The sequence below is a fragment of the Comamonas sp. BIGb0152 genome, from assembly GCF_024809975.1.
Lineage (GTDB): Bacteria > Pseudomonadota > Gammaproteobacteria > Burkholderiales > Burkholderiaceae_C > Comamonas.
Map to the genome: position 1 here is coordinate 285,403 of NZ_JANUDY010000005.1, position 55,503 is coordinate 340,905.

Sequence of the window (55,503 nt, forward strand, 5' to 3'; positions counted from 1 at the left end):
TGTGCAGTGGCTGGACTTTGAGCGTGCCGGCCACGCCATCCTGTTCCCCTATGTGCCGACCACCCAGCTGGTCTATGCGCATCCGGTCTCCGGCAAGGTCAGCACCGGGGGCGGCAACCCGGCCGACAACGCCCATGCCGATGCTGCGTCCTGGCAGGGCGTGCTGCAGTTTCTAGAAAGCGCAGTGGCGGCCAAGGCCGGCGCTGCACAACCATAAATCCAAGGAGTCATGCATGTCCACTTCCCCCAGCGATGACCTGATCGACCGCCTGGTCGGTCTGGCACCGGGCAGCCGCACCTATGCGGCCCGCCACCAGCGCGCAAAAGTCGTTGCCGCCACCCAGGGCAGCTACCAGGCGCTGTTTGATCCGGCCCTGCCGGGCATCAGTCTGGCCGAGCGCCTGCTGGTGGCGCTGTACGCCTGCCGCCTGACCCCCGCGCCAGAACTGGCTGCCCACTACCGCGAACGCCTGCAGCAGCTGGCTGTGGATGCCGCGCTGGTTGCCGTGTCCGACACCGGCCAGCCCCAGGATGCGCAAGACCCGCGCCTGGTCGCCATGCTGGCCTTCACCCGCACCTTGATCGAGAACCCGATTGAGGGCGACAAGGCCGCGCTGCAAACCCTGCCAGCCGCTGGCATCAGCACCCCGGCCGTCGTGGCACTGTCGCAGCTGATCGCGTTTCTCTCCTACCAGGTCCGCCTCGTCGCCGGTCTGCAAGCCATGAAAGCATCTGAGGAGGCCACCGCATGAGCACGCCCGCCGCATTCCAACCCGCCCAGGTCATCCGCGCCCACGGCTTCACCAACGAATCGCTGGAGTGGAAAGCCTGGCTCGATGTCGTTCAGCTCGACCAGGCCACCTCCGACCAGATGGCCGTGCTCGAAGAGAGCCACCCCAAGGCCAAAACCTCGGACTACTACCTGTTCCTGGTACACCAGCCGCAGATCCTGCGCGAGCGCTCCACCGCCTTCAACGCCATCATGTATGCGCCCGGTGGCCTCTCGCGTGCCGAGCGCGAGCTGGGCTCCACGGTGGTCTCGCGCATCAACGGCTGTGTGTACTGCGCCTCCGTGCATGCCCAGCGCTTTGAGCAGCTGGCCAAGCGCAGCGACACCATCGCCCAGGTGTTCGAAGAGCCCGCCACCGCTGGCACTACCGAGCGCGAAAAAGCCATCGTGCAGTTCTCGATCAAGATCACCGAGCAGCCCGCTGCGCTGAACGCCGCCGACATCGACGCGCTCAAGGCCCAGGGCCTGAACGACGGCGAGGTGCTGGACTTGTTGCACTCGGACGCGATCTTTGCCTGGGCCAACCGCCTGATGCTGAACCTGGGCGAGCCGCTGATGCCTGAGGCCTGAAGCGGCTGTCTGTGCTGAAGCAAGAACCCCCATCGCCTGTTGCCGGGCGATGGGGGCTGTTTTTTTGGGTGATGGTTGAGGTAACCGTCCGCTGCAAAATCAGCGCCGGTAAGCCGCCCCCGGATGGCTGGCCGGCAGCAGCTTGCCCCCTGCCGGGAACAGCTTTTCGCGCAAGGTCCCTTCTGCGTAGCGCGTCTTGAACAGGCCCCGGTTTTGCAGCTCGGGGACCAGCAGGTCGACGATGGCGTCCAGGCTCTCGGGCATGACGGTGCGCACAAGGTTGAAGCCGTCGATATCGCTCTCAGCCACCCAATGGGCCATCTGGTCGGCGACCTCCGTTGGCGAGCCGATGAAGACTGGCGCCCGCGCGCCGACGGGGCTGAAGTCCAGCAGATCGCGCACGGTGGGCGGCTGCGGCGTGTTGCGGGTCAGGTGCTCGACGGTGGACTGGATGGCATTGGTCTTGGCAAAGGGCAGTATGTCGTCCAGGTCCAGCTTGGACAGATCCATGCCGGTCCAGCCCGAGACCAGCGCGAGCTGACCGGCGCTGTCCAGGTAGCGGCGGTATTCGTCGCGCAGATCCTGGGCTTCGGCGGCAGTGGGCGCAACGATCACGGTGGCGCCCAGCAAGGTGAGCAGATCGTAGGGGTCGCGCCCGGCCATGCGGGCTGATTCGCGCAAGGCCTTGACCGACTTGGCCGCTGCCGCAGGCGTGGGGCCGTTGATAAAGCAGGCCTCGGCATGGCGGCCGGCAAATTGCTGGCCCCGCGCGGAGCTGCCAGCCTGGTACAGCAGCGGCGTGCGCTGGGGCGAGGGTTCGGCCAGCGCCCGGCCATGCACGCGGTAGTAGGGGCCGTCATGGGCGACGGCATGCACGCGCTCGGGGTGCGTGAACACGCCTGTGTCCTTGTCGCGCACGGCAGCGCCCGCCTCCCAGCTGCCCTCCCAGAGCTGGTAGATCGCGGCCATAAAGTCTTCGGCTACGTCATAGCGCTCGTCATGGTCGCGCAGGCTGTCGTGGCCCAGACCGCGCGCACCGCTCTCCAGGTAGCCGGTGACGATGTTCCAGCCCAGGCGGCCATGGGTCAGGTGGTCCAAGGTGCCAAAGCGCCGCGCAAAGGAAAAGGGGTGGTCGTTGCTGAGGCTGGCTGTCACGCCAAAACCGATGTGCTCGGTCACCAAGGCCATCGCCGAGATAAGCATGCTCGGGTCCAGCTGCGGGGACTGGGCCCCCGCCGCCAGCGCCGCATCGGCACTGCCGGCGTAGACGTCGTAGATGCCGAACACATCGGCGATAAAGATGCCGTCGAGAAGGCCGCGCTCTGCCGTGCGGGCCATGTCCGCCCAGTAGCGCAGCTGGTTGTATTGCGCCTGGTTGTCGCGCGGGTGCTTCCACAGGCCCGCCCAGTTGTGGGAGGGCGCAGCCATCTGAAAGCTGTTGAGGCGCAGTTCACGCCGGGGCTGTCTGCTCATTCCCATAAATCCATCACGCTGCCTCTGCCCTTAGACCTGTGCCGCCGCCTCGCTGGCCGCCGGGCTGGCCAGTGGCGCGGTCTGCACCTGCAGGATGTCGTTGAAGCGGTTGAAGGCGCCGCACAGCGCCGTACGCCAGGTCAGCTCCACAATCTGCGCTTCGCTGAAGTGCTGGTGCAGGCGCGTGAAGATTTCATCGCGCGTCTGGCTCCAGTTGCGGGTCACGGCGATGGCGTATTCCACCACCAAGCGATCCACCTCGTTCAGCTCAGGGTGGCTGGCGTAGTCCAGCAGGCTTTGTACGCCTTGCTCTGACAGGCCTTCGACGAGCAGCTTGGGGCCGTGGTGGTCGATGCAGTACTCGCATTCATTGAGCAGCGAGACGGTGACGATGGCCAGCTCGGTGTAGCGCCTGGGCAGCACGGCCTCTTGGCCCAGTTGCAGCAGCAGCGCCCAGGTCTGCGAGAAGATGGGCAGGCGCTGCGCCATGACGCCGGCCTGGTCGGCAAAATCGCCGGCGGCCAGCATGCGGTCCCACAGCGGTTGCTCTGCGGCGGGCAGGTCGTCGCGGGATTTGCGGGTGATTCGGGACATGGCTATTTTCCTTGAGAGCGCGGGCCCAGCCGGTATTCCGGCAGCAACCCGTTGGGTTTGAAGATCAGCATCGCCAGCAGCAGCACGCCCACCAGCGACAGGCGGATGGCAGCCAGTTGCGAGCCATCGAGCCAGGGCACGACGCCGGCCAGCATGCGGCTGCCTTCCAGCAGCAGGATCACCGTGAAGCCGGCGACCAGCACGCCGGCATGGCTGCCGCGCCCGCCCAGGATCACGGCCATGAAGGCGTAAGCCGTCAAGATGGTGGTGAACTGGGTCGGGTCGATATAGGTGTAGTAAAAGGCGTGCAGGCTGCCGGCAATGCCCAGGATGGCACCGCCCAGCGCAAAGCTGCGGGCCCGTACCCACAGCACGTTCTTGCCCAGGGCCTCGGCCACGCCCGCGTCCTCACGCGTGGCGCGCAGCAGCCGGCCAAAGGGCGAGCGCGCCAGGCGCTGCAGCACCACAAACACCAGCGCCAGCCAGACCAGGCAAAAGCCCAGAAAGAACAGATCGCGCCAGGCGGTGGGCACCAGCTCGGCAAAGGGCCGCACGATGTTGGGGATGCCCAGGGTGCCCCGGGTCAGCCATTCTTCGTAGCTGATGAACAGCCGCAGCGATTCGGCAAAGCCCAAGGTGACGATGGCCAGGTAGTCCTCGCTAAGTCGCACCGATATCAAACTGACCAGCGCACTGGCCGCTGCTGTCAGCAACAGGGCCAGCAGCATGGCGGCCAGCGGCGGCACACCCTGCATCTGCAGCAGGCTGCAGGCATAGGCGCCCAGCATGTAAAAGCCGAACAGCCCAAAATTGACCAGGCCGCCCAGGCCCCATTGCAGGTTCAGCGCCAGGCCCGACAAGGTGGCAATCACCACCAGCACCAGGGTTGCAATCAGATAGCTTGTCATTTGCGCACCCACTTGGCGCCAAACAGACCGTGCGGGCGCAGCAGTAGCAGCACGGCCATCACCACAAAGGCCACCACCGTGCGGTAGTGGGGCGGCAGGAACAGGGTCGCCAGCTCTTCGGTCACCCCCAGCAGCAGCGCGCCCGCCACCGCCGCCATGGGGCTGCCGATGCCCCCCAGAATCGCGGCGGTAAAGACCGGCAACAGGTAGTTCCAGCCCATCTGCGGGTCCACATTCGAATCCAGCCCGATGAGCACGCCCGACAAGGTCGCCATTGCGGCGGCCAGCGCCCAGACCGTGGCCGTGACTTTTTTGCGCGAGATACCGCGCACGTCGGCCAGATCAGGGTTGTCGGCCACGGCCTGCATCGCCCGGCCCAGGCGCGTGAAGCGGAACACCAGCCACACCAGCGCCAGCGCTACCAGCACGCAGACCAAGGTGATCAGCTGCTCCTGGTTAACGCGCAGGCCCAGCAGGCGCGCGGGGCGGGCGATCTCCACACCAAAGCCGCGTGGCGCATTGCCGGCGACCAGGCGCACCAGGTTCTCCAGCACCAGGCCAACACCGATCGAGGCCACCAGCAAGGTAACGCCCGAGCGCCCCCGCAGCGGCGCAAACACCAGGCGATTGAGCAGCAGCGCCAGCGCCATGCTGAGCGCGATGCCGGCGGCCACCGCCAGTGGCAAGGGCCAGCTGAGCGGGCCGTTGAAGGCGTAGACCAGATACGCGCCGGTGGTCACCATCGCGCCAATGGCGTAGTTGGCAAAGCGCAGCACGCTGAACACCAAGGCCAGCGACAGCGCGGGCAAGGCAATGAGCAGGCCCGATACCAGGCCGTTAAAGATGAGCTGCGCCAGCATCAGTGCGCCCCCAGATAAAGACTTTGCAGTTGGCCGTTGGCCAGCAGCTCCTGGCTGGGCGCGCGCGCCCGCACCTGGCCGGCGACCAGCACCAGGCCTTGGTCGGCAGCATCCAGCCCCAGGCGGGTGTTTTGCTCGATCATGAACAAGGTGACCCCGGTTCGCGCCACGCGCTGCACCACCTCAAACAGGCGCGAGGCATTCAAGGGTGACAGGCCCGCCGATGGCTCATCGAGCGCCAGCAGACGGGGCGAGGGCATCAGCGCCGCGCCCATGGCCACCATCTGCCGCTGGCCGCCGCTGAGCAGGCCGGCGGCCACGTTCAGCTTGGGAACGATCTCGGGGAACAGCGCCAGCACGGCATCCAGCCGCTGGCGCAGGGCCTTGGCGCCGCCGCTGGCGATGAACTCATGGCCGAGCTTGAGGTTGTCCAGCACCGAGAGGTTGCGGAACACATTGGCCTCTTGCGGCACATAGCCCAGCCCCAGGCGTGCGCGGCCCGGCGCATCGAGGGCGGTGATATCGCGGCCATCCCAGATGACGCTGCCCGACTGTGGGCGGATCAGCCCGGTCACCACGCGCATCAAGGTGGATTTGCCCGAGCCGTTGGGGCCGACAACCACCAGGCTGGAGGCGGGCGCTACCTCCAGGCTCACGCCATGCAGCACGGCGCGCGCGCCGTAGCCGGCCACGATATGGTCCAGACGGAGTTCGGCGCTCATGCCACACCTCCCAGATAGGCTTCGACCACCTGCGCATTGGCAGACACCTGGGCAAAGCTGCCCTGGGTCAGCACCTTGCCCTGGGCCAGCACATACACCGGGTCGCAGAGGGCGGCAATCATGTCCATGTTGTGTTCCACGATGGCAAAGCTCATGCCTTCGGCCTGCAGGCTGCGGATAAAGTCGGCAATCTCGCCGACCAGCACCGGGTTGACGCCGGCTGCCGGCTCATCGAGCAGCACCAGCCGGGGCTTGAGCATCAGTGCGCGGCACAGTTCGAGCAGCTTCTTCTGGCCGCCCGAGAGGCTGTCGGCCCGGTCATGCGCCAGGCGCCACAGGCCCACACGCTCCAGCAGGGACTGGGCCTGCGCCATCGCCTGGGCTTCGTGCTGGCGGGCGGCCGCCGTGTTCAGCAGCGCATGCCAGAGCTTTTCTCCGGGCTGCTGGGGGGCAGCGAGCAGCAGGTTCTCCAGCACCGTGAGCGCGCCCATCTCGCGTGAGATCTGAAAAGTGCGGGTGAGCCCGGCCTGGGCGCGGCGGTGCACGGACCAGTGCGTGATGTCCTGGCCGTCGAACAGCACCCGGCCACCTTGGTGGGCCTGCTGGCCGCCCAGCACATTGAACAAGGTGGATTTGCCCGCGCCATTGGGCCCCACCATGCCGGTGATGCCGCCGCGCGCAATGCGCAGGTGGGCACCGTCCAGCGCGGTGAATTCGCCAAAACCTACATGAACATCCTGAACGCTGAGCAGATCGTCTGTCTGCAGGCTCATTTGGTGGTGCCCACCAGCTTGCTCACACCGTTGAGCACGCGGTAGTGGCCATAGTCCAGATCCACCTGGTCACCATTGGACGCAAAGCGGAAGTCTGCCGTCGCGCCGGAGTAGCGGAAAGGCTTGCCTGCGCGGATCAGCTGCAGGCCCTGCACGGGGTCGTGCACATCCGGGCCCTTGGCGTTGACCACATTGGCGATCTCCTTGCTGAAGTCCACCGCCTTGGCGCTCTTGGCTTTTTCGATGGCCAGGGCCAGCACATTGATCTCGTCAAACACATTGGCGCCAAAGGCGACGATGGTGCCCTCGGGCTGCTGGGTTTGCTTGAGGTAGAGCTGGTAGCTGGCGTTGTTGCCCACGGGCGTGGCCTGCACATGGTTCACGCCTTCGGCGGCGGCCTTGCCCACGTTCTGCACAAACTTGCCGCCGCTGTCAGCCGCATGGCTGAAGGTGTAGAGCTTGCTTTCGTAGCCGCTGCGGTAAATCTCGCGCACGATGGCGCTGAACTCAGGGATGTAGCTGGGCAGGAAGACCGCATCGGGCTTCTTGCTGAAGATCTTTTCCACCTCGGCCCGGTACGAGGGCTGGTTGGGGTTGAAGTAGAGGGTGTCGAGCACCTTGCCGCCTTGCTGCGCAAAGCGCTCGGCAAAGGGCTTGACGGTGCTGAGCGTGAACGGCGTTTGCAGCACCAGGATGGAGGCCGTCTTGGCCCCATCCTTGTAGGCCACATTGGCAAAGGCCTGGCCCCAGTGCTTGCCATTGGTCTGGAAGCGCCAGACCAGGCCCTTGTTGTCGCCCTCGGTCAGCTCATCGGCCGAGCCCACGGGCAGCAGGGCCACGCTTTTCTCCAACGCCACCGGGCGCACGGCCAGCGCCACGGCACTGCTCCACACGCCGGTGATCGCTACCACGCCATCCACATCAATCAGTTTGCGCGCGGCCGACACACCGGCTGTCGGCGTGGTCTCGTCATCGGCGACCACGATCTCTAGCGGCCGGCCCAGCACGCCGCCATGGGCATTGATATGGGCAGCAGCCGCCTTGGCCGCCGTTTCCTCTTCCTTGCCATAGGCGCCGCCCGATCCGGTCAGCGGGGCCAGCAAGCCGATACGGATGGGTGCCCCGCTGGGTGCGTTGGCTGCGCCGGCAGCACTGGCACCGGCCATTACACACAGCGACGCTACCGCCACGCTCAACACCCGCCACTGACCCAATTTGCTCACGCCCATATCCACTTTCAAAAGCCCGCCGTTCGCAGCAGGGCTGCGCGGCGTAAAGCTGGGGATTGTGCGAAGTCAGCGTTGCGGGAGGAACTAATTTTTTTGACTTACTAAACGCGTTTTCTGCATAAGGGCGGCTCACAAGCCCGTATTGCCCAACAGCGCACGCCGGTACTGCACCGCCTCCGCCACATGCGCCGGGCTGATGGTCTCCGACTGCGCCAGGTCCGCAATCGAGCGCGCCACGCGCAGGCTGCGGTGGATGCCGCGCGCCGACCAGGCCAGCTGGGCGGCGGCGGTTTGCAGCAGTTGCAGCGCGGCGGGCTCGGCCTGGCAATACGTATCCAGCGCCTGGCCTTGCAGCTGCTGGTTGAGCATGCCCTGGCGCTGCAGTGAGCGGGTGCGGGCAGCGGCCACCCGCTCGCGGATGGCGGCGGAGGGTTCGCCGGCTGGGGCGGTGAGCAGCTCGTCGGCGGGCAGGGGGCTGACTTCCAGGTGCAGGTCGATGCGGTCCAGCAGCGGGCCGCTGATGCGTGCCTGGTAGCGGCTGACCTGGTCGGGTGAGCAGCGGCAGGCGCGCTGGCGCGAGCCACGAAAGCCGCAGGGGCAGGGGTTCATCGCAGCGATGAGCTGGAAGCGGGCTGGGAAGGTGGCTTGCCGCGCGGCGCGGGCGATGGTGATCTGGCCGGTCTCCAGCGGCTCGCGCAGCGCTTCAAGGGCGGCGCGGGGGAACTCGGGCAGTTCATCGAGAAATAGCACACCGCAGTGGGCCAGCGAGATGGCACCGGGCCGGGGCGGGCTGCCACCGCCCACCAGGGCCACGGCGCTGGCCGTGTGGTGGGGCGCCATGGTGCTGCGCTGGCCCCAGTGCTGGGCGTCAAAGGCACCGACCAGGCTGCGCAGCGCGGCGTTCTCCAGCGCCTCGGCAATGCTCAGGGCTGGCAGCAGGCTGGCAAAGCGCTGGGCCAGCATGGATTTGCCAGCGCCCGGTGCGCCCAGCATCAGCAGGTTGTGGCCGCCACAGGCAGCGATCTCCAGCACCCGCTTGCTGGCGGCCTGGCCTTTGACATCGGCCATGTCGGCGCTGGGTGCCTCAGGTGGCCTGGCTTGGGTGGGCATGCGCTGCCATTGGCTGGGCGGTACATCGGGATCGGCGCTGGCGGCTTGGGGCGCAAAGTGCTGCACCACATCCAGCAGATGGCTGGCGCGGTAGACCTCGGCATCGGGCACCAGGGCGGCGTCTTCTGCACTGCCCGGTGGCAGCACCTGGCGTACCTGCTGGCCGCGCTGGTGCAGGTCCATGCTGGCAGCCAGCGCGCCGCGCACTGGTCGCAGTGCGCCAGACAGCGACAGCTCGCCGGCGAATTCATAGTTCTGGAGCCGGTCCGCATCAATGGCGCCGCTGGCCGCCAGGATGCCGACCGCAATGGCCAGGTCGTAGCGGCCGGACTCTTTGGGCAGGTCAGCGGGGGCCAGGTTGACGGTGATGCGCTTGTTGTGTGGGAACTCCAGCCCGCTGTTTTGCAGCGCCGAGCGCACGCGCTCGCGGGCTTCCTTGACTTCCAGATCGGCCAGGCCGACCAAGGTGAAGCTGGGCAGGCCATTGGCCAGATGCACCTCCACGCTGACGGGATGGCCGGTGAGCCCGACCAGGGCCCGGCTGTGCACCACGGCGAGACTCATGGGCTTGCTTCCTTGTTGTTTTTGCACCTTTTTGGTGCATTGAGAAGCACCTCTTCGAGGCGCTGGTGCAGCCAGCATCGCAAAAGTCCGTTTTGGGGACAAGGGCGACAGCCCGGGGTGGGCTGGCCGCTTCTGCCCCTGCAGCACAGGTCACCACCGGCAGGCTGGCTGTCCATCAGAACGTAAGCATTTGCAAAAAAATATAGCGCGTGCTGCTTGTCTGGTGTGGACAACGCTGCAGGTGGCCCGGACTTTGGCACGCTCTGTGCATTGTGCTTGCCACCAACGGATGGGCGAATTCATCAACAAGGAGTGTGGCAATGGCGATGAGCAACAGAGGCTGGATGGTGGTGGCAGGTGCAGCGTTCCTGGCGCTGCCGATGGTGGCAAGCGCGCAGCTGACCGCCAACGTGAGCGTGACCACGAACTACAAGTTCCGGGGTCAGGACCAGAAGTCCTCTAGTGCCCAATGGGTCAAGCCTGCACTCCAGGGAGGGGTCGACTACGCCTTTGGCGACAGCGGCTTTTATGTGGGTAACTGGAACTCCACGGTCGACTGGCTCGACAACAACAAGCTGGAGATGGATTTCTACGGTGGCTACAAGTTCAAGGCCGCCGATGTGGACTGGGATGTGGGTCTGCTGACCTATGTCTACCCCGGCAACACCCTGGGCAACACCACCGAGCTGTATGGCTCGGGCACCTTGGGCCCGGTGACCGTGAAGTACTCGCACACCGTATCGAAGGATTACTTTGGCTGGGCCGGCAGCAAGTACGACAGCACGTACAAGGGCCGCAACACCGGTTACCTGAATGTGGCATTTGCACAAGAGGTGGCCCCCAAGACGACCTTGAAGCTGTCGGTGGGCTACACGCGCTTTTCCAGCGACATCAAGGACCTGGGCGTGCCCAACTATCTGGACTACAGCGTGGGCGGTGCCTATGACCTGGGCGATGGCTTCTCGCTGGGCGCTGCCTGGGTGGGCGCCAACAAGACCGGTGCCTTTGGCTTTGTGAACAAGGGTCGGGCGATTGTGTCGCTGACCAAGGCTTTTTGACGCAGCGCCGCTGCAATAAGTGACGACAGGAGAGACTATGAACATGAAACTGGTAGTGGCGGTGATCAAGCCCTTCAAGCTCGATGAAGTGCGTGAGGCGCTGTCCGATATTGGGGTGCAAGGCATCACCGTGAGCGAGGTCAAGGGCTTTGGCCGCCAAAAGGGCCATACCGAGCTGTACCGCGGTGCCGAGTACGTGGTGGATTTTCTGCCCAAGGTGAAGCTGGAGATCGCGGTGGCCGAGGACCTGGTGGACCGGGTGATCGAGGCCATCGAGAACGCAGCGCGCACCGGCAAGATCGGCGACGGCAAGATCTTTGTCTCGCCGCTGGAGCAGGTGGTGCGTATCCGTACCGGCGAAACCGGCCCGAACGCGATCTAACAAACAACGCTCCGCGCTGGCAAGGCGCGCGCAACAAGCCAATTTATCTTGAAGGTGTGAACAACATGAGACGACTACTTTCCTTGGCAGGGCTGGCGGCGGTGGCACTGGCCACTGCGGGCAACGCGGCTGCGGCCGATGCGGCAGCCCCCGTTCTGAACGCAGGCGATACCGCCTGGATCATGACCTCAACCATGCTGGTGATCCTGATGGTCATCCCGGGTCTGGCGCTGTTCTACGGCGGTCTGGTGCGCAGCAAGAACATGCTGTCGGTGCTGGCCCAGGTGTTCACGATCTTCTCGATGATCACCGTGCTGTGGACCATCTATGGCTACTCGCTGACCTTCTCCGGCGAAGGCAACTTCTTCGGCGACTTCGGCAAGGTGTTCCTGATGGGTATCACGCCCGATACCTTGTCGGGTGCAATGGCCACCGTGCCGGAGTACGTGTTCGTGTCCTTCCAGGCCACGTTCGCCGCCATCACCGTGGCGCTGATCGTCGGTGCCTTTGCCGAGCGCATCAAGTTTGCGGCCGTGATGATCTTCGCCGTGCTGTGGTTCACCTTCAGCTACCTGCCGATTGCCCATATGGTCTGGGGCGGTGGTCTGCTGGGCAAGGATGGCGCGCTGGACTTTGCCGGTGGCACCGTGGTGCACATCAACGCCGGTGTCGCCGGTCTGGTGGGCTCCTATGTGCTGGGCAAGCGCCTGGGCTTTGGCCGCGAAGCGCTGGCTCCCCACAACCTGACCTTGACCATGGTGGGCGCATCGCTGCTGTGGGTGGGCTGGTTTGGCTTCAACGCCGGCTCGGCAGGTGCTGCCAACGGTATTGCCGGTCTGGCCTTCATCAACACCATCGTGGCCACTGGCGCAGCTTGCGTGAGCTGGTTGGTTTGCGAGACCTTGCACAAGGGCAAGCCCTCGATGCTGGGTGCCGCTTCGGGTGCCGTCGGTGGCCTGGTGGTCATCACCCCGGCAGCCGGTTTTGTGGGCCCCATGGGTGCCATCGTGATGGGTCTGCTCGCTGGCGCTCTGTGCCTGTGGGGTGTGTCCGGTCTCAAGCGCCTGCTCAAGGCCGATGACACCTGCGACGTCTTCGGTGTGCACGGCGTGGGCGGTATCCTGGGTGCCATCCTGACCGGCGTGTTCTGCGCCTCCAGCCTGGGTGGTGTCGAGCCAGAAGGCTACAACATGGCCCACCAAATCTGGGTGCAGACCAAGGGCGTGCTGATCACCATCGTGTGGTCGGGTGTGGTGGCCTGGATCTCGTACAAGGTGGCAGGTTTGCTCACCGGTGGTCTGCGTGTGACGGAAGAAGCCGAACGCGAAGGCCTGGACATCACCTCCCACGGCGAAGCGGCCTACGGACGTTGATTCTTGCGGATACTCCTTGGGGGGCCGGACGGGTGCACAACCCGGCCGGCCTTTTTTTATGCCCTGCCCCGTTGGCTTATGCCGCTGCGGTATCGCACTCGGGCCACAGTGCCAAGCCGCCCGCCAGGCTGAAGGCCTGCGGGTGGCCCAGGCGGCGCAGCGCACGGGCGGCCTGGGCGCTGCGGTTGCCGCTGCGGCAGTAAAACACCACGGGCGTATCGGCCGCCAGGGCCAGCCACTGGGGCAGCGCATTGAGCAGGCCCGACAGTGGCACGGCCTGGGCCAGGTCTCCGCCTTCCAGCCCGCGCGCCGTGCCCAGTTGCTGCTCATAGGGCTCGCGCACATCCACCAGCAAGGCGGCGCTGCCGGCCTGCTGCAGCGCCTGGGCGCGGGCCAGGGGCATCTCTACACAGCTGGGTGCGGCAGCGGCATCTACCCGCGCGCCGCAGGCCATGGTTTGGTAGGCGGTGGGGGCCATGTCTTGCTCCAGGCTGGCCTTGGCGGCGGCAAAGGCGGCGGCATCCAGCTGGCCCTGCAGCACACCGGCCAGCAGCGGCTGGGCGGCCGATTCCACCGCCAGGGTGCAGGCAAAGTGGTTGTCGTAGTCATGGCCGGGCAGCAGCAAGGTTTGCGGGCCCACGGTTGCTTCCAACAGGCGCAGGCTGCCCGCATAGGCCAGCGGCGCGCTCTGGGCAAAATCACTGCGGCCCAGCGCACCGGGCAGCACGGTATCGCCCACCAGGGCCAGCTGCAGCTGCGCGCCTGCATGCAGCAGGTAGGCGGTCGAATCGGCGGTGTGGCCGGGCAGCGCCAGGCGGCTCAAACGGTAGGCGCCCAGGTCCATCTGCGTGGCGCCTGCGGGCCAGCCCAGCGCATCCACCGCGCCAGCTGCTTGCAGCGCAGCGGGCACGGCGGCGCGCAGCTCGGCGGCCGATGAGGCGTGGTCGCCATGGCTGTGCGTATCGAGCACGGCAGCCAGCGTGAAACCCCGGCAGCGCACCCACTGCGCCAGGCGCTCGACCAGCTCAGGCAGCGGATCGACCACCACGCAGCGCTGGCTGGCGGCATCGGCCAGCAGGTAGCAGCAGGCGCCGTCGACGACAAAGCGGGTCAGCAACGGGGCGGTGCCATGGGCGGTGTCTTGCGGGGCTTCGACCAGGCAGTGCGTGCGCAGCGCAGCGCCGCAGGCGCGGATGCGGCTGCAGGCCTCGTCGATCATCGCGCTGGCATCGGCGGCGCCAAAGGACATGCGCACCGCTGCGGCCGTTTGCCAGGCCGGCAGGCCCATGGCTTCGAGCACATAGCTGGGCTGCGCCTTGCTGGCGCTGCAGGCCGAGCCGCCGCTGACGCGCAGGCCGGCGGCGTCAAACAGGTCGAGCAGCAGCTTGGATTCCAGGCCGGGCACCGCAAAGTTCAGGGTGGTGGGCAGGCACAGCGCAGCGGGCGCGTTGAACACCACGTTGCCAAAGGCATCGCACAGCGCCGATGCAAGCCGCTGGCGGTGGTCGGCCAAGGTGGCTGCACTGGCAAAGGTGGTGCCATCTTGCAGCGCGTGCAGCACGGCGCCCAGCGCGGCAATGCCGGCCATGTTCTCGGTGCCGGCGCGCAGTGCGCCTTCTTGCCCGCCGCCCGCCAGCAGCGGGGTAAACGGCGCGCCTTCGCGCACATAGAGCATGCCCACGCCTTTGGGGGCATACAGCTTGTGGCCGGAAAACGGCGCGTAGTCGATGCCGCGTTCAACGGCGTTGAGCGCCAGCTTGCCCAGCGCCTGCACGCTATCCACCAGCCACAGTGCGGGGCTGCCGCGCAGCGCAGCGGCAATGCCGTCGAGGTCGCTGATCACTCCCGTCTCGTTGTTGGCGGCCATCGTGCAGACCAGGCCGGCCGATGGCGCCTGCGTGCGCAGCCAGGCCAGGTCATGGCGGCCATCGTTGCCGACGGGGATGGCGGCGATCGGCAGGTGCAGGCCGAGCACCGCGTTCCAGTGCTTGAGGGCTTCGGGCACGGCCTTGTGTTCGGTAGCACCGTAGAGCAGCTGCAGCGCGCTGCGGTCACCCGCATCCCGGCGCTGGCGCAGGGCGTTGAGCGCTGACAGCACGGCGGTCTGGATACCTTCGGTCGCGCCGCTGGTGAACAGCAGCTGGCCACTGGGCACGCCCAGCACCTGGCGGGCGGCGGCGCGCGCCTCGTCCAGCAGCGCGCGGGCCTGGAGGCCGCTGCCATGGATGCTGCTGGGGTTGCCATAGGCATCGGCCATCACCGCCAGGGCGGCGGCGCGGGCTTGGGGGAGAACGGGGGTGGTGGCGTTGGCGTCGAGGTAGATTTCCATAGCCCAATTGTCGAGCGCGGACGGGGGAATACAGCTGCAAACTTCGCCAGTTATCGGAGAATATTGGAGTTCATTTCTAAAAATAGGTAAAAAAATGAAATTGGATTCCATTGACCGCAAGCTGCTGGAGTTGCTGCAGGCCGATGCCGAAACCCAGGTCGCCGAGCTGGCGGCCCAGGTCGGCCTGTCCGCCACGCCCTGCTGGCGCCGCATCCAGCGGCTCAAGGAGGCCGGGGTCATCAAGCGCCAGGTGGCCTTGGTGGACCGCGACAAGGTGAATGTGGGCGTGACCGTGTTTGTCGCCGTACGCACCAGCACGCACAGCCAGGAATGGTTTGAGCGCTTCCGCGCAGCCGTAGCGGCTATCGCCGAGGTGGTCGAGTTCTACCGCATGAGCGGCGAGGTGGATTACCTGCTACGGGTGGTAGTGCCTGATATCGCCGCCTATGACAAGGTGTACAAGCGCCTGATTGCCGATACCCAGTTGTTGGATGTGTCGTCCAGCTTTGCGATGGAGGAGCTGAAATTCACCACCGCCTTGCCGCTGTCCTATATTCCATAAGCCCTGTGTGCTGCAAGCCAGGTGGCACAGATAATGCTTAGGGTTTTCCATGCAATCAATTTCTAAAGGAACGCCATGATCTGGCATACCGTGGTCAGCCAGCCCTTTGCGTTGGGGGAGTCTCCTTTCTGGCAAGCCAGCGGTGGTGTTCTCTACGGCGTCGATGTGGCTGGCAAACAGCTGTGGCGCACGATGCCCGGATCGGGCTATATGGACCGCTGGGACATGCCCGCCGAGCCCGGCTGCATTGCGCCGGCCCGCAGCGGCGGCGCGCTGGACGGCTGGATTGTGGTCTTGCGCGACCGCATCTGCCGCGCCACCCACTGGGGCGGCACCTTGCACGACATCGCCCGCCTGCCGATCGACCCGGCCACCGAGCGTGGCAACGACGGCCGCTGCGATGCCCAGGGCCGGTTTTGGGTCGGCACCATCCACGAGCCCGCCAGCGGCCCGCGCCAGCCGGTGGCAGCGCTGTACTGTATAGACGGGCTGAGCGGCACCACGACGGTGCGCAAGGTGCAGGCGGGTGTCTCCAACGCCAATGGCCTGGCCTGGTCGCCCGACCGGCGCACCATGTACTGGGCCGATACCCCGAGCCACACCATCAAGCGCTTTGCCTGCGATGTGAGCGGTTATCCGCAAGGCGAGGGCGAGGTGTTCATCCGCTTTGACAGCAAGCCCGAAGGCTGGACCCCCGGCGAGCCCGGCTATGGCGGCCGGCCCGATGGTGCGGCGGTCGATGTGGACGGCAACTACTGGTGCGCCATGTACGAAGGCGGCCGGGTGCTGCAGATCTCCCCCCAGGGCCGCATCCTGGCGATCCACTACACCCCGGCGCTGTGCCCCACCATGCCCTGCTTTGGCGGCAGCGATGGCCGCACCTTGTTCGTCACCTCAGCCCGCCACGGCCGCAGCCGCGACGAGCTGGCCCAGCTGCCGCTGTCGGGCTGCGTGTTTGCCATGCGCGTGGGGGTGGCGGGCTTGCCTACGCAGCCCTGGCGGGAAATCAGCCATGGGTTCCAGACGGCGTAAGGCTTTCAAGCAACCCGCGACAGTCCCCCATCTAACTTGAGCGCCCAGCGCCGGCAGCAAGTGCCGCTACCATGGGGCCATGGACCAAGCTGTGGCTGCCTCTCTTTCCCCCACCGTGCTCGACTGGCAGGAGCGCGTTCGATCCGCCCATGCCCACAAAGCGCCGCTGCGCATTAGGGGCAGCGGCAGCAAGGATTTTTATGGTGCGCGCCTGGGCGGCGAGGTGTTTGACACCCGCAGCTACAGCGGCATCATCAGCTACGAGCCCAGTGAGCTGGTGGTGACCGTGCGGGCGGGCACGCCGCTGGCGGCGCTGGAAGCGAGCCTGGCCGAGTGCGGCCAATGCCTGGCTTTTGATCCGCCGCATTTTGGCCCGGGCGCTACCGTGGGCGGCATGGTCGCTGCCGGTTTGTCGGGCCCTTCGCGGGCGGCGGTGGGTGCGGTGCGCGATTACATCCTGGGGCTGGAGCTGATCAATGGCCGGGGCGAGTTGCTGCGCTTTGGCGGGCAGGTGATGAAGAATGTCGCGGGCTACGACGTCTCGCGGCTGATGGCTGGCGCCTGGGGCACCCTGGGCCTGCTGACGGAGATCAGCCTCAAGGTACTGCCCTTGCAGCGCGCGCAAGCGACGCTTTATTACGAATGCACGGCCCAGCAGGCGCTGGACAGGCTCGCCGTCTGGCGCGCCAAGCCCTTGCCCATCAATGCCAGCCTGTGGCAGCAATCCGGTGAGGGTGACCAGGGCCATCTGCTGGTGCGGCTGCGCGGCGCGGTGGCTGCCGTGCAGTCGGCGCTCGATGGCATGGGCGGCACCATGCTGGACCATGGCCAGGCCGATGCCGCCTGGCTGGCCTGCCGCGAACAGCAACTGCCCTGGTTCAGCGACATGGAGCCGGGCCACGCGCTGTGGCGACTGTCCTTGCCGGCCACTACGCCGGTGCTGCCCTGCACGGAGCAAGGCCTGCAGCCGCTGATGGAGTGGGGCGGCGCGCTGCGCTGGGTGCAAGCCCCCATGCAGCATGCCCATGCCTTGCAAACCTTGGCCGCCAGCGTGGGCGGCAGCGCCGTGTGTTTCAGGCCCGGCAGCCAGGTAGGGCTGCTGGCATCCGATGATTTTGGTTTTACGCCCGCCTCGCCCGCGCTGCGCCAGGTGCAGCAGCGGCTCAAGCAGGCGTTTGACCCCAACGGCATCTTCAACCCCGGCCGCCTGGGCGACTGGGCGCTGAACTAAGCTAATCGAGGCACCCCTGCACCATGCAAACCCAATTAGCCCCCGAATTCAAAGACACCCCCGAAGGCCAGGAGGCCGAGGCCATCTTGCGCAAATGCGTGCACTGCGGCTTTTGCACCGCCACCTGCCCCACCTACCAGCTGCTGGGCGATGAGCTGGACGGCCCGCGCGGGCGCATCTACCTGATCAAGCAGGTGCTCGAAGGCCAGGCGCCCACGCGCAAGACCCAGACCCATCTGGACCGCTGCCTGACTTGCCGCAACTGCGAATCGACCTGCCCCAGCGGCGTGCAATACGGCAAGCTGCTGGATATTGGCCGCCATATCGTCGACCAGAAGGTGGAGCGCCCAGTGGCAGAGCGCCTGCAGCGCTGGGCGCTGCGCAAGGGCATGGTGTCCAAGGCTTTTGGCCCGGCGCTGGCGCTGGGGCGGCTGGCCCGCCCGGTGCTGCCTGCCGCCATCAAGGCCAAGCTGGCCCGCGCGCCGCGTGCCGGCAAATGGCCGACGCGCACCCATGATCGCAAGGTGCTGATGCTGGCTGGTTGCGTGCAGCCGGTCATGCTGCCCAACATCAATGCGGCCGCTGCCCGGGTGCTCGATGCCGTGGGCATCCAGACCTTGGTTGCGCCGGCCGCCGCCTGCTGCGGCGCGGTGCAGCAGCACCTGAGCGACCCGCAAGGCGCGCTGGCGCAGGCGCGGGCCAATATCGATGCCTGGTGGCCCCATGTGGAGAGCCAGCAGGTCGAGGCCATTGTGACCACGGCCTCGGGCTGCGGCGTGATGGTCAAGGACTACGGCCATCTGCTGCGCCATGACAGCGCCTATGCCGCGCGCGCCGCTGCCATTAGCGCATTGGCGCGCGATCTGTGCGAGCTGCTGCCTGACATGCTGCCCGAGTTGGAGCAGCGCCTGCAAGGCCAGCTGAACTTGCCTGAAGCCCCCTTGGCCTACCACCCACCCTGCACCTTGCAGCATGGCCAAAAGCTGCGCGGCGGGGTGGAGACCAGCCTGCGCCGCCTGGGCTTTGACATCCGCGTCTCGCGGGTGGAATCGCACCTGTGCTGCGGCTCGGCCGGCACCTATTCGCTGCTGCAGCCCGAGATTGCGCACCAGCTGCGCGACCGCAAGATTGGCACCTTGAACCAGGCCTGCAGCGATGCGCGGCCCGCCGCCATTCTGTCGGCCAATATCGGCTGCATCTCGCATTTGCAATCGGGCACCGATGTGCCGGTGCGCCACTGGATTGAGGTGGTGGACGAGGCGCTGGCGCCGCAAAAGCCCCAGCGCTGACATTGACGCTGTTTAGACGGCGAGTGCCAGGCCGTCCTTGCGCTTGTCGGAGGCGCCACGCAGCTGGCCATTGGGCAGGCGCCAAATCCACTGCGCGCCGCCGAAGTCGCTGCGCCCGCCCAGCTCACCTTCGCCACTGGGCTCGCGGTAGCCCTGGGCCCGCAGCGCGGCGGTAATCGCGGGCGGCATGCCGGCTTCCACCGCCAGCACCCGGCCGCCTTCCAGGCGCCAGCGCGGCTGGTCCAGTGCCGCCTGCGGTGCCTCGCCGCCTGCCAGCATGCGGCATAGCAGCTGCACCTGGCCTTGGGGCTGCATGGCGCCGCCGACCACGCCAAACACAGCAAGGAATTGGCCATCGCGCGTCGCCGCGCCCGGCACCACCGTGTGGTAGGGGCGTTTGCCTGGCGCCGGCCCATTGATATGGCCGGGCTGCGAAAAGCCATGGCCCCGGTTTTGCAGCACAAAGCCGCCCTCGGCCACGCCGATGCCCGAGCCAAAGCGCTTGAACACGCTGCTCATCAGGCTGATGGCCAGGCCGTCGGCATCCACCACGGTGGTGCAGACGGTGTTGCCGGCTGGGTCGGCCACGGTTTGCTGGGCATGGGCCATGGCCGCTTCCATGGCCTGCACCAGGGCCACCTGGGTGGCAGCGCTGGCCATGTCGATGGCCTGGTCTTGCATGGCGGCCAGCGCGTGCAGCACAGCCACGCCATGGGTGTTGGGCGGGCATTCGTAGATGGTGGCACCGCGAAATGGCGTGCTCACCGGCGTGCAGAAGTCGCCCCGGTGGGCGCTGAAATCGGCGGTGCCCAACACGCCACCCGCTGCCTGCACCGCAGCCGCACAGGCGGCAGGGATGGCGCCGGCATAAAAGGCCTGTGGCCCCTTCGCGGCCACGGCCTGCAGCAAGCGGGCCAGCGCCGGGTTGTCAAAGCGCTCGCCAGCGCGGGGTGGGGCATCGGCGCGGTACAGGGCAGCGCTGGCGGCATTGCGGGCAATCACCGGCTGGAACAGCGCCCACTCGCGCGCAGCAACCGGGGCCACGGCAAAGCCCTGGCCGGCGGCTTGCACGGCGGCATCAAACAGCTGTGCCCAGGGCCGCTTGCCAAAGCGCTGGTGCAGATCCCACCAGCCTTGCACGACACCGGGGGTGGTGACGGACAGCGGGTGGCGCTCGGGGATGCGGTGCTGGGGCAGGGCCTCGACCAGCGTGGCCGTCAAGCCTTGGGGCGCGCGGCCCGTGCCGTTGTAGGCCAGCGGTGCCCGGCCTGGCGGCACCAGCATGGCCAGCAGGTCGCCGCCCACGCCAGTGGCCATGGGCTCAACCACACCCAGCACGGCATCAGCGGCAATGGCGGCATCGACGGCGGAACCCCCTTGCTGCAGCTGGGCCTGCGCAGCGGCCGCCGCCAAGGGGTGGCCGGTGGCCACCATGGCCCCCTGGCCCAGCACGCCCAAGGCATTTGTCTGCTGCATATCAGCTGCCCCACAGCGCCACGGCGGTGAAGACGGCGGCAATCAGGCCCAGCACCACCGGTACCAACAAGGCCCGGGCCAGCTCCAGCACATTGACCCGGGCAAAGCCTGCGACGGCTATCAGCGAGGACCAGGCGATCAAGGTGCCGCCGCCCGTCCACACCGCGCCCATTTGGCCCAGCGCGGCCAGGGCCGACACATCCATGCCCGAGGCCGGGCCCAGCGCGCCCGACAAGGTGCCGGTCAGCGGCAGGCCGGCAAAGCCGGAGCCGTCGATGCCGGTGATCATGCCCATCAGCAGCACACCAAACGACACCAGCAGCTGGCTGTCGGGAATCAGGTGCTGGCTGGCCTTGACCAGCTCGAACAGCAGGTCAGGCACGGGCTGGCCGGCGGCAATGCCCAGGATGGGGCCGGCGGTCTCGTGCGAGCCGATGAAAAAGAAGCCGGCAATCGGCAGCACCGCGCCCATGGCCTTGAAGGCGAAGACAAAGCCATCGGTGACATGGTCGGCGGCGCCATCGAGCATCTTGCGAAAGCCCCGAGCGGCCGTGGTGGCCCAGATCATCAGCAGTGCCGCGACGCCGCCAATCAGCATGGCGGCATCGCCGCCTTTGAGTTCGGGCACGGCGGTGGTGAACTTGGGCGCCACCATCACCAAAATCACCACCAAAAAGGCCAGCGGCGTGACGACGGCAAACAGCTTGGAGGCCGATGCCAGCGGCTGGGTTTTGCGCAGCTCGGCTTCCAGCTCGGAGTTGGTGCCCAGGTCGCTGTCATGGGCCGTGCCCTTGGCGATCTCGGCCTTGTCAAAGGCGCCTGCGCCCTCGATCTGTGCGTTGATGCCCACGGGGTTCAGCTCCCAGCGCTCCAGCAGCGCGTTGTCGCTGGGCACGATGAGCTTGCGCACCTTGAAGTACGACAGGAACAGCGCAATCATGCCGACCACCCAGGACAGCAGCAGCGCCTTGTCGGCCACCGCCACGGCACTGATGCCGCCAGCGGCCTTGGCGCTGATGCCCGGCGCCACACCGATCACATAGTCCGACGACAGCGCCATGCCCTGGCCGGCAATCGCAATCGCCATGGCACCCGCGATGGGCGGCAGGCCCGCCGCAATGGCTGCGGGCAGCAGCACGGCCGCTACCAGTGGAACGGCGGGGGTGGGCCAGAAAAACAGCGAGATCAGGTAGGTGACCAGCGCCAGAATGAAATAGGCCACATGGCCGTTTTTCATCACCGCGCGAAAGGGCTTGACCATGCGGATGTCCGAGCCCAGGTCCTTGAGCGCATTGAGCAGGGCCGTCATCAGCGCAATGATCAGGAAGATGTTGAACAGCTCCTTGGCCGCCACCATGCTGGCACTGAATATGCTTCCTATCCCGGTGATGGCGCTGCCGCTCCAGGCGAAGGCGACGACGACGGTGGCCAGTATCGATGGCACCACCACATTGGCACGGAAGGCCATGGTCAGAATGATGACCAGCACCCCGGCAAGGTAGGCCCAGTGCGCTGGGCCTATAGAGACTGACGGATCCATCGTGGCTACTCCTTGGTATGATTAAACAGCCAATTTGTATACTAAATACAATAAATGAAAAAACCATCAGGGAATACCAGAAATATTGCATTGCAACATGTGATTGATCCGGGTTAAATTGAGGAAAACAGCTTTTTCGTATACAAAAATACGGGTGGTTGTGCCGATACAAGCCAACTGGCTAGCTTGTTTTAGTGCATTTCAGCGGTGCGACAGCTTGAGAATTTTTCTGAATTTCGAGGCTAAACAAAGGCTTGGATAGCGAAGGGTTATGGATCCAGATCAAAACCCTTGTTTTGTACACTGGATACACTAGGGTAATTACTAGGTTATCCAGGAGCTATTCCATGAAAAACACGCTGATCCAAACCGTTGCCGCCCAAGAGGCGGATCTGCTGGCCTTGCGCAAGCCCCGCCAAGCCCTGTTGCCCGCGTCGCTGGGCTGGCTTTCGTCGATAGAGAACGCTTTTGTGCGCTGGCAGGCCCAGCGCCTGGCCGAGATGTCCCCGGGGCGCCTGTGGGCCCAGGCGATGCAAGACACGCGCTCGCTGGCTGAGATCCGCCGTGCTGGCCGCTGAGCGCTGAGTCTTCAGATTTTTGTATACAAGGCAAGGCCCAGAGGCTGTAAACCTTTGCCGGGCATGTAAACTGGTGCGACCTTGGGCGGCTCTTTGGTTGTCGACACAGCGCCCGGGGCAAGCAACGTACCGAACGGATCGACTTTCATGCCCATTGCCAACGGAGACAAAAAAACAGGACTGAACCACTCGCCGCTGACCCAGCAGCTGGTGGAGGCCTTGCGCGAGAAGATCATGTCTGGCGAGCTCGCATCCGGCGAGCGGCTGGTCGAAGAGCGTCTGTCCGAGGAGTTTTCGGTATCGCGCATGCCCGTGCGCGAGGCCTTGCGCCAGCTCGCTTCCAGCGGCCTGGTGATCATTGAGCCACGGCGCGGTGCCTCGGTCGCCAAGTTCCACGGCGACTTGCTGCGCGAGCTGGTCGAGGTGCGCGCCACCTTGGAGGCCCTCAATGCCCGCCTGGCCGCCAAGCGCCACGACCCCGAGCAGATCGCTGCGCTGGAGGCCTTGCTGGCCGAAGGCACCAAGAACGCCCACACCGGCGATGGCGATGTGCTGGCCGTGCTCAACCAGAAGTTCCACCTGGCGCTGGGCAAGATCGCCGCCAACTCGGTGCTGCAAGAGGTGATGCTGTCCTTGCGCGACCGCACCGAGGTGCTGTTTGCACCGCGCAGCCAGGCGCGTGCGCCCCAGAACTGGGAAGAGCATGCCGCCATCCTGCGTGCGGTGATCAAGGGCGATCCTGAATTGGCCGGCCTGCTGGCCGCGCGCCATATCTACAACGCGGCCGGCATCGAGCCCTGAGCGCTGGGCTCCCGCTTTTCGCGCGGCACTTCCCCAGCCGGGCGCATCGCCCGGATGCGCTCGTTCAGGCCTTGCGCGCCAGCTGGTTCTGGTAAGCCACCCCTGCCAGCGCAATATCTTCCAGCCCCACCCCCACGGCCTTGTACAGCCGGATGCCCGGCTGCGGGCTGACGGTATACCGGCCGCTGACGATATCCCCCAGCTCCACCAGCTTGCCGGCCAGCGACAGGCCGGGGTCGGCCAGCACCAGGTCGCCTGCTTCGCTGGTCGCCTGCTTTTTCCATTCCACCGCAATCAGCTGGGCGCGCGCCAGCAGGGCATCGTCCAACTCGCGGGTATGGGGCAGGCTGGAGCCAATGGCGGCCACAAAAGCATGGGGTGCTACATGCTCGCCGTTGAACAGTGGCTCCTTGGCGCGTGAGGCGGTGACGATGATGTCCGCCTCGCCCACGCCCTGGGTGTGCGCCACCCGGCGGATCTGCGCTGCGGGCAGGCCGGTCAGCTGCGCCAGGCGCGCTTCCAGCCCTTCGTGCGCATAGGGGTCAAACACATCGATGCGCTGCAGCCCGAAGTGCTGCACCAACTGCTGCGCATGGGCCAGGCCCTGCACGCCAGCGCCGCACAGAAAAAGATGGCGTGCATTGGCCGGCGCCAGGTGCTTTGCTACCAGCACCGTGGTGGCAGCGGTGCGCAGGCGCGTGATGGCATTGGCATCCAAGGTGGCCAGCGGCGCGCCGGTGGCGGTGGAAAACAGCAGGATGACAAAGTTGAACTGGCCGGCAATAGTGGTGTAGACCTTGGCGCCAGTCACCCCCTGCGCGGGGATGACGGCCCCCAGCGTGGAGAGCTTGACGCCGCCGGCATCGGTGCGCTCGCGCGCTTGCATGGCCGCTTCGCCCGCGCCAAAGGCGGCAAAGGCCTCGCGCATGGCTTGCAGGGCTTGGTCGGTGGACACCAGGGTGTCCACCATGGCATCGGTGATGTGCAGCATGGGGTGTGGTGGGGTGAGGTTGGAAATCAGAGCCAGACGCGCAGCAGGATGATGCAGGCGCTGACGGCGGCGGTGCCCAGCAGCCAGCGGCGGATGGTGGCTTTGGAGATATGGCGGGCCAGGCGGTTGGAGGCCAGAAAGCCCCCCAGCATCCAGGGCAGCAGCACCAGACTGAGCAGCCACTGCCCGCTGCCCATGCGGCCCACCCAGGCAAGGGCACTGAGCGAGACGATGGTGCCGGCAAAGAACACCACGCCTAAGGTGGAGCGCATGGTGGCTGGTGCCAGGTGCTGCATCGCAATCGCAAACGGCGGGCCACCTGCGGCGGTGATGGTGCCCATGATGCCGCTGGCCACGCCGGCAATCGACAGGTTGGTGGTGCTGGGGGCCACCCGCCAGCCCAGGGTGCTGAGGCAGACGGCGGCCAAGATCAGCACGGCAAACAGAATGGACAGCGCATGGGTGCTGAACAGCACCAGCAGGCCGGTGGCGGCAAAGGTGCCGATGACGCGGCCCACCAAGGTTGCGGCAGCGACCTGGCGGTTGAGCGCATCGCGCTCGCGCAGATAGGCCAGCAAGGCCAGCGGCGCGCCCACGGCCAGTAGCGGGCCGGGCACCAGCTCGGGAAAAAAGATCGCCGCCAGCGGCGCGCAAAACATCGCATAGCCCAGGCCGCCCACGCCCTGCATGGCCGCGCCGGTCAGCACCATCAGCCCCATGGCCAGGTAGCGGCCCCAGGCCAAGTGCTCGGTGAGTGCGGTCCAGGCCATCATGGGCGGGGGAGCCAGCTGACCTTGATGTCGCCGTTGACAAAGGTCTGGCAGGCCAGGCGGTGGCCGGCGGCGAACTCTTCCTCGCTGAAATGCTTGCGCTCCTTGGCCTTGATGGCATCGGTGTGGGCCAGGCCTTCCTCAATGCGGCATTTGCAGGTGCCGCACAGGCCGCCGCCGCATTTGAAAGGGATGCCCCCTTTCTCGCGCAGCGAGACGCGCAGCAGGTTGCTGTTTTCCGGGGCCTCGACGGTTTTGTTGTCGTTGCTGACAAAGGTGATGGTGGGCATAAAGGGGCAATCAGGCGGCGGGTGGTGCGCTGAGGGGCGCTGCTGTCAAGGTGGAATCCAGCGCGCCGAACTGGCACAGGTGCTGCAGCTCGCTGCGGGCTTGCTCCAGCGATGCAAAACGCTCCAGAAACTTGGAGGGCACCTGGTTGGTGGTGCCGCCGGGGCCTTCCTCGATCACCTGCACCTTGGTCTCGCGCAGCAGCTCACCCACCGCAAACCGGGCGAGCAGGCGACCGCAAAAGTGGTAGTCCCAGGCTTCTAGCAGGCGGATATCGGCGTTGGGCTGCGTGTGGTACTGGCCGGGCTTGCTGGTCAAAACTACGAACATGGGCTTTCCTTATGCAGCGGGGGTGGCGGGCGTGGTGCCTGCAGCGCTGGCCGTGTGGGCGGTGCTGGCGGGCAGCGGCACTTGCGCCAGCTCCAGGTCATGCTCGGGCCAGAGCTGGCACACCAGGCGAAAGCCTTCGTCCAGGTGCGTGCCCAGCTGCTTTTTCTCTTTCCAGTTGGGTGCCGGCAGGTGCTCGGCCCCCGCCAGCACCTTGCAGGCGCAGGTGGCGCATTTGCCCATGCCGCATTGGTAGGCCAGGTGAGGAAAGGGGAACTGCTTGATCCCCGCGCGCACCACCAGGTTGGCGCCGGTCTTGACCTCGCCTTGGAAGGTCTGGCCATTCTTGTGAAAGGTGATCTGGGGCATGGGTTCCTCCGCATTGCAATTACGTATACTGTATACAACTGGATGTTGTGGATGTACTAGGGATAACGTGAGGATGAGGGAGTTTGGCTTGGGTTGCAGCGCATAGATATTGAGGAATATCAGGAGCCTGTGACTCTTGAGCGGCCAGGATGGTGTTTGCGATTTGATGGGGCTAGGGGTAAGCACTGAGTTGGAATGGGGTGTGAAAACATTGACCTCGTATTCTGTATACAGTATTCTAATTCTGTCGCTTGGCTAGTTATGACTTGGCGACGACCCCAACATCTTCAGAGGAACCCGCCATGACCAGCACATTGATGAACCGCGACGACTTCCGCGCTGCGCTTGAAAATGCCATCAAGGGCAAGAGCGCCAACAAGGCCCCTTTCAGCGTGGCCTGGGCCACGGGCCGTTTGAGCCGTGAGCACCTGGCGCGCTGGGCTGAGAACCACTACCACTATGTGGGCCCGTTTGCCGACTACCTGGGCTACCTCTATGCCCGCACCCCTGACCATATGACCGAGGCCAAGGACTTTTTGCTGGCCAATATGTATGAGGAAGAGATCGGCGGCGACCGCCATACCGATCTGCTGATCCGCTTTGCCGAGGCCTGTGGCACCACGCGTGCCCGGGTGGTGGATCCGAACAATATGTCGCCCACCACGCGCGGCCTGCAGTCCTGGTGCTATGCGATTGCGATGCGCGAAGACCCGGTGGTGGCGGTGGCCGGCCTGGTCGTGGGGCTGGAGTCGCAGGTGCCGTCGATCTACCGCAAGCAGACGCCCACCTTGCGTGACAAGTACGGCTTTACCGACGAAGAGGTCGAGTTCTTTGACCTGCACATCGTCTCGGACGAAATCCATGGCGAGCGCGGCTACCAGATCGTGCTGGAGCATGCCAACACGCCCGAGCTGCAAGCCAAATGCCTGCGCATCTGCGAGATCGGTGCCCAGATGCGCCTGCTCTACACCACGGCGCTCTACCACGACTACGTCGCCAAGGACCTGCAGATCTCGCAGGAAGAGCTGCTGGCAGCCTGAGCCTTGCTGCACCCCCTAGCGCAGGACAGTGGCAGGCCCTTGGCGCCTGCCGCTGTTTCCGATCCCCCACCTCTCCAAGACCTCTCCACCATGGCTGACACCGTGCAAACGTTTCTGAACTATATCGACGGCGCCTGGGTGCCCTGCTTGTTGGGCCGCACCTTTGACAACCTCAACCCCGCCGATACCCGTGATGTGCTGGGGCGTTTTCAGGCCTCAGGCCCGGCCGATGCCGAGGCGGCGGTGCAGGCCGCGCAGAAGGCCTTTGAGGGCTGGCGCAAGCTGGCCATTGGCAAGCGCGCCAAGATCCTCAACGATGCGGCCAGCTACCTGGAAAAGAACGTGGAGCAGTTTGCCCAGGAGCTGACCCGCGAGGAAGGCAAGCAGCTGAGCCAGGCCCGCGACGAATTTTTGCGCAGCGCGCAGACCCTGCGCTTTTACGCCACCGAAGGCCAGACCCTGGGCGGTGAGACCTACCCGCAGGACGACGCCAATATGCATGTGTTCAGCCACCGCGAGCCGCTGGGCGTGGTGACCGTGATCTCGCCCTGGAACTTCCCCGCCTCCATCCCGGCGCGCAAGCTGGCACCAGCGCTCATCACCGGCAACACGGTGGTGTTCAAGCCCTCCTCGGATGCGCCGCTGTCCGGCCTGCGCCTGGTCGAAGCGCTGGAGAAAGCCGGCGTGCCAGCGGGCGTGGTCAACTGCGTCACCGGCCGCGCTGGCGAGGTGGGGCCGGTGATCACCAATTCGCAGGCCATCCGCGCCATCTCGTTCACGGGCTCTACCACGGCAGGCACCCAGATCCACCGCACCGTGCACCTCTCCACCCGGCTGCAGATGGAGCTGGGCGGCAAGAACCCGTTGATCGTGATGGAAGACGCCGACCTGGACACGGCGGTGGACCTGGCAGTCAAAGGCGGTTTCTCGCTCACGGGCCAGGCCTGCACGGGCACCAGCCGCATCCTGGTGGTGCCCAGCGTCAAGGCGGCGTTTACCGACAAGCTGCTGGCGCGTGTGGCCCAGCTCAAGATCGGCAACGGCATGACCCCGGGCATGGACCTGGGCCCCTTGGCGACCGAGAAACAGCTGCAGACGGTGTTGAACTACATCGCCATTGGCAAGCGCGAGGCGCGATGGCTCTGCGGTGGCGAGCGTCTCACCGGCGGTGAATTCGACCACGGTTACTACCTGTCGCCAGCGGTGTTTACCGATGTCAAAAACAGCATGCGCATTGCGCAGGAAGAGATCTTTGGCCCGGTGCTGGCGATCATCGAAGTGGCGGATTTTGACGATGCACTGCGCCAGGCCAACGACTCGCAGTACGGCCTGTCGGCCAGCATCGTCACGATGAACCCGCGCTACATGCATGTGTTCACCAACGAGATCCAGGCGGGCACCGTCAAGATCAACCGCACGACCACCGGCAACCTGGTCAACGCCCCCTTTGGCGGGCTGAAGAACTCCAGCACCTCCACCTTCCGCGAGTCCGGCCGCGCCGGGCTGGAATTTTTTACCCAGATCAAGACCGTCTACCGCGGTATCTGAACCCCCCGACTTGAAGAGGAAACACGATGAAAAGCGCATTGAAACTGGAACTGGCAGAAGCCCGTGTGATGTCCCTGGCCGCCCTGGCCAAGGCCAAGGAGATTGGCGTGACCGAGACGGTTTGCATCACCGACGAAGGCGGCTTTCCGCTGGTGCTTGAACGCATGGATGGCGCGCGGGTCACCGGCCCGCAGATTGCCTGGAACAAGGCCTTCACGGCAGCCGGGCACAAGCGCTCCACCCACTTGTTCAACACCTTGCCCAATGGGCCTGCGCTGCCGGGCAACGAGGCCTTTGGCATCCAGTGGAGCTTTGAGGGCAAGTTTGCCGTGTTTGTGGGCGGCTACCCCATCGTCGTCAACGGCGAGGTGATTGGTGGCGTGGGCCTGTCGGGTGGCAATGGGGAGCAGGACACCGCCTGCGGCGTGGCCGCCTTGCAGGCGCTGAAAGACCACCTGGGCGCCACGGCCGAGGTGCTGGTGCAAGCCGACATCAAAAAATAAAGCCCGCCAGCGACAGACACACCAAGCGCAAGAGAGCACGAGGCCTGCGATGAACTACCGCGTACAGTGGCTGCAGACGCAGCAATCGTTTGAGGTGGGTGCCGATGAGTCGGTGCTCGACGCCGCCACACGCCAGGGCGTGGCACTGCCCCATGACTGCACTTTTGGCGGCTGTGGCAGTTGCCGCATGAAGGTCGAAGAGGGCGACTTTGCCTATGCTGATGGTGAGCTGCCGTTGGCCATGGGCGAAGAGGAGCATGCCCAGGGCTATGCGCTGGCCTGTCAGGCCCGGGCACAGTCGGATCTGGTCATCAGCATCGCGACCGGCCCGGCCTGCTCGCCGCCCACCCGGGTGCAGGCCACCGTGGCCGAGCTGCGCCTGCACACGCCCGATATCTACCACCTGGCCCTCGACCTGCCCGAGGACCATGGCCTGCACTACGCGCCGGGCCAGTACCTGAACATCTGCCTGCCCGGCGGCGAGCACCGCAGTTTTTCGATGGCCACGCCGCCGCAGGGCCGGCGCATCAGCCTGCAGATCCGCAAGATTGCCGGTGGGCGCTTTACCGAGGGCCTGCTGGCAACAATGGCGGTGGGCGATGCGCTGGAGGTGGAGCTGCCCCACGGCAGTTTTTACTACCGCGCGCAGGATTACCAGCCGATGGTGTTTGCCGCCACCGGCACCGGCTTTGCGCCGATCAAGGCCATTCTTGAATCGCTGCTGGGCGATGCCGATTGCCCGCCCATCCACTTTTACTGGGGCATGCGCAGCGAGGCCGATCTGTACCTGCTGGCTGAGATCGCGGCCTGGGCCGGGCAGCTGTACGAATTCACGTTTGTGCCGGTACTCTCGCGCCCATCGGACCGCTGGACTGGCCGGCGCGGCTATGTGCAGGACGCCATTGCCGAAGACTTTGAGGACCTGTCCGAGCATTCGATCTACCTCTGCGGCTCGCCCTCTATGATTGCGGACGCCAAGGCGCTGATGGCGCTGTCGGGTGCGGCGCTGGACAAGATCTACAGCGACTGCTTTATCTTTCAAAACGAAGCGGCCGCCGTGGCGGAGCTGAGCGAATAAGCCTAAGGAATAAGACCATGGATTTGGGATTGACAGGCAAGGCCGCGCTGGTCTGGGGCGGCAGCAAGGGCATGGGCTATGCCGCAGCGCGCCAGCTGGCGCTGGAAGGGGCCAAGGTGGTGATTGCCGCGCGCACCGAAAGCAGCTTGCAGGCAGCAGCGCAGGCTTTGACTGCCGAATGCGGCCGCACGGTGCGCTATGTGGTGGCCGACATCACCAAAAAGGCGGGGCGCGAGGCCGCACTGGCCGCCTGCCCCGAGCCGGACATTCTGGTGAACAACTCCGACGGCTACCCGCCCGGCGACTTCCGCGACTGGACGGACGAGACCTGGCACGAGGCCCTGGACATGATGATGGTCGGCCCCATCGACATGATGCGCCGCGTGGTCGATGGCATGCAGCAGCGCGGCTACGGGCGCATCATCAATATCGTCTCGCGCAGCGTCAAGGCCGCGCATGCCGAGCTGGGGCTGTCCAATGGCGCACGCTCGGGCCTGGTGGGCTTTGTGGCGGGGCTGGCGCGCCAGACGGTGCGCCACAACGTCACCATCAACAATGTGCTGCCCGGCGCGTTTGATACCGATGCCCAGGCCCGCCATATCCATAAGCTGGCCCAGCAAAGCGGCCAATCGGCAGCCCAGGTGCGCCAGAGCCGCGAGGCCGCCAACCCCGCAGGCCGCTTTGGCCGGCCCGAAGAAGTCGGTGCGCTGATCGCGTATCTCGCCTCGCAGCACAGCGGCTATGTGACCGGGCAGAGCTGGCTGATCGACGGGGGCGAGTACCCGGGAACCTATTGAGCACGCAAGCGACATTGCCAACGGGGCGTCCCCGTCCCCTAAGGACCCTCTGCAAAACTCCCTGCCGTGGTCTGAACGCGGGCTCGGGCGATCCGCTGCGTTGTCTTCCTTGTCAATAGCTACAGCTATTGACTGCAAAAGACGCCTTACGTCTCATCCCGATCCGCGTCCATCCCGCTTGGCGAGGCTTATGCAGAGGATCCCTAGAAAGCCCTCCTGCGGTGTGCAGCTGCTTACTTGGTGATGGGCTTGATTCGTTATACTTGCAGTCTTGCCTTGGGTAATCCAGGGCGTTTTGCTTTTTACCGGTGCAGCTGCTCTTGGCGGGTCTGCACTTTTTTCTGCGCCAGCCCTTGTTTATGACCGAACCGACCCTCCCCACCTCTTCTGATGCTTCCGCACCGGCACCAGCGCCGGCTCCGGCTGCGCCCGCAGCGGGCGGTGATACGCGTCGCCAGCCCAAGCAGGAGCGCTCCGAGCGCCCGGCAGGCAAAGCGCCGGTGCTGAACTCGGCCATGGCCGATGCGCTGCGCGCGGCCACCAAGGGCCATGCGCTGGAAGTGGCTCCCGCCCCCGCGCCTGCTGAATCGGACGCTGCACCTGTGCAACGCCAGGAACGCGCCGAGCGCCCGGCACGCACGGGCCAAGCCCCCCGCCGCAGCAACAAGCCCGGCAGCGGTGCACGCCGTGAAGGCCCGGCAGCGGGTGGCCGTGGCCCCCGCCGCGATGGCGGCCAAAGTGCGCCCCAAGCGCCCAAGGCACCTCCCCGCCCCCGCCACCCGGTGGTGGAGAAGCTCGCGGGCCTGTACCCCGCGCTGTTTGGCGACCAGCCCCTGCCACTCAAGCGCGGCGTGTTCCAGGACCTGATGGCCGCCCACCCCGATGCCTTCGAGAAGAATGAGCTGAAGGTGGCCCTGGGCCTGCATACCCGCTCGACCCGCTACCTGAACGCCGTGGCCATGGGCCAGTCCCGCCACGACCTGCAAGGCCAGGTGGTCGAGGCGATGGCGCCTGAGCACGTGTTCCATGCGCTGGTGGAGTCCTTCCGCCGCCGCAAGCCCCGTGATGGCGAAGACCTGCAGCTCAAGCTGCGCCGCCGTATCGGCATGGCCTACATCGGCTCCGACCTGAGCCGCGATGACTTCCTGGCCAAGGTCCAGGTCAAGGACGAAGCCACCCAGGCGCTGCTGGCCGAAGCCATGCAGGAAGTTGCCGAGTTCGACGCCAAGGCCGAAGCGCTGGCCACCGCCCATGCCGCCAGCGGCAAGAGCGTGGCCGAGTTTGCCGACATGTACGGCATGCACCCGGCGGCTGTCGAGCGCCATCTGCACCGTGCCGCGCAGGTCAAGGCCATTGCCGCCCGGCCTGCACCTGCTGCAGCCGCAGCACCTGAAGCCGCTGACGTGGAGGCCGAAACCGAGGAAGCCCCCGCCAAGGCGGACGACAGCGCGGCTGCCGCCGAATAAGCCAAACAGCCTGAGCATTCAGGCGGAAACCAAAAAGCTGCCCACGCGCCAAAAGCGTGGACAGCTTTTTTTATGGGCTGGCTTGCTGGCCGCGCTGCGCCTGCATACACTGAGCCTCTGACACCTGCGGATGGCATCCATCTGCGCAAGGAGCGATCCATGAAGCCCGATACCCCTACCCCCAACAGCCAGCGCCGCTGGCTGCGCAAGTTTTGGGGCGTAGTGTGCGTGATTGCCGGCCTGGTCAGCATTGCGGCCGGGCTGGAGGCTGCGCTGCTCGACTAAGCGCTGCCGGCCAGGGCCTTTTCAATGGCCGCTTGCAACTTGGCCGGCTTGGTCATCGGCGCAAAGCGCTGCACCGTTGTGCCATCACGCGCCACCAGAAACTTGGTGAAGTTCCACAGAATGCGCCCGCCCAGCAGGCCCGGTGCCTGCGCCTTGAGCCAGGTAAACAGCGGGTCGCTGTGCGGGCCGTTTACCTCCACCTTGGCCAGGCTGGGGAAGCTCGTCTGGTAGTGCAACTCGCAAAACTGCGCAATCTCGGCATTGCTGCCCGATGCCTGCGCACCAAACTGGTTGCAAGGCAGGCCCAGCACCTGCAGGCCTTGGGGGCCGTACTGCTGCTGCAGGGCTTCCAGCCCCTGGAGCTGCGGCGTAAAACCGCAGGCGGTGGCGGTGTTGACGACCAACACCACCTGGCCGGCGTAGCGCGACAGCGGCAGGGGCTTGGCGCTGGCGTCGTGGAGAACGAAATCCTGGAGCGTGTGTTGGGGCTGGGGCATGGCGGCTATCTTAAAACAGCCGCTCAAGGCAGGCGTGATTCAATCGCCGCAATCAGCGAGGCCGACAGCACCAGCGCGCCGCCCAGCAGCAGGCGGCCCGAGAGCACGGCGCCTTCGATCATCACGTTCGAGGCGCTGGCAAACACCACCTCGGACAGCATCACCACGGCAGCCGTGGTGGCGGCCAGGCGCGAGGCGCCGTATTGCAAGGTCCAGTTGCTCACCATGATCAGCAGCGCCACGACCAGCACCATCAGCGGCCAGCTCCAGGCGATGGCAGGGATGGCCGGCATGCGGCCCAGGTAGATGCCCAGCACCGACATGGCGCCGGCGGCAACCAGCCCGCCAAAGAACATGGCCAGCATGCGCGCCTCGCCCGGCACCCGGTACTGGCTGCGCAACACCACATTGGTGCCGGCAAAGGTGAAGCCGCCCACAATGGCCAGCGCGTCGGGCAGCGAGAGGTTGGCCGTCAGGCTCTGCCAGGTGGCACCGGCCGGAATCATCACGATCAGCACGCCGCTGAAGGCCAGCACCAGGCGCAAGATGGAGTACTTGTTGGGTCGTTCGCCCAAAAAGTACCAGGCCAGCAGCACCGACCAGGCGGGCATTAGATAGAACAGCAGCACCACGCGCACCACATCGCCGGTGGTGGCGGCCCAGTTGAACAGCACATTGGTGCTGCCCGAGGTGAAGGCCAGCAGCAGCAGCATGGGGTGGCGCCGGGCAATGGCCGCCGCCGTGGGCTTGACCAGCAGCAGCCCGCAAAACAGGATCAGGTAGACCAGGGCTGTGCCCAGCACCGGGTGCACCCCCATCGCCTGCAACTGGCGGAATGGCCACCAGATCGTGCCCCAGATCAGGGCATTGGTCATCAGGGCTAAAAAGGGCAGCGCGGTGAGCATGGGGCAACGGGGAGCAGCGCCTGGGGTGCACAGGCGCTGTCAGCTTTCTATTTTGAGGGGAGGGCGCGCCGCAGGGTGGCTGGCAGAACCTGCGCCTAGGTCACTGTGCGGTGGCTCAGTGGTGGTCGTGGCGGGCAATGTCCAGCAGCCGTTTGACTTCCTGCGGATGCTGCTTGCAATTATGCCGGTGCCACAGCAGGATGCACCACATGATGCCCGCCACCAGCAGGCCAAAGCAGGTGATGGCGCCATAGGCCGACATGCCAAAGCGGGTGAACATGCTGTAGACGACGCCCAGGCCCAGGATGCAGGCCTGTTCGTTGAAGTTCTGCACGGCAATCGAGCGGCCCGAGCCCATCAGGTTGTGGCCCCGATGCTGCAGCAGTGCGTTCATCGGCACCACCAAAAAGCCGCCCAGGCCCCCCAGCAGAATCAGAAAAGGCACCGCCAGCCAGATGCTGTGGATAAAGTTCATGCCCACCACCAAGAGGCCCATCGCAATGCCCAGCGGGATCACGCGCGTGGCGCCATCGAGCTTCATGCGCATGGAGGCCAGTATGGCGCCGACCGCTGTGCCAATGGCCACCACGCCGACCAGGGCCGAGGCCTTGGTGGTGCTGTAGCCCAGCGCCACCGCGCTCCAGGCCAGCACGATGTAGCGCAGGTTGCCCGAGACGCCCCAGAACAAGGTGGTGGTGGACAGCGAAATCTGGCCGAGTTTGTCGCGCCAGAGGCGGTGGTTGCAGCGCCAGAAGTCGGGCAGCAGATCCATGATGTTGGAGAACATGCTGCGCTCAAGATCCTGGCGCAGCGGCACCAGCTTGGTATTGGTGCGGGGAATGCGGGTGTTGAACCAGGCAGCACCCGCGTAGAGCAGGCCGATCACGCAGATCGCCGCCTCGGAAGGGGTGTTGATGGCGGTCGTGATCAGTGGCAGATCGATGGACAGCAACCAGCCCGAGACCTGGGGACCCACCAGCTGGCCGCCCAGCAGCACGCCCAAAATGATCGAAGTGATCGTCAGCCCCTCGATCCAGCCATTGGCCCGCACCAGCTGGCTGGCCGGCAGCAGCTCGGTGAGGATGCCGTACTTGGCGGGGGAGTAGGCGGCGGCGCCCAGGCCAACAACGGCGTAGGCGAGCAGCGGGTGGTGGCCAAACAGCATCAGCAGGCAGCCGATCACCTTGATGGCATTGCTGATGAACATCACCTGCCCCTTGGGGTAGGCATCGGCAAAGGCGCCCACAAACGGTGCCAGGATCACGTAGAACAGCGCGAACATGGGCACCAGGGCAGCGCGTTGCCACTCGGCAGCCCCTGCATTGATCAGCAGATCGACCGCAACCACAAACAGGGCGTTGTCGGCCAGCGAGCTGAAAAACTGCGCCGACATGATGGTGTAGAAACCGCGCTTCATTCGTTGGGGAGGCTAATAAGGGATGCTAATGGCGCGAGAAATTTGTAAGCTGCGTGTAGGGAGTCGAGGTTATAGCACGCAGGGGCGAAAGCACGGTGCCAGAATACTAGGGGTTTTCATAATCTTGTTGTGAGTATTCATTCGCCATGCCGCGTCCCATTCTAGCCACCATTCACACTGCTGCTTTGCAACATAACCTGGCACGCGCCCGACAGGCGGCGCAAGACGCCAAGCTCTGGTGTGTGGTGAAAGCAAACGCTTACGGGCATGGTATCGAGCAGGTGTTTGACGGCATGCGCGCCGCCGATGGTTTTGCGCTGCTGGAGCCCTCCGAAGCCCAGCGCATCCGCGATCTGGGCTGGCGCGGCCCCATCCTGCTACTCGAAGGCGTTTTCGATGCCCGTGACCTGGAGCTGTGTTCGCGCCTCAACCTCTGGCACACGGTGCACTGCGACCAGCAGATCGACTGGCTGGCGGCCCACAAGACCCAGCAGCCCCACCGCGTGTTTTTGAAGATGAACTCCGGCATGAACCGCCTGGGCTTCACCGCCGAGCGCTACCGCTCCGCCTGGGCCCGCCTCAATGCGCTGACCCAGGTGGACGAGATCTCGTTCATCACCCATTTCAGCGATGCCGACACCGCCAAGGGCATCGGCGCGGCCATGGCGCTGTTCAACCAGACCACCTTGGACCTGCCCGGCGAGCGCAGCATCTGCAACAGCGCCGCCATGCTGCGCAACCCCGATATGTCGGCAAGCCAGCGCGGCGACTGGGTGCGCGGCGGCATCCTGCTCTACGGCAGCGCGCCCGATTACCCGCTGCAAACCGCGGACGACTGGGGTCTGCAGCCCACGATGAGCTTGTCCGCCAAGGTCATCGGCGTGCAGGAGCTGCAGCCGGGCGATACCGTCGGCTATGGCTCCCACTTCACTGCCGACAAGCCCATGCGCATCGGCGTCGTCGCCTGCGGCTATGCCGACGGCTACCCGCGCCACTGCGGCAACGGCACCCCCGTGCTGGTTGACGGCCAGCGCGCGCGCCTGATCGGCCGGGTCAGCATGGACATGCTCACCGTCGACCTCACGGACATCCCCCAAGCGGGCTGGGGCAGCGAGGTCACCCTCTGGGGCCGCGCCGCCAATGGCAGCGTGCTCTCCATCGACGAAGTGGCCCAGGCCGCTGGCACGGTGGGCTACGAGCTGATGTGCGCGGTAGCGCCGCGCGTGCCGGTGGTGGTGGATGGGCATTGATCTGCCTGAAAGATAGGCAGATTTTCGAGGGTCGGGCCGGTATTGCTCAACAGGTGAGGCTGACCCAGCAGGCCTTAAAGATAGGCCTGTCTTTGTAGTCGGAGCGCGTCGCGGTCGATGCTGGCGGCGAGCTGCTCCATATCCACAGGGCTGACACCCAGCGCTTTGAAGTGCGCGGCCCATTGGTCAACAGCAGAAGCTACCTGCTGTACCAGTGCGATGGCGCGGGGCCTTTTGATCCCGTATTCATTGATCTGCGTGAGGGCGTTGTCGAGGCTGGATTCGGACCCCATGGTGCCCACGCTGAGGGCCTGGTAGCCCAGGTTCTGGAGGCTGGGCACCACGTCGTAGGCGGGGCTGAGGTCGTAATAGCCGTCCTCCAGATTGAGGCTGATGCTGTGGTTGCGCTCATGGTCGTCGGTGTTGTCCATGAGGATGTTGAAGACCATGCGCTTGAACAGCTCCTCACGCATGGCCGCCTGCCGCTCCGGGTGGCCCAGGCGCAGCAGGATGCTTGCCAGATCACTGTAGCTCAGCTCCAGCCCCGCAGCGCGCAAGGCGGTGTGGGCGGATTGGCAGTGCACGCGGAAGGGACCGATGCGGTCAAAACGCGCAATGGTGAGCGCGTGCCGCGCCTTGCTATAGCGGGGGGGCAGTGGCAGCACGGCGGTTTGGGCGGTGTACAGCCCGGCCTGCGCGGCCAGCGTCATCGTCGCGTGTTCAATCAACGGGGTATCCACAGGGTCATCCAACTCGCTGAACTTGATGACGCAGGGGCCGTTGTCTGTTTGTAGCAAGGCCTTGGGCCGTGCGCCGCCCAAGGTGACGCCGGGTTGGATCAGCCGCTGTACCTCGGGGGTGATTGGGGCCTGGGTCTGCACATCTTCCACAGCGGCAGCGAGTTGCGCCAAGTCCTTCAGCTGTGGGTAGGGCCCAATGTAGCGCGGCAGATAGTGCTCGGCAGAAGTGGAAATGCCCAGCGCGCCAAAACGGTCATCTCCCGCAAAAAGCAGCATCTCCAGAATCGACAGGCGTGCAGGCCGGTCGATATGGCGGATGATGCGCTCGCCCCAGCGGTCAGGCCGCGCGTCGTCAATGGCGCCAGGCGCCGTGTGTTTTTCGTCATTGCTGAAAAGTTGGCCTTGTACCAAGGGCAGGTCTTGGCTGAGCGCAAAGTTCCACCAGTCCGGCGCATAGCTGAATGTGGCGCAATCTGCCACCAGCTGCGAAAGGCTGACCGTGCCTGCCAAGGTGGGCGCTGCCGGGTTGACCAGAGCCCAGACATAGAGCTGGTCTTGCGGCACATAGCTACGTGCTGAGACGTAGGGGAAGGCGTCGGCGGTCATGGCTTTTGGGGAGGCTTCTTGGCCATGAGCGCGGCAAGTCCTGGGGCTGCATCGCTGATTGCTTTGAGGTGCCGCCCGTTGGGTGAGTCATAGAACGACATCAAAGCCTGGAAGCTGGGAGAAAGAGCTTTCGTTAACGGGTTGGGCGAGAGCTTTTGAGCCGCAGCCGCAAGCTGTCCAGCGGGCATTTTCTTCACGGCGGCACTGAGTTGAAGAGCTGGATGCTCGCGCAACGCGCGCATTGAACTTGGATCTATCGGCGCTTGTGCTGATATTGCTGGGGATACGGCCACGCGCGGAGCTGCGGGCTTGCGCTTTGCACGGGCTTTCGCCACTTCTTTCTCCAGCGCCGCATGGTCGTTCTGTGGCGCGATCAACTCGCCGAGCTCCGCTTTGGGATTGATCAGCCACATGCACATCACATAGGAGGCCATCGCGACCGACGGGTCACCCCGTTCGATGCGGGCCATCGTGGGCTGTGAAATGCCCAGGCGTTTTGCCCATTGCGCCTGCGACTCTCCTCGCCGCTTACGGGCGATGGCAATGTTCTGCGCCAGCTTTTCGATCTGCTGCAGGACGGCTTGCGGGTAGTCGGAAGGCGATGTGTTTTGACGAGGCATTCATAGATATTAGTCTTTTGCCAGAAAAAAGCAAATCTATGAATTATTTCTTCTTCTGTGCTGACGAAAAAATACCAATCTCTGCTTGCACTGAGTTTAAAACAACATAGATATCATCATTTTTGCGCATTTCATTCATCTATGAATATTTAAGGGGTAATGGTGCCATTCCTCATCACTCTTCAACAGCAAACAGCGGATCTTTGGGAGCATCCAGCATCTCCTCCTCCTCGACGGCGTAGCCGGTGAACTGACCAAAAAAACAGACCACCGTTAACCCACGGGTTTACCCTGGTGCCACAAGGGTCTGTGCAGGTCTGAAAAAATTAGCGTACAGTTTTGTACGTTTAATGCTTTTGCCCCACACCATGACCACCAAAGAACGCCAACCCCGCAGCGATGCGCTGGCCCATCGCAGCCAGCTGCTGGATGCGGCTTTGCATGTGTTTACCGAGCAGGGGGTGACGGTGGCTTTGGATGTGGTGGCCGAGCGGGCGGGGGTGAGCCGCACGACGCTGTACCGCAATTTTGCGGACCGGTCCGAGTTGCTGCGGGCCTTGCTGATCCATATCCTGGAGCGGCTGGCGGCCAAGGCCCATGCTTTAGGTGATACGGGCGATGCGGATGCCTTGTTCGAGTTTTTGCGGCTCTGGGCCCATGACTCGGTGCTGACCGTGCCGCTGACCGACTACTGGCGCTCGCTGCCGCTCGATGATCCCTTGGTGATCGATCTGCGCGCCCGCCTGCTGGCGCTGGTGACGCCTTTGCTGTTGCAGGCCAAGGCAGCAGGACGCTGCCGGGAGGATCTGCAAGGTGGCGATCTGCTGCTGATTGTGGGCATGTTCAGCGCAGCAAGGCGTGGCCGCACGCCGGCCGAGCGCCTGCAGCTGAGCGACCGGGCCTGGCAGCTGATCACTGAAGGCCTGCGCACCGATGCCCGGGAGGCGGTATGAACGCGCCTGCCTTTCGTTATGTAGAACAACCGCCTGACTGGGAAACGCATGAGCGCCCCGTGCTGCCGGGCTCGCCCGCGCGGCTGCAGCACACGCTGCCCCGGCGCTTGGCCTACATCTTGGTGGGCCTGTTTGTGGGCCTGGTCGGCGGTCTGGGCAATGGGCTGGTGACCGCCAATCTGACCTCCATCCAGGGCCAGTTGGGACTCACCCCGGTGGAGGCCGCCTGGCTGCCCGCCGCCTATGTGATGGTCAATGTGACGGCCAACCTGCTGGTGTTCAAAAGCCGCCAGCAGCTGGGCCTGCGGGTGTTTGCCGAATGGGGCCTGGGCATTTATGCGCTGCTGGCGCTGCTGCACGTGTTTGTCGAGGGCTACACCATGTCCATCATCGTGCGGGCCGTGGCCGGTTTTGCTGGCGCCACCACCACCTCGCTGGCTGTCATGTATGTGATGCAGGGCTTCCCGGTCTCCAAGGTGCCCTCGGCCTTCATCCTGGGCATGAACATGTCCTCGATCGCCGTGCCGCTGGCCTGGGTGCTCTCGCCCTCGCTGGTCAACGTCAACCCCTGGCCCCATTTGTATGCGTTTGAGGCCGGGCTGGCGCTGATGGCCTTTGCCGCCGTGGTGGTGCTCAAACTGCCGCGTGGCCTGCAGATCCATGTGTTTGAGCCGCTGGATTTTGTGACCTTCTTGCTGGTGGCGCCAGCCGTTGGCCTGCTGTGCGCGGTGCTGGCCCAGGGCGTGAATGCCTGGTGGTTCAGCACCCCTTGGCTGGCCTATGCGCTGATCGCCTCGCTGCTGTTGTTTGCGCTGGCCGCCCTGCTGGAGTACAGCCGGCGCACGCCGCTGATCCAGCTGCGCTGGCTGATGCACCCGACCACGCTGACCTTTATGGCCGGGGCCATCATGATGCGCTTCATGATCTCGGAGCAGAACTACGGCGTGGTCGGCCTGCTGCGCGCCATGGGTGTGGTGCCCGAGCAGCTGCAGGCGCTGTATGGCGTCATTTTTGTCGGCATGCTGCTGGGCGTGATCGTCGGTGCGGCTACTTTCAGCCCTCAGGCCATCCTGCCGCAGATCCTGACCTCGATCCTGCTGATCGGCGTGGGCGGCTGGCTGGATCTGCACTCCACCAGCCTGAGCCGCCCGCATGACTTTTTCTTCAGCCAGTTTTTGATCGCGTTCTCGGCGGCGCTGTTCATGGGGCCGGTGATGATGATCGGCATCCAGCGTGCGCTGGGCAAGGGGCTGGACCATATGGTCACCTTTGTGGTGCTGTTCTCGGTCACCCAAAGCCTGGGCGGTTTGCTGGGCCCCGCGCTGCTGGGCAGCATCCAGCAGCAGCGCGCCCAGCTTTACACCCAGGCCATTGCGGCCGATATGCCGGTGACCAACCCGCTGGTCGCGCAGCGCCTGGCCCAGCAGTCCCAAGCGCTGGGCCGCACCATCACCGACCCGGTGCAGCGCGGTGCCCAAAGCCAGGCCCAGCTGGTGCAGGTGATCCGGCGCGAGGCCGCCGTGCGCGCCTTCAACGATGTGTTCCGGGTGATTGGCGCGATGGCGCTGGCCTTTCTGGCCTGGGCGTTCTACCGCGTGCTGCGCCAGCGCATGCTGGCCTGGCTGGCGCGGCGCCGAGGCGCGCTGCCGGCGCCCGTCTGAACCCCCTTTGGACCCTTATCTACAAAGCAACAACAATGTCTGATACTGAAAACACTTCTCCCAACGCTGCACCCGCTCCCACAGCGGTGCCTGCAGCGCCCCAAGCCACGGCGGCCCCTGCCGCCACTCCGGCGCCCGCCGCCCCCGCGCCTGGGCCTGCGCCCGCTGCCTCACCCACCGCCAAGCTGATCCGGCCCAGCCGCCGTGCGGTGCTGACCATGGCGGTCGTCGCATTGGCGGGTGTGCTGCTGGTGCTCTGGGCCTGGAAGCTGCCGCCCTTTGCCTCCGACATGATGCGCACCGACAACGCCTATGTGAGGGGCCAGATCACCGTGCTGGCCCCCCAGGTCAGCGGCTATGTGACGGAGGTGAATGTGCAGGACTTTGCCCATGTCAAACGCGGCGATGTGTTGCTGCGCATTGATGCCCGCATCTACGAAGAAAAGGTGGCCCAGGCCCAGGCGCAGCTGGACAATGCCCGCGCGCAGCTGGCCAACTCCGACCAGACCCAGGCGCAAAACCGTGCCAACCTGGGCGCGCGCCAGGCCAGCCTGTCGGCGGTGGATGCTGAGGCCCGCCGCGCGGGCGCTGATCTGCAGCGGGTCGAGGACCTGGCCGCGCGCGGCTCGGTGTCGCTGCGCGAGCGTGACCAGTCGCGCGCCACCAGCCAGCTGGCCAAGGCCAATGTGCAAAAGGCGCAGGCCGATATCCGCATTGGTGAGCAAAGCATCAAATCCACCCAGGTGGCGCGCGCCAGCCTGGAGGCCCAGGTAAAGGCTGCCCAGGCCCAGCTGGGGCTGGCCCAGATCGACCTGGACAACACGGTGGTGCGCGCGCCGCGTGATGGCCAGATCAGCGAGGCCTCCGTGCGCCAGGGCCAGTACGTGGCCTCGGGCACCCAGCTGCTGTTTTTGGTGCCTGACCAGCTCTGGGTGGTGGCCAACTTTAAGGAAACCCAGATCGCCCACATGCAGCTGGGCCAGGCCGCGAGCTTCTATGTGGATGCGCTGGAAGGCGCGCAGCTGCGCGGCCATATCGAGCAGATGGCACCGGCTACCGGCTCGGAGTTCAGCGTTATCAAGGCAGACAACGCCTCGGGCAACTTCATCAAGATCGTGCAGCGCCTGCCCATTCGCATTGCCATCGAGCCCGACCAGCCGCTCGCTGCCCGCCTGCGCCCCGGCATGTCGGTGGAAGTGCAGGTGGACACGCGCGCGGCCAAGGCCGCTGCGCAAGGAGAACAGCCATGACCCGCACCCCGCATTTGCGCGGCCCGGCATGGACCACGCTGACGACCCTGGGCATGGCCTTGCTGCTGGCCGGTTGCGCACCGGCCTTGCGCCAGGCGCCCGCCGATGCGGCCGTGACCGTGCCCAGCGCCTGGGCGCAGACCGAGGCCGCTGCCACCAGCGGGCCAGAGGCAGCGGTGCCCGTGGCCTGGTGGCAGGCCTTTGGCGATGCGCAGCTCAACGGCTATGTGCAGGCCGCACTGGCGCGCAATGCCAACCTGCAGGTGGCCGGCACCCGCGTAGCCGCTGCCCGCGCCCAGCTGGCGGCGGCGGATGCGGCCATGCAACCTAACCTGTCGCTGGGCGCCAATGTGGGCGCCACCCATACCTTGACGGCCTCGGGCATCACCACCAGCCGCTCCGTTCAGCCGCAGCTGCAGGCCAGCTGGGAGCCCGATCTGTGGGGCCGGCTGGGGGACCGCAGCACGGCGGCCGATCTGCAGTACCGCGCCAGCCAGGCCGACCGCGATGCGGTGGCGCTGACCGTGGCGGCCACCACGGCCCAGGCCTATGTGGATCTGCTGGGCCGCGAGGCGCAACTGGCGCAGACGCGCCAGACCTTGCAGACCCGCAGCACGGCGCTGCAACTGGCGCGGGACCAGGAATCGGTGGGCTATATCTCGCGCCTGCAGGTGACGCAGGCGCAGGCCGAGTACGAGGCGGTGCAGGGCCAGATCCCGCCGTTGGAGCTGGCCATTGCGCGGCAGTACAACGCCTTGCAGTTGCTGGCCGGTGATGTGCCCGCCGTGCGTGCTACCGCTGCGGCCGATGGCCAGGGTTTTGCCCGCCTGCAGATGCCGGTGGTGCCCGCTGCACTGCCCTCGACCCTGCTGCGCCGCCGGCCCGACCTGGTGCAGGCGGAGCTCAACCTGGCCGCCAGCGATGCCAGCCTGCGCGCCAGCCGCGCCGCCTACCTGCCCCAGCTCAACCTCAGCGCCAGCGCGGGGCGGCTGTTTGTCAATGCGCTGCAGTACAACCCCATCAATGTCTGGAGCCTGGGTGCCAGCGCGCTGGCGCCGCTGTTTGATGGCGGCCGGCTCGACGCGCAGTACGACAGCGCCACCGCCCAGCGCGACCAGGCCGCCTATGCCTACCGGGGCGCGGTGCTGTCGGCGCTGGGCGATGTGGAAAACGCGTTGGTGGGCGTGCAGCGCCTGGCCGAGCAAGAGCAGGCGGCCGAGCGCCGCCGCGCCGTGCTGGCCCAGACCCTGGGCTATGCCAAGGACCGCTATGAGGCCGGCTATGCCTCCTACCTGGAGCAGATCGATGCCCAGCGCAACCTGTTCCAGGCCGAGACCGAGCTGGTCAACCTGCGCCAAAGCCGGCTGGACAACCAGATTGCGCTGTACCGCGCGCTGGGCGGTGGCTGGTCGGCCGATGCCATCTTGCCGACTGCTGCAGATTAGGCGGGGCTTAAGCCGGGGCCAAAGCGTTGCGCCCAGCCCTCAGACGGGCAGTGCCTGGGGTGATCCCGGCGCGGCGGGCCCTGACGCCGCCGCATAATGCGCGAATGCCCCATTCTGGGGCGTTTTGTGCAGGAGGGCGGTGCGCTTGCGCCTTCTGCAGCTGCCGGGTATTGCTGCCATGTCTGAGACTGTTGTTTTGCGGGGCCCTGAGCGCCCCGATCTGTTGCGCCACGAGGTGCTGGCCGATGTGTTCGAGGCCACCGCCTACGCCCACCCCGAGCAGCTTGCGCTGATCGCCGGCGAGCGGCAGCTGACCTACGCCCAGCTCGATGCCGATGCCAGCCGCGCGGCACACCGTTTGATAGAAGCGGGCATTGGCCCGGGCGACATGGTGGGCCTGTGGCTGCCACGCGGCATTGCGCTGCTCAGCCTGCAGCTGGCCATAGCCAAGACGGGCGCCGCCTGGTTGCCCTTTGACAGCGAGACACCGCCCGAGCGCATAGCGACCTGCCTCGAAGACGCCGGCGCCAAGGCGCTGCTGATGGCCGCTGCCACGCCCCAGCAGGGCCTGCGCGATGCCCAGGTGCTGTGCCCGCTGCTGACCGACCTGGACCTGCTGGCCGAGCTGCCCGCAGGCACCCCGCTGCGCCGGCGCAGCAATGCGCAGCCCAGCGATCCCGCCTATGTGATCTACACCAGCGGCTCAACCGGCAAGCCCAAGGGCATCGCCATCAACCAGGGCAGCATCTGCCACTTTCTGCGCAGCGAGAATGCACGCCTGGGCGTGCGCCTGGGCGACAAGGTCTACCAGGGCTTCTCGGTGGCCTTTGACATGTCGTTCGAAGAGATCTGGATCAGCTACCTGGTGGGCGCTACCTTGTGGATTGCGCCGCGCGAGATAGCCGGCGACCCCGAGGCCCTGCCCCAGGCCTTGCTGGCCCAGCAGGTGACGGTGCTGCATGCCGTGCCCACCTTGCTGGCGCTGTTTGCCCAGGATGTGCCCAGCCTGCGCATCATCAACCTGGGCGGCGAGATGTGCCCGGAGGCCCTGGTCGATCGCTGGGCCCGCTCGGGCACTGGCGCGCCCCGCCAGCTGTTCAACACCTATGGGCCGACCGAGGCCACCGTATCGGCCAGCCTGGCCGAGCTGCAGGCCGGCGCGCCCGTCACCATCGGCACGCCCCTGCCCAACTACAGCATGGTGGTCGTGCAGGTGATCGAGGCGGACAGCTTTCCTGCCGGCACCGCGCCCCGCTTGGTGGGGCTGCCGGCCGGTGAGGTGGGCGAGCTGTGCATCACCGGCCCCGGCGTGGCGGCCGGTTACCTGGGCCGGCCCGAGCTGACGGCTGAGAAGTTTCTGGACAACCCCTGGCCGGCAGGCCCGCATGACACGCGCCTTTACCGCACGGGTGACCTGGCGCGTATCGATGAAAAAGGCCAGATGCAGTGCCTGGGCCGGGCCGATGACCAGGTGAAGATTCGTGGCTTCCGCGTGGAGCTGGGCGAGATCGAGGCCGTGCTGGCCCAGCAGCCTGGCGTGGGCACCACGGCGGTGCTGCTGCGCAAGGACGATGGCATCGACCAGCTGGTGGCCTTTTATGTGCCGCTGGATGCGTCCACCAGCCCCAGCCACGCGGCGCTGCGCAGCGCGCTGGCCGAGCGCCTGCCGCCCTATATGGTGCCGGCCCGGTTTGAGGCGCTGGCGCTGATGCCGCGCCTGACCTCGGGCAAGATCGACCGCAAGGCGCTGCGCGCGGCCGCGCTGAGTGCCGCCGTCGACAACGGGGACTCTGACACCGCCGAGACCCCGGCCGAGGCGCTGCTGTTTGCCGCACTGGCCCAGATGTTCCCCGGTCAGCCCATTCGCCGCAGCTTGGATTTCTTCAGCGACCTGGGCGGCCACTCGCTGTTTGCCGCCAGGCTGACGTCGCTGCTGCGCGCCGATGCGCGTTTTGCGCAGGCCACCGTCAGCACCATCTACCAGCAGCGCCGCGTGGGCGCCATTGCCCAGGCGCTGCAGGCCGGCATGGTGGCAGACGATGCGCCGGCTGCTGCGCCGCGCGCGTTCCGCGAGCATTCGGCCTTGCGCCGCTGGCGCTGTGGCGCTGCACAGGCGGTGGCGATTCCGTTTCTGGTGCTGGTCAAGATGGCGCAATGGCTGGCGCCCTTCTTCACCTACCATTTCTTCACTGGCGACGAGAACGATTCGGTGCCGCTGGCCATTGCCATCTCGGTGCTGGCCTTTGCGCTGGCCACGGTGCTGGAGTTTGCCGTGGCCTGGGCCGGCAAGTGGCTGATTGCCGGCCGGCTCAAGCCTGGGCGCTACCCGCTGTGGGGACTAACCTATTTCCGCTGGTGGCTGGCGGACCGGCTGGTCGAAGCCGTACCGGTGGGCATGATCACTGGCTCGTCGCTGTTTCCGCTGTGGCTGCGCGCGCTGGGCGCCAAGATCGGCAAGGATGTATTGCTGGGCTCGATGACCGTGCGCGCCCCCGATCTGCTGCGCATTGGCGCAGGCGCCAGCGTGGGCAATGTGGTGAGTCTGGAGAACGCCCGGGTCGAAGGCGGTTGGCTGCTGCTGGGCACCGTCGATATCGGTGCCGATGCCTGCATTGGCTCTTATGTGGTGCTGGAGGGCAATACCCGCCTGGGCGACTGGGCGCATCTGGAGGGGCAGTCGAGCCTGAGCGATGGCCAGGTGCAGCCCGCGCGCAGTGTCTGGACGGGCTCGCCCGCCCAAGCCGTCTCGGACTTTGACACCAGCTGCATGCCCGAGCGTGTGCGGCCCAGCGCCGCCTGGCGCGCCTGGGAGATGCTGGTCTATGCTGTGGGCGGCCTGAGCATTGCCACCTTGTTCTTCATGCCGGTGTTCCCCGCGTTCTTGCTGATTGACTGGCTGGATGTGGACTCGATCTCGGTGCGGCCTTTGCTGGAAGACGGCACGGTGGATGCGCTGGGTGCCTTCATCCTGCGTTTCCTCAAATTCTTTGTTTTGGCGCTGCCGGCCAGCCTGGTGCTGGTGGTCTGCACCATGCTGGTGGCGGCTTTGATCCGCTACCTGTTCCTGCCCCGGCTGCTGCCCGGCACCTGGTCGGTGCACAGCGGCCGCTACCTGGGCAAGTGGCTCACCAACCAGATCCAGGAAGGCAGCCTGGCCACCTTGCACGGCATCTATGCGACGGTGTTTTCGGCCAGCTGGTACCGCATGCTGGGCGCCAAGGTGGGCAAGCGCACGGAGCTGTCGACCGCGCTGGGCGTGGTGCCCGATATGCTGACCCTGGGCGACGAATGCTTTGTGGCCGATGCCGTGATGCTGGGCGATGAGCGCATCGATGGCGGCTATATGACGGTGCAGCCCACGGTGGTGTCGCGCCGCAGCTTTATCGGCAATGGCGCTTATGTGCCCGATGGCTCGACCATCCCCGAAGGGGTGCTGATTGGTGTGATGTCGGCCGTGCCGCGCAATGCCGACATGCAGGCGGGCCAGACCTGGATTGGCTCGCCGGCCATCAACCTGCCAGCGCGCGAAGTCGTGCAGGGCTACCCCGACCATTTGACCTTTGCCCCTTCGCGCCGCCGCGTGCTGGGCCGGGGCCTGGTCGAGGCCTTCCGCATTGGCGCGCCCCATGCGCTGGTGATTGCCGCCGGTTATGCCATCGTGCTCGACGCGATGCCGCTGGCAGCAGCGGGCCGCTGGGGCGCGGTGGTGCTGGACCTGGCCGTCGCCGGCATGGTCTTTGGCCTGGTGGCTTTCTGGGCCGTGGCGCTGTTCAAGTGGCTGCTGGTGGGGCGCTACCGCAAAAAGGCGGCACCGATGTGGACGCCGTTTGTCTGGTTGTCCGAGGCGACCACCAGCATGTACGAAGGCATTGCGGTGCCCAATTTTCTGCGCTACCTGCGCGGCACCCCCTGGCTCAATCTGGCGATGAACCTGCTGGGCAGCAAGATCGCCAGCAGCGCTTACCTGGACACCACCGATATCACTGAACACGACTGCGTGACCATCGGCGCGCACAGCGAGCTCAATGCGCTGTCTTGCCCGCAAACCCATTTGTTTGAAGACCGGGTGATGAAGGTGGATGACGTGGTGATTGGCGCGCGGGTGACGGTGGGCGCGCGCTGCACCGTGCTCTACAGCGCCGAGGTGGGCGATGGCGTGCAGCTGGGCCCCATGACCTTGGTGATGAAGGGCGAGCGCCTGCCCGCCGGCACCCGCTGGCAGGGTGCGCCTGCGTCGCCATGGCGGGCTTAGGGCTGAAATGGACCGTGCAGCCGCTGGCCCTGTCGCCAGCGCTGCTGGGCCGGGTGCAAGCCCAGGCGGTGACGATGGCTGCGCCGCCATCGGGCGCTTTGCCCCGCGAGCCCATGCGCGAGGCCGTATACCAGTCGCTCTGCCAAGCGCTGGCGCCGCAGCTGGGCTGTGCGCCTGAGCAACTCGCGGTGCAGCGCCGGGCCGGCCAAGCGCCGCAGCTGCTGCGCAACGGGCAGGTGCTGCCGGGGTGGCAACTGTCCATCAGCTATGCCGATGCCATGGCGGTATGGGCCTGCACGCCACATGGCGCCGTCGGCATTGATGTGCAAGGCGCGCCCGGTGATGCCCAGACGGATATCGATGCCGCTGGCTGGCCGGCGGTGGCTGCGCTGTACCTGGAGCCCGAAGCGGCCGCTGCGCTGGCTGGCTTGCAGGGCCTGGCCTGGCAGCACGGTTTTGCGCAGCAATGGGCGCGGCTGGAGGCCCAGCTCAAATGCGCAGGCTTGGCGTTGACCGAAGTTGATGTTCGGCCAAGAGGCTGGAAAAATGGCATGGTTCTGAACGATCTACAGAGTGGTGCAGGGGCGCTGGCGCTGGCCTGGCGCGCGTCGGCCTAGGCGGCATCTGGCTTTAGCGCCCCCGTTACACTGGCTTGCACCGCTGCCGCTAGCAGAAAGCAGCCAGCGCCAGGCCCATATCGATACAACGAATAAATCGTTGGCGGCGCCTGGCTGCACTGCCATAGTGCGGCGTTTTGTTTTTGCATTGAATGAAGGAATCTGTGATGCAACCCAGCACTTTCTTGCAGCGCCGCAGCAGCTGGACGCGCAGCGCTTGCACACTGGCTATTGCCGGCGCAGTGGCCAGCATGGCATTTTCTGCCCAGGCATCCAACTTCCGCTGGACCCGCTCGGCCGATCTGTCGTCCTGGGATATCCATGCGCAGAATGTCGGCGTCAACAACTCGGTACACCGCGCGGTGTATGAGGCCCTGGTCGAGTACAACAGCCAGACGCAAAAGCCTGAGCCCTCGCTGGCGACCAAGTGGGAGCGCATCAGCCCCAAGCAGCTGCGCATCAGCCTGCGCAACGGCGTGACTTTCAGCGATGGCTCGCCGCTGACGGCTGAGGACGTCAAGTTCTCGCTGGAGCGGGCCAAGGCCAAGAGCTCGGGCTTTGTGGTCTACACCCAAGGCATAGACCGTATTGAGGTGGTCAATGCCACCACCTTGGATATCTTCTCGGACGTGCCCAACCCGGTGCTGGTCAACCAGCTGACCGAGCTGCGTATCATGAGCAAGCCCTGGGCGGTGCAGCACCAGTCCGAGGTGCCCAAGGACATCAAGGCCAAGGACGAGAACTATGCCCACCGCCATGCGCTGGGCACCGGCCCCTATGTGCTCGACAGCTGGTCGCAGGATTCGCGCCTGGTGCTCAAGCGCAACCCGCAGTGGTGGGGCAAGACCCAGTACCCCAGCAACATCACGCAGGCGGTGTACACACCCATCAAGTCAGACGCCACACGCACGGCAGCGCTGCTGTCGGGCGAAGTGGATTTCGTCATCGACCCGAGTATGAATGACCTGCAGCGCATCAAGCAGGCACCCAACCTGCAGGTGCTCGAATCCGCCGCCGACCGCACCCTGTTCCTGGGGATGGACCAGTTCCGCGACGAGCTGCCCCAGTCCAGCATCAAGGGCAAGAACCCCTTCAAGGATGTGCGCGTGCGCCAGGCGCTGTACCAGTCGATTGACATGGCCACCATCCAGCGCGTGGTGATGCGCGGCCTGGCCCAGCCCACCGGCACCCTGATTGCCCACCATGTGAATGGCTGGACCCAGCAGGCCGACAAGCGCCTGGCCTTTGACGCCGAGGCCGCCAAAAAGCTGCTGGCCCAGGCCGGTTATCCGGAGGGGTTTGAGTTTGAGTTCTCTTGCCCGGCGGGCCGCTACCCCAGCGACGAGCAGCTGTGCCAGGCCATCAGTGCCCAGTGGGCCAAGGTAGGCATCAAGGCCAAGCTGCGCACCTACCCGTTTGCCACCTACTTCCCGATGATCCAGCGCTACGAGGCCAGCGTTTATCTGCTGGGCTGGTCGGTGCCGACGTTCGATGCCTACTACAGCCTGCAGGCGCTGCTGCGCTCACCCGGCGGCAGCGGTGATGGCAACTTCAACCTGGGCCGCTATTCCGACCCACAGCAAGATGCAATGATCGAGCGCGTCAAGACCGAGACCGACCTGAAGCTGCGCAACCAGCTGATCGAGAAGGTGCTGCTCAACGAGCACAAAACCATCTCCCACATTCCGCTGTTCAACCTGATCACGCCCTGGGCTACCAGCAAAAAGGTCAGCATCCCCACCCGCGCGGACAACTACATCGACTGGCGTCTGTTGAATGTGGTGAATTAAGGGGCGGGGTAGGGAGGATCGGCGCTGCTGTCTGATAATGCCCGGATGCGCCTGATGCCTCCCCGCCGCTCCTTCTTGCTCAGCTGTGCCGCTGCGGTGCTGGTGGGCTGTGCCTCCGAGCCGCCAGCGCCCGAGCCCGATGAGGCGCTGGCCCCTGCCAGCCTGCCGGTGCAGCTGCTGATGACCGAGGGTTTTGTGCCGGTGCACCGGGCGCTGGCCGGCCAGCTGATGATCCCCACCCAGATCCGCGCCGAGCCCGGCTACGGCGCGCCGCATGTGGTGGCGCAGGAGCTGACCCAGTACCTGCAGCAAGCGCGTTGTGTGGACCTGGTGCTGGCGCCGCGCCCCGTGTTGCAGCTGTTGCAGGCGCAAGGCCTGGTGCGCCAGGGTCGTCTCTACGATGTGGTGCGCTCACCGCTGATTGCCATCGTGCAGGCCGGCCGCCCTGTGCCGGTGCTCAAAGATACTGAAGACGCCAAGAAGATGCTGGAGGCCACCCGCAGCATCGCCTACCCCTCGGCCGATGGCGGTGACTTTATCGAGCAACAGCTTTTTCCTGAGCTGGATCTGAACGCCAAGGTGCTGCCCAAGAGCATCAAGGTGTTTGGTCCCCAGGTGGCGCAGCTGGTGGCGCGGGGCGATGCCGAGCTGGGCCTGCTGCTGCGCAGCGAGCTGCCCCGTGCTGCCGATGTTCGGGTGGTGGGGAAAATCCCGCACCCCCTGGCCTATGAGGCGGTCTACAGTGCCGGCATTGCCCGCCAGGCCTGCAGCACCGCAGGGGCCCAGCTGCTGGCCCGCTTTTACCAGCGCGAAGCGGCGATGCACGACTGGGACGGCTCGGGCTGGGAGCCGGTGGCGGGCGTGTCGCAGCCGCCACCGCCGCCTGTCGAGCACCTCGACCCGAACGAATACCAGCCCTGAGGTTGCAAGAGGCTTTAGGCCTGGGCCAGCGCCGCTTGCACCGCAGGCCGTGCTGCGACGCGGGCATAGTGCGCGGCCACGCGCGGAAACGCGTTGATATCGACGCTGTCGCTCTTGAGCCAGCCGGCCATGGTGAACAAATAGCCATCGGCCACCGTGTACTGCTCACCCATCACCCAGGTCTTGTCGCCCAGGTAGTGCTGCTCGATCAGCGCGAAGGCATCGCGCATGTTCTGCGGCACCTTGGCCTGCATGGCTTTTTGTGCCGCCTCGTCATCGGCCCAACGTGCCGCGCGTGGGCGGTGGGCGTGGCTGATGTGCACGGTCGAGGCCAGGTAGCTGTTGAACTCCTGCATGCGGGCGAGCTGGAACGGGTCGTCCAGCGGCGCCAGTTGCGCGGCCGGGTGGGTTTGCGCCACATACAGCAGCAAGGCGGCCGTCTCGGTCAGCACGCCTTGGGGGGTGGCCAGCGCCGGCACACGGCCCTTGGGGTTGATGGCCAGGTAGGCGGGTGCGCGCTGCGCACCTTCGGCCATGTTGAGGCGCTGGGCCTCAAAAGCGGCACCGGCCTCATGCAAGGCAATCAACACGGCCTGTGCGCAGGTTCCGGGGGCGTAGTAGAGGGTCAGGTCTTGGCGCATGGGGGCTCCTTGGGGGGACGTGCCGCGGGGGCATGGGGTGGGCTAAAGCGTGGGCGAGCGCAGGACGGCTGCCACATTGCTTGGGGATGCTAATCGATTTGCCGCCCGCTCCGTGCGCTCGCCGTTACCATGGGTGTCTGTACCGAAACATCTGTGCCATGGCCAAAGAGAAATCCATTTACGTCTGCAGCGAATGCGGCGGCACCAGCCCGCGCTGGCTGGGCAAGTGCCCCGCCTGCAATGCCTGGAACACGCTGGTGGAGACGGCCGCCGAGTCCGCCAGCGGTGGCAAGAACCGCCTGAGCCAGACCGGCCGCACCGGCTACGCCGGCCAGGCCCAGGCCGTCACCCCCCTGGCGGCCATCGAGGCCACCGAAGTAGCCCGCACCCCCAGCGGCATCCCCGAGCTGGACCGGGTGCTGGGCGGCGGCATCGTCGAAGGCGGTGTGGTGCTGATCGGCGGCGACCCGGGCATTGGTAAATCGACCTTGCTGCTGCAGGCGGTGGACGCGCTGCAGCGCGAAGGCCTGCCAGCGCTCTATGTGACCGGTGAGGAAAGCGGCGCCCAAGTGGCGCTGCGCTCGCGCCGGCTGGGACTGGACAACAGCCAGGTCAATGTGCTGAGTGAAATCCAGCTGGAGAAGATTTTGGCGACCTGCGAGAGCACGCAGCCCGCCGTGGTGGTGATCGATTCGATCCAGACCATGTACTCGGACCAGCTCAGCTCGGCCCCCGGCTCGGTGGCCCAGGTGCGCGAATGCGCGGCCCACCTGACGCGCATGGCCAAGAGCACCGGCATTGCGGTGGTGCTGGTAGGCCATGTGACCAAGGAAGGCGCGCTGGCTGGCCCGCGCGTGCTCGAACACATGGTCGATACCGTGCTGTACTTTGAAGGCGACACGCACAGCAGCTTCCGCCTGGTGCGGGCCATCAAGAACCGCTTTGGCGCCGTCAACGAGATCGGCGTGTTCGCGATGACGGAAAAAGGCCTCAAGGGTGTGAGCAACCCCAGCGCTATTTTTCTGAGCCAGCACAGCGAGCCGGTGCCCGGCAGCTGCGTGCTGGTGACCCTGGAAGGTTCGCGCCCGCTCTTGGTCGAGATCCAGGCCCTGGTCGACAGCGGCGGCCCCAGCCCGCGCCGCCTGTCGGTGGGCCTGGACCGCGACCGCCTGGCCATGCTGCTGGCCGTGCTTAACCGCCATGCCGGCGTGGCCTGCGCCGACCAGGATGTCTTCGTCAACGCCGTGGGCGGCGTGCGCATTGGCGAGCCTGCGGCCGACCTGGCCGTCATGCTGGCCATCACCAGCAGCCTGCGCGGCAAGGCCCTGCCCAAGGGCTTTATCACCTTTGGTGAGGTGGGCCTGGCTGGTGAGGTGCGCCCCGCCCCGCGCGGGCAGGAGCGCTTGAAAGAAGCCGCCAAACTGGGCTTTACCGTCGCCGTGGTGCCCAAGGCCAATGCGCCCAAAAAGCCGATCGAAGGCATCACCATCCACCCGGTGGACCGGGTGGATGAGGCGATATCGCTGGTGCGAGGGCTGGACTGAGGGGTATGGGAGCGGAAGCTTTTGCGCGTGATGGCTTTGCGCTGGTCCCGGATGTGCTGGATGCTGCTGAATGCGCCGCTGCACGGGAGGAAGTGCTAAGCCAGGCGGGAGAGGGGCCGGGGTCGCGCCATTTGCTGTCCTTGCCCTGGTGCCAGCGGCTGGCTGCCCGCTTGCGCAGCGCCCACGGTTTGGACACATGGATCCCTGAAACCCACAGGGCCGTGCAGTGCAGCTATTTTGAAAAATCCCGAGACACCAACTGGCTGGTTGCCTTGCACCAGGACCTGGCGATTGCCGTGCAAGCCAAGGTCGAGCACCCCGCGCTGACGGGCTGGTCGACCAAGGAAACGACGCACTTTGTGCAAGCACCGCAGCAGGTGCTGGAGCAGCTGGTGGCTGTGCGTGTGCATCTGGATGACTGCGGACTCGATGACGGCCCTTTGCGGGTGGTGCCAGGCTCGCACGCCCTGGGGATCATCGATGCGGCGCGTGCAATGCAGCTGCGCGATGACCGGGGAGAAAGGGCATGCCCGGCCGCGCAAGGCGCTGCCTTGGTGATGCGGCCCTTGCTGCTGCATGCCTCCTCCAAAGCGACCGGCAGCAGTCGCCGCCGTGTGCTGCATTTTCTGTTTGGCCCGGTGCAGCTGCCCTATGGGCTGGCTTGGGCTTTTGCCGCGTGAGTGCGGTGCAATAAAGGCCTTTAAGCCAGCCGCCCCTGCGGCCACAAATGTGCCGGGTCGTTGTACCCGGGGGTTGAGGGGTGGCCGGGGCTGACCAGGCTGTTGACCAGGCGCTCGTCTTCCTGGCTGATCTGGTAGTCCAGCGCGGGCAGGTAGTCTTGCCACTGCTGGAGGGTGCGTGGGCCGGCGATGACCGCGCTGATGGCGTTGTGGGCCAGCACCCAGGCGGTAGCGAACTGCGCGGCGCTGATGCCTTGGCGCTCGGCGTGCTGCTGCACCTGCTGGGCGATCACCAGAGATTCGGGGCGGAACTCGGTTTGCAGGATGCGCGCATCCTGGCGGCCGGCGCGGCTGTCCTTGGGGGGCTCCATGCCGGGCTGGTACTTGCCACTGAGCACGCCCCGGGCAATGGGGCTGAAGGGCACGACGCCGATGCCGAACTGCGCGCAGGCGGGCAGGATGTCGGTCTCGGGCATGCGGTTGAGCAGGTTGTAGTACGGCTGGCATACCACCGGCGGCGGCAGGCCGATCTCGCGGGCGGTGTAGACGGCTTCCACAATGCGCCAGCCACGGAAGTTGGACAGGCCCCAGTACAGAATCTTGCCGCTGTCGATCAGCTGCTTGAGCGCGTACAGCGGCTCTTGCAGCTGCAGGCCCACGCGGTCGCGGTGCAGGTAGAGGATGTCGATGCGGTCGGTTTGCAGGCGCTGCAGACTGGCCTCGACCGAGCGCAGCATCCAGGCGCGGGAGTAGGCGCCTTGGTTGGGCCCGCTGCCCATGGCATTGCCCAGCTTGGTGGCCAGCACCCAGTCATCGCGCTGGCCCTGGAGCACCTGGCCGACCATGCGCTCGGACGCGCCCTTGCTGTAGATGTCGGCGGTGTCGATGAAGTTGACGCCCTGGTCGCGTGCGCTGGCGACGATGGCCGCCGCCTCCTGGGCATCGGTCTGGTCGGCAAACATCATCGTGCCCAGGCACAGGGCGGAGACTTGGAGAGGGCTGGCGCCC

The 55,503-nt window shown here is 65.8% G+C and carries 53 protein-coding genes (2 of these 53 cut by a window edge); 30 read left to right on the plus strand and 23 right to left on the minus strand.

What is annotated here, in order from left to right; all coding sequences use genetic code 11:
• The 3 genes in view from M2375_RS12215 to M2375_RS12225 are tightly spaced (at most 16 nt apart) and all read left to right on the plus strand, a layout consistent with a single transcriptional unit that may run on beyond the window.
• Positions 1-217, plus strand: partial view of an acyl-CoA thioesterase/bile acid-CoA:amino acid N-acyltransferase family protein gene (locus tag M2375_RS12215; RefSeq protein ID WP_259167146.1) — the end only. The gene continues 1,091 nt to the left of window position 1, outside the view; only the last 217 of its 1,308 coding nucleotides appear in the window; its start codon lies off the left edge, out of view; the stop codon is at positions 215-217.
• A 16-nt stretch (positions 218-233) separates the two neighbouring features.
• Positions 234-752, plus strand: coding sequence for a CMD domain protein (locus M2375_RS12220; protein WP_259167169.1), 519 nt, complete (start codon positions 234-236; stop codon positions 750-752).
• On the plus strand, positions 749-1,360 hold the full coding sequence (locus M2375_RS12225) for a peroxidase-related enzyme (RefSeq protein WP_259167178.1): 612 nt from the start codon (positions 749-751) through the stop codon (positions 1,358-1,360). The genes M2375_RS12220 and M2375_RS12225 overlap by 4 nt, the downstream gene beginning before the upstream one ends.
• Positions 1,361-1,459: 99 nt before the next feature.
• Here the strand turns inward: M2375_RS12225 and M2375_RS12230 are convergent, their stop codons facing one another.
• From M2375_RS12230 to M2375_RS12265, 8 genes are all read right to left on the minus strand, one after another.
• Positions 1,460-2,833 (minus strand): LLM class flavin-dependent oxidoreductase, encoded by a 1,374-nt coding sequence (locus tag M2375_RS12230; RefSeq protein ID WP_259167181.1) that lies wholly within the window; start codon positions 2,831-2,833, stop codon positions 1,460-1,462.
• A 30-nt stretch (positions 2,834-2,863) separates the two neighbouring features.
• Positions 2,864-3,427 carry a carboxymuconolactone decarboxylase family protein gene (locus tag M2375_RS12235; protein WP_259167186.1) on the minus strand — a complete coding sequence of 188 codons (564 nt, stop codon included), beginning with the start codon at positions 3,425-3,427 and terminating at the stop codon, positions 2,864-2,866.
• Between the two features lie 2 nt (positions 3,428-3,429).
• Positions 3,430-4,335: a branched-chain amino acid ABC transporter permease gene (locus M2375_RS12240; protein WP_259167194.1), complete on the minus strand. Its 906-nt coding sequence runs from the start codon at positions 4,333-4,335 to the stop codon at positions 3,430-3,432.
• Positions 4,332-5,195, minus strand: a complete 864-nt coding sequence (locus M2375_RS12245; protein WP_259167196.1) for a branched-chain amino acid ABC transporter permease — start codon at positions 5,193-5,195, stop codon at positions 4,332-4,334. Before M2375_RS12245 ends, M2375_RS12240 begins: the two co-directional genes overlap by 4 nt.
• On the minus strand, positions 5,195-5,917 hold the full coding sequence (locus M2375_RS12250) for an ABC transporter ATP-binding protein (RefSeq protein WP_259167199.1): 723 nt from the start codon (positions 5,915-5,917) through the stop codon (positions 5,195-5,197). The genes M2375_RS12245 and M2375_RS12250 overlap by 1 nt, the downstream gene beginning before the upstream one ends.
• Entirely contained in the window at positions 5,914-6,690 is a 777-nt protein-coding gene (locus M2375_RS12255; protein WP_259167201.1) for an ABC transporter ATP-binding protein, read from the minus strand. The genes M2375_RS12250 and M2375_RS12255 overlap by 4 nt, the downstream gene beginning before the upstream one ends.
• Positions 6,687-7,913 carry an ABC transporter substrate-binding protein gene (locus M2375_RS12260; protein ID WP_259167204.1) on the minus strand — a complete coding sequence of 409 codons (1,227 nt, stop codon included), beginning with the start codon at positions 7,911-7,913 and terminating at the stop codon, positions 6,687-6,689. Before M2375_RS12260 ends, M2375_RS12255 begins: the two co-directional genes overlap by 4 nt.
• Positions 7,914-8,048: 135 nt before the next feature.
• Positions 8,049-9,593 (minus strand): YifB family Mg chelatase-like AAA ATPase, encoded by a 1,545-nt coding sequence (locus M2375_RS12265; protein WP_259167206.1) that lies wholly within the window; start codon positions 9,591-9,593, stop codon positions 8,049-8,051.
• A 326-nt stretch (positions 9,594-9,919) separates the two neighbouring features.
• Between M2375_RS12265 and M2375_RS12270 the strand changes: the two genes are divergently transcribed.
• The 3 genes from M2375_RS12270 (at position 9,920) to M2375_RS12280 (ending at position 12,406) form a co-directional block, all read left to right on the plus strand.
• Positions 9,920-10,651 (plus strand): TorF family putative porin, encoded by a 732-nt coding sequence (locus M2375_RS12270; protein ID WP_259167731.1) that lies wholly within the window; start codon positions 9,920-9,922, stop codon positions 10,649-10,651.
• A 43-nt stretch (positions 10,652-10,694) separates the two neighbouring features.
• Entirely contained in the window at positions 10,695-11,033 is a 339-nt protein-coding gene (gene glnK, locus M2375_RS12275; protein WP_027010591.1) for a P-II family nitrogen regulator, read from the plus strand.
• A gap of 65 nt (positions 11,034-11,098) precedes the next feature.
• Positions 11,099-12,406: an ammonium transporter gene (locus tag M2375_RS12280; protein WP_259167208.1), complete on the plus strand. Its 1,308-nt coding sequence runs from the start codon at positions 11,099-11,101 to the stop codon at positions 12,404-12,406.
• A gap of 76 nt (positions 12,407-12,482) precedes the next feature.
• Here the strand turns inward: M2375_RS12280 and M2375_RS12285 are convergent, their stop codons facing one another.
• Positions 12,483-14,735, minus strand: coding sequence for an aminotransferase class V-fold PLP-dependent enzyme (locus tag M2375_RS12285; RefSeq protein WP_259167215.1), 2,253 nt, complete (start codon positions 14,733-14,735; stop codon positions 12,483-12,485).
• Between the two features lie 100 nt (positions 14,736-14,835).
• On the opposite strand from M2375_RS12285, the gene M2375_RS12290 reads away from it, so the two are divergent.
• The 4 genes from M2375_RS12290 to glcF all read left to right on the plus strand — a co-directional run bounded on the left by M2375_RS12290 (position 14,836) and on the right by glcF (position 18,849).
• Complete coding sequence (locus M2375_RS12290) at positions 14,836-15,297, plus strand: Lrp/AsnC family transcriptional regulator (protein ID WP_166656524.1); 462 nt, start codon at positions 14,836-14,838, stop codon at positions 15,295-15,297.
• Between the two features lie 75 nt (positions 15,298-15,372).
• Positions 15,373-16,329, plus strand: coding sequence for an SMP-30/gluconolactonase/LRE family protein (locus M2375_RS12295; protein WP_259167227.1), 957 nt, complete (start codon positions 15,373-15,375; stop codon positions 16,327-16,329).
• 91 nt (positions 16,330-16,420) lie between these two features.
• Positions 16,421-17,560, plus strand: coding sequence for a glycolate oxidase subunit GlcE (glcE, locus tag M2375_RS12300; protein WP_259167230.1), 1,140 nt, complete (start codon positions 16,421-16,423; stop codon positions 17,558-17,560).
• Positions 17,561-17,583: 23 nt separating this feature from the next.
• Positions 17,584-18,849, plus strand: coding sequence for a glycolate oxidase subunit GlcF (gene glcF, locus M2375_RS12305; RefSeq protein ID WP_259167232.1), 1,266 nt, complete (start codon positions 17,584-17,586; stop codon positions 18,847-18,849).
• A gap of 12 nt (positions 18,850-18,861) precedes the next feature.
• On the opposite strand, the gene M2375_RS12310 is transcribed toward glcF, so the two are convergent.
• Both M2375_RS12310 and M2375_RS12315 read right to left on the minus strand, forming a co-directional pair.
• Positions 18,862-20,325, minus strand: a complete 1,464-nt coding sequence (locus M2375_RS12310) for a gamma-glutamyltransferase family protein (protein ID WP_259167237.1) — start codon at positions 20,323-20,325, stop codon at positions 18,862-18,864.
• A gap of 1 nt (position 20,326) precedes the next feature.
• Positions 20,327-21,865, minus strand: coding sequence for a hypothetical protein (locus tag M2375_RS12315; RefSeq protein ID WP_259167240.1), 1,539 nt, complete (start codon positions 21,863-21,865; stop codon positions 20,327-20,329).
• A 347-nt stretch (positions 21,866-22,212) separates the two neighbouring features.
• Here M2375_RS12315 and M2375_RS12320 point away from each other — a divergent pair, with 347 nt between their 5' ends.
• Entirely contained in the window at positions 22,213-22,443 is a 231-nt protein-coding gene (locus M2375_RS12320) for a hypothetical protein (protein ID WP_259167249.1), read from the plus strand.
• A 147-nt stretch (positions 22,444-22,590) separates the two neighbouring features.
• Positions 22,591-23,244, plus strand: a complete 654-nt coding sequence (locus M2375_RS12325; RefSeq protein ID WP_259167251.1) for a GntR family transcriptional regulator — start codon at positions 22,591-22,593, stop codon at positions 23,242-23,244.
• Positions 23,245-23,308: 64 nt separating this feature from the next.
• On the opposite strand, the gene M2375_RS12330 is transcribed toward M2375_RS12325, so the two are convergent.
• The 5 genes from M2375_RS12330 to M2375_RS12350 are packed head-to-tail and all read right to left on the minus strand — an operon-like array spanning position 23,309 to position 25,989.
• Complete coding sequence (locus M2375_RS12330) at positions 23,309-24,235, minus strand: ornithine cyclodeaminase family protein (protein ID WP_259167264.1); 927 nt, start codon at positions 24,233-24,235, stop codon at positions 23,309-23,311.
• A gap of 26 nt (positions 24,236-24,261) precedes the next feature.
• Positions 24,262-25,008 (minus strand): sulfite exporter TauE/SafE family protein, encoded by a 747-nt coding sequence (locus M2375_RS12335; RefSeq protein ID WP_259167266.1) that lies wholly within the window; start codon positions 25,006-25,008, stop codon positions 24,262-24,264.
• The gene (locus M2375_RS12340; protein ID WP_259167268.1) at positions 25,005-25,295 is read right to left on the minus strand and encodes a 2Fe-2S iron-sulfur cluster binding domain-containing protein; all 291 of its coding nucleotides are present in this window, start codon (positions 25,293-25,295) and stop codon (positions 25,005-25,007) included. The genes M2375_RS12335 and M2375_RS12340 overlap by 4 nt, the downstream gene beginning before the upstream one ends.
• A 10-nt stretch (positions 25,296-25,305) precedes the next feature.
• The gene (locus M2375_RS12345) at positions 25,306-25,623 is read right to left on the minus strand and encodes a ferredoxin (protein ID WP_259167270.1); all 318 of its coding nucleotides are present in this window, start codon (positions 25,621-25,623) and stop codon (positions 25,306-25,308) included.
• A gap of 9 nt (positions 25,624-25,632) precedes the next feature.
• Positions 25,633-25,989: a (2Fe-2S)-binding protein gene (locus tag M2375_RS12350; RefSeq protein ID WP_259167272.1), complete on the minus strand. Its 357-nt coding sequence runs from the start codon at positions 25,987-25,989 to the stop codon at positions 25,633-25,635.
• 302 nt (positions 25,990-26,291) lie between these two features.
• On the opposite strand from M2375_RS12350, the gene M2375_RS12355 reads away from it, so the two are divergent.
• The 7 genes from M2375_RS12355 to M2375_RS12385 all read left to right on the plus strand — a co-directional run bounded on the left by M2375_RS12355 (position 26,292) and on the right by M2375_RS12385 (position 32,706).
• Positions 26,292-27,029, plus strand: coding sequence for a TenA family transcriptional regulator (locus tag M2375_RS12355; protein ID WP_259167276.1), 738 nt, complete (start codon positions 26,292-26,294; stop codon positions 27,027-27,029).
• A gap of 90 nt (positions 27,030-27,119) precedes the next feature.
• On the plus strand, positions 27,120-28,577 hold the full coding sequence (locus tag M2375_RS12360) for an aldehyde dehydrogenase family protein (RefSeq protein WP_259167284.1): 1,458 nt from the start codon (positions 27,120-27,122) through the stop codon (positions 28,575-28,577).
• A 26-nt stretch (positions 28,578-28,603) separates the two neighbouring features.
• Positions 28,604-29,080 carry a heme-binding protein gene (locus M2375_RS12365; protein ID WP_259167288.1) on the plus strand — a complete coding sequence of 159 codons (477 nt, stop codon included), beginning with the start codon at positions 28,604-28,606 and terminating at the stop codon, positions 29,078-29,080.
• Positions 29,081-29,129: 49 nt separating this feature from the next.
• On the plus strand, positions 29,130-30,158 hold the full coding sequence (locus tag M2375_RS12370) for a 2Fe-2S iron-sulfur cluster-binding protein (RefSeq protein WP_259167296.1): 1,029 nt from the start codon (positions 29,130-29,132) through the stop codon (positions 30,156-30,158).
• A gap of 17 nt (positions 30,159-30,175) precedes the next feature.
• A complete protein-coding gene (locus M2375_RS12375; RefSeq protein WP_259167297.1) occupies positions 30,176-30,955 on the plus strand; it encodes an SDR family oxidoreductase in 780 nt (259 codons plus the stop codon).
• A gap of 359 nt (positions 30,956-31,314) precedes the next feature.
• Complete coding sequence (locus M2375_RS12380; protein ID WP_259167320.1) at positions 31,315-32,421, plus strand: ProQ/FINO family protein; 1,107 nt, start codon at positions 31,315-31,317, stop codon at positions 32,419-32,421.
• A 159-nt stretch (positions 32,422-32,580) separates the two neighbouring features.
• The gene (locus tag M2375_RS12385) at positions 32,581-32,706 is read left to right on the plus strand and encodes a hypothetical protein (protein WP_259167322.1); all 126 of its coding nucleotides are present in this window, start codon (positions 32,581-32,583) and stop codon (positions 32,704-32,706) included.
• On the opposite strand, the gene M2375_RS12390 is transcribed toward M2375_RS12385, so the two are convergent.
• The 3 genes from M2375_RS12390 to lplT all read right to left on the minus strand — a co-directional run bounded on the left by M2375_RS12390 (position 32,703) and on the right by lplT (position 35,525).
• Positions 32,703-33,203 (minus strand): glutathione peroxidase, encoded by a 501-nt coding sequence (locus M2375_RS12390; RefSeq protein ID WP_259167323.1) that lies wholly within the window; start codon positions 33,201-33,203, stop codon positions 32,703-32,705. The genes M2375_RS12385 and M2375_RS12390 overlap by 4 nt on opposite strands.
• Before the next feature lie 23 nt (positions 33,204-33,226).
• Positions 33,227-34,108 (minus strand): DMT family transporter, encoded by an 882-nt coding sequence (locus tag M2375_RS12395; RefSeq protein ID WP_259167324.1) that lies wholly within the window; start codon positions 34,106-34,108, stop codon positions 33,227-33,229.
• Between the two features lie 115 nt (positions 34,109-34,223).
• Positions 34,224-35,525 carry a lysophospholipid transporter LplT gene (lplT, locus tag M2375_RS12400; protein ID WP_259167343.1) on the minus strand — a complete coding sequence of 434 codons (1,302 nt, stop codon included), beginning with the start codon at positions 35,523-35,525 and terminating at the stop codon, positions 34,224-34,226.
• A 146-nt stretch (positions 35,526-35,671) separates the two neighbouring features.
• On the opposite strand from lplT, the gene alr reads away from it, so the two are divergent.
• Positions 35,672-36,775: an alanine racemase gene (gene alr, locus M2375_RS12405; RefSeq protein WP_259167347.1), complete on the plus strand. Its 1,104-nt coding sequence runs from the start codon at positions 35,672-35,674 to the stop codon at positions 36,773-36,775.
• Positions 36,776-36,849: 74 nt separating this feature from the next.
• Here the strand turns inward: alr and M2375_RS12410 are convergent, their stop codons facing one another.
• Entirely contained in the window at positions 36,850-38,121 is a 1,272-nt protein-coding gene (locus M2375_RS12410) for a type II toxin-antitoxin system HipA family toxin (protein ID WP_259167353.1), read from the minus strand.
• On the minus strand, positions 38,118-38,741 hold the full coding sequence (locus tag M2375_RS12415; protein WP_259167356.1) for a helix-turn-helix transcriptional regulator: 624 nt from the start codon (positions 38,739-38,741) through the stop codon (positions 38,118-38,120). Before M2375_RS12415 ends, M2375_RS12410 begins: the two co-directional genes overlap by 4 nt.
• Before the next feature lie 368 nt (positions 38,742-39,109).
• On the opposite strand from M2375_RS12415, the gene M2375_RS12420 reads away from it, so the two are divergent.
• The 8 genes from M2375_RS12420 (at position 39,110) to M2375_RS12455 (ending at position 51,630) form a co-directional block, all read left to right on the plus strand.
• Entirely contained in the window at positions 39,110-39,694 is a 585-nt protein-coding gene (locus tag M2375_RS12420; protein WP_259167363.1) for a TetR/AcrR family transcriptional regulator, read from the plus strand.
• Complete coding sequence (locus tag M2375_RS12425) at positions 39,691-41,355, plus strand: MFS transporter (protein WP_259167366.1); 1,665 nt, start codon at positions 39,691-39,693, stop codon at positions 41,353-41,355. Before M2375_RS12420 ends, M2375_RS12425 begins: the two co-directional genes overlap by 4 nt.
• A gap of 35 nt (positions 41,356-41,390) precedes the next feature.
• Entirely contained in the window at positions 41,391-42,605 is a 1,215-nt protein-coding gene (locus tag M2375_RS12430) for an HlyD family secretion protein (protein ID WP_259167368.1), read from the plus strand.
• Entirely contained in the window at positions 42,602-44,050 is a 1,449-nt protein-coding gene (locus tag M2375_RS12435; protein ID WP_259167369.1) for an efflux transporter outer membrane subunit, read from the plus strand. The genes M2375_RS12430 and M2375_RS12435 overlap by 4 nt, the downstream gene beginning before the upstream one ends.
• 178 nt (positions 44,051-44,228) lie before the next feature.
• Positions 44,229-48,302, plus strand: coding sequence for a Pls/PosA family non-ribosomal peptide synthetase (locus M2375_RS12440; RefSeq protein WP_259167375.1), 4,074 nt, complete (start codon positions 44,229-44,231; stop codon positions 48,300-48,302).
• On the plus strand, positions 48,290-48,919 hold the full coding sequence (locus M2375_RS12445; RefSeq protein WP_259167380.1) for a 4'-phosphopantetheinyl transferase superfamily protein: 630 nt from the start codon (positions 48,290-48,292) through the stop codon (positions 48,917-48,919). The genes M2375_RS12440 and M2375_RS12445 overlap by 13 nt, the downstream gene beginning before the upstream one ends.
• 167 nt (positions 48,920-49,086) lie before the next feature.
• Positions 49,087-50,709 carry an ABC transporter substrate-binding protein gene (locus M2375_RS12450; RefSeq protein WP_404979318.1) on the plus strand — a complete coding sequence of 541 codons (1,623 nt, stop codon included), beginning with the start codon at positions 49,087-49,089 and terminating at the stop codon, positions 50,707-50,709.
• A gap of 54 nt (positions 50,710-50,763) precedes the next feature.
• Entirely contained in the window at positions 50,764-51,630 is an 867-nt protein-coding gene (locus tag M2375_RS12455; RefSeq protein ID WP_259167401.1) for a substrate-binding domain-containing protein, read from the plus strand.
• 14 nt (positions 51,631-51,644) lie between these two features.
• Here M2375_RS12455 and M2375_RS12460 read toward each other — a convergent pair whose 3' ends face one another.
• The gene (locus M2375_RS12460; RefSeq protein WP_259167403.1) at positions 51,645-52,271 is read right to left on the minus strand and encodes a glutathione S-transferase family protein; all 627 of its coding nucleotides are present in this window, start codon (positions 52,269-52,271) and stop codon (positions 51,645-51,647) included.
• Between the two features lie 158 nt (positions 52,272-52,429).
• On the opposite strand from M2375_RS12460, the gene radA reads away from it, so the two are divergent.
• Together radA and M2375_RS12470 are read left to right on the plus strand one after the other, a co-directional pair.
• Complete coding sequence (gene radA / locus M2375_RS12465; protein ID WP_259167422.1) at positions 52,430-53,815, plus strand: DNA repair protein RadA; 1,386 nt, start codon at positions 52,430-52,432, stop codon at positions 53,813-53,815.
• Positions 53,816-53,820: 5 nt separating this feature from the next.
• Positions 53,821-54,495 (plus strand): phytanoyl-CoA dioxygenase family protein, encoded by a 675-nt coding sequence (locus M2375_RS12470; RefSeq protein ID WP_259167428.1) that lies wholly within the window; start codon positions 53,821-53,823, stop codon positions 54,493-54,495.
• A 20-nt stretch (positions 54,496-54,515) separates the two neighbouring features.
• Here the strand turns inward: M2375_RS12470 and M2375_RS12475 are convergent, their stop codons facing one another.
• On the minus strand, positions 54,516-55,503 hold the 3' portion of the coding sequence (locus M2375_RS12475) for an aldo/keto reductase (RefSeq protein ID WP_259167431.1). The gene runs 17 nt beyond the window's last position; only the last 988 of its 1,005 coding nucleotides appear in the window; the start codon falls outside the window, past its right edge; it ends in the stop codon at positions 54,516-54,518.

Excerpts from the sequence above, each read along its gene's own strand:
- M2375_RS12220 (WP_259167169.1), top strand. The coding sequence starts at position 234 with ATGTCCACTTCCCCCAGCGATGACCTGATCGACCGCCTGGTCGGTCTG.
- M2375_RS12225 (WP_259167178.1), top strand. The coding sequence starts at position 749 with ATGAGCACGCCCGCCGCATTCCAACCCGCCCAGGTCATCCGCGCCCAC.
- M2375_RS12230 (WP_259167181.1), bottom strand. The coding sequence starts at position 2,833 with ATGAGCAGACAGCCCCGGCGTGAACTGCGCCTCAACAGCTTTCAGATG.
- M2375_RS12235 (WP_259167186.1), bottom strand. The coding sequence starts at position 3,427 with ATGTCCCGAATCACCCGCAAATCCCGCGACGACCTGCCCGCCGCAGAG.
- M2375_RS12240 (WP_259167194.1), bottom strand. The coding sequence starts at position 4,335 with ATGACAAGCTATCTGATTGCAACCCTGGTGCTGGTGGTGATTGCCACC.
- M2375_RS12245 (WP_259167196.1), bottom strand. The coding sequence starts at position 5,195 with ATGCTGGCGCAGCTCATCTTTAACGGCCTGGTATCGGGCCTGCTCATT.
- M2375_RS12250 (WP_259167199.1), bottom strand. The coding sequence starts at position 5,917 with ATGAGCGCCGAACTCCGTCTGGACCATATCGTGGCCGGCTACGGCGCG.
- M2375_RS12255 (WP_259167201.1), bottom strand. The coding sequence starts at position 6,690 with ATGAGCCTGCAGACAGACGATCTGCTCAGCGTTCAGGATGTTCATGTA.
- M2375_RS12265 (WP_259167206.1), bottom strand. The coding sequence starts at position 9,593 with ATGAGTCTCGCCGTGGTGCACAGCCGGGCCCTGGTCGGGCTCACCGGC.
- M2375_RS12270 (WP_259167731.1), top strand. The coding sequence starts at position 9,920 with ATGAGCAACAGAGGCTGGATGGTGGTGGCAGGTGCAGCGTTCCTGGCG.
- glnK (WP_027010591.1), top strand. The coding sequence starts at position 10,695 with ATGAAACTGGTAGTGGCGGTGATCAAGCCCTTCAAGCTCGATGAAGTG.
- M2375_RS12280 (WP_259167208.1), top strand. The coding sequence starts at position 11,099 with ATGAGACGACTACTTTCCTTGGCAGGGCTGGCGGCGGTGGCACTGGCC.
- M2375_RS12285 (WP_259167215.1), bottom strand. The coding sequence starts at position 14,735 with ATGGAAATCTACCTCGACGCCAACGCCACCACCCCCGTTCTCCCCCAA.
- M2375_RS12295 (WP_259167227.1), top strand. The coding sequence starts at position 15,373 with ATGATCTGGCATACCGTGGTCAGCCAGCCCTTTGCGTTGGGGGAGTCT.
- glcF (WP_259167232.1), top strand. The coding sequence starts at position 17,584 with ATGCAAACCCAATTAGCCCCCGAATTCAAAGACACCCCCGAAGGCCAG.
- M2375_RS12310 (WP_259167237.1), bottom strand. The coding sequence starts at position 20,325 with ATGCAGCAGACAAATGCCTTGGGCGTGCTGGGCCAGGGGGCCATGGTG.
- M2375_RS12315 (WP_259167240.1), bottom strand. The coding sequence starts at position 21,865 with ATGGATCCGTCAGTCTCTATAGGCCCAGCGCACTGGGCCTACCTTGCC.
- M2375_RS12320 (WP_259167249.1), top strand. The coding sequence starts at position 22,213 with ATGAAAAACACGCTGATCCAAACCGTTGCCGCCCAAGAGGCGGATCTG.
- M2375_RS12325 (WP_259167251.1), top strand. The coding sequence starts at position 22,591 with ATGCCCATTGCCAACGGAGACAAAAAAACAGGACTGAACCACTCGCCG.
- M2375_RS12330 (WP_259167264.1), bottom strand. The coding sequence starts at position 24,235 with ATGCTGCACATCACCGATGCCATGGTGGACACCCTGGTGTCCACCGAC.
- M2375_RS12335 (WP_259167266.1), bottom strand. The coding sequence starts at position 25,008 with ATGATGGCCTGGACCGCACTCACCGAGCACTTGGCCTGGGGCCGCTAC.
- M2375_RS12340 (WP_259167268.1), bottom strand. The coding sequence starts at position 25,295 with ATGCCCACCATCACCTTTGTCAGCAACGACAACAAAACCGTCGAGGCC.
- M2375_RS12345 (WP_259167270.1), bottom strand. The coding sequence starts at position 25,623 with ATGTTCGTAGTTTTGACCAGCAAGCCCGGCCAGTACCACACGCAGCCC.
- M2375_RS12350 (WP_259167272.1), bottom strand. The coding sequence starts at position 25,989 with ATGCCCCAGATCACCTTTCACAAGAATGGCCAGACCTTCCAAGGCGAG.
- M2375_RS12355 (WP_259167276.1), top strand. The coding sequence starts at position 26,292 with ATGACCAGCACATTGATGAACCGCGACGACTTCCGCGCTGCGCTTGAA.
- M2375_RS12360 (WP_259167284.1), top strand. The coding sequence starts at position 27,120 with ATGGCTGACACCGTGCAAACGTTTCTGAACTATATCGACGGCGCCTGG.
- M2375_RS12365 (WP_259167288.1), top strand. The coding sequence starts at position 28,604 with ATGAAAAGCGCATTGAAACTGGAACTGGCAGAAGCCCGTGTGATGTCC.
- M2375_RS12370 (WP_259167296.1), top strand. The coding sequence starts at position 29,130 with ATGAACTACCGCGTACAGTGGCTGCAGACGCAGCAATCGTTTGAGGTG.
- M2375_RS12375 (WP_259167297.1), top strand. The coding sequence starts at position 30,176 with ATGGATTTGGGATTGACAGGCAAGGCCGCGCTGGTCTGGGGCGGCAGC.
- M2375_RS12380 (WP_259167320.1), top strand. The coding sequence starts at position 31,315 with ATGACCGAACCGACCCTCCCCACCTCTTCTGATGCTTCCGCACCGGCA.
- M2375_RS12385 (WP_259167322.1), top strand. The coding sequence starts at position 32,581 with ATGAAGCCCGATACCCCTACCCCCAACAGCCAGCGCCGCTGGCTGCGC.
- M2375_RS12390 (WP_259167323.1), bottom strand. The coding sequence starts at position 33,203 with ATGCCCCAGCCCCAACACACGCTCCAGGATTTCGTTCTCCACGACGCC.
- M2375_RS12395 (WP_259167324.1), bottom strand. The coding sequence starts at position 34,108 with ATGCTCACCGCGCTGCCCTTTTTAGCCCTGATGACCAATGCCCTGATC.
- lplT (WP_259167343.1), bottom strand. The coding sequence starts at position 35,525 with ATGAAGCGCGGTTTCTACACCATCATGTCGGCGCAGTTTTTCAGCTCG.
- alr (WP_259167347.1), top strand. The coding sequence starts at position 35,672 with ATGCCGCGTCCCATTCTAGCCACCATTCACACTGCTGCTTTGCAACAT.
- M2375_RS12410 (WP_259167353.1), bottom strand. The coding sequence starts at position 38,121 with ATGACCGCCGACGCCTTCCCCTACGTCTCAGCACGTAGCTATGTGCCG.
- M2375_RS12415 (WP_259167356.1), bottom strand. The coding sequence starts at position 38,741 with ATGCCTCGTCAAAACACATCGCCTTCCGACTACCCGCAAGCCGTCCTG.
- M2375_RS12420 (WP_259167363.1), top strand. The coding sequence starts at position 39,110 with ATGACCACCAAAGAACGCCAACCCCGCAGCGATGCGCTGGCCCATCGC.
- M2375_RS12425 (WP_259167366.1), top strand. The coding sequence starts at position 39,691 with ATGAACGCGCCTGCCTTTCGTTATGTAGAACAACCGCCTGACTGGGAA.
- M2375_RS12430 (WP_259167368.1), top strand. The coding sequence starts at position 41,391 with ATGTCTGATACTGAAAACACTTCTCCCAACGCTGCACCCGCTCCCACA.
- M2375_RS12435 (WP_259167369.1), top strand. The coding sequence starts at position 42,602 with ATGACCCGCACCCCGCATTTGCGCGGCCCGGCATGGACCACGCTGACG.
- M2375_RS12440 (WP_259167375.1), top strand. The coding sequence starts at position 44,229 with ATGTCTGAGACTGTTGTTTTGCGGGGCCCTGAGCGCCCCGATCTGTTG.
- M2375_RS12445 (WP_259167380.1), top strand. The coding sequence starts at position 48,290 with ATGGCGGGCTTAGGGCTGAAATGGACCGTGCAGCCGCTGGCCCTGTCG.
- M2375_RS12450 (WP_404979318.1), top strand. The coding sequence starts at position 49,087 with ATGCAACCCAGCACTTTCTTGCAGCGCCGCAGCAGCTGGACGCGCAGC.
- M2375_RS12455 (WP_259167401.1), top strand. The coding sequence starts at position 50,764 with ATGCCTCCCCGCCGCTCCTTCTTGCTCAGCTGTGCCGCTGCGGTGCTG.
- M2375_RS12460 (WP_259167403.1), bottom strand. The coding sequence starts at position 52,271 with ATGCGCCAAGACCTGACCCTCTACTACGCCCCCGGAACCTGCGCACAG.
- radA (WP_259167422.1), top strand. The coding sequence starts at position 52,430 with ATGGCCAAAGAGAAATCCATTTACGTCTGCAGCGAATGCGGCGGCACC.
- M2375_RS12470 (WP_259167428.1), top strand. The coding sequence starts at position 53,821 with ATGGGAGCGGAAGCTTTTGCGCGTGATGGCTTTGCGCTGGTCCCGGAT.